This window comes from Sinobaca sp. H24 (genome assembly GCF_023845525.1).
On sequence record NZ_JALBWT010000003.1, the window covers coordinates 115,343 to 173,013 of the forward strand.

Below are 57,671 nucleotides of genomic sequence, written 5' to 3' on the forward strand. Positions count from 1 at the left end.
GCTCTTCTTCCTTTTTTTCATCCATAATATCAAATACCCGCTCCGCTCCGGCAAGCGCAGACAAAATCGTATTAAACTGGTTGGCCAGGTCGCTCAGCGGACGGGTGAACTGGCGTGCGTATTCCACAAATACAACGATCACACCTATCGTGATGACCCCCTGCACAGCAAGAAATCCGCCGGCCCCGGCTATAAGAGCAAAGCTGACATTATTGAGGGTGTTCATCAGCTTGGGAATAAATCCGGAAATTGTCTGTGCCCAGAACCCCGCCTGCTTCAATTCCATGCTTTTATGATGAAATTCCTCCAGCACTCTCGGCTCCTGGGAAAACGATTTGATCATGCGCTGGCCGGACATTGTTTCCTGGATATATCCATTCAAATCACCCAGCCGGCGCTGCTGTGCTTTAAATAATATCCGGGTGCGCTTTGTAATCCATTTCAGCCCGACCGCCATCAAAGGAACGATAGTAAGCGTAATAACAGTGAGAAGCGGACTGAGCCAGAGCATAACAGCCAATGTACCGATCAGCGTCAGCAGGCTCGTAAACACTTGAATAATGGAGCTGTTCAGCGTCGTGCTGATATTATCCATATCGTTGGTAACACGGCTCATTAAATCGCCGTGCTGCCTTTTATCAAAAAAAGGAATCGGCAGATCGTGCAGATGGTGAAACAAGTCCTGCCGCATATGAAACACAGCCAGCTGTGCCACGCTGATCATCATAAACTGCTGAATCAGCACAGTGACCGAATGAAGAATATACACACCGACCAGCAACAGCAGAAACACTCCAATAACCGAGGATTCCTGCGAAACAATAAACCGGTCGATTCCCATCCCTACGAGCAGGGGCCCGAGCAGGGCCAGGGCCGAGCTTAGGGCAATCATAATAATGATAACGACAAGTTTCCATTTCTTATATGTTAAGTAGGACCATAATCGTTTTAATGTCTGCCGCCAGTTCTGGACCTTGGGCCGGTCTGCTCTTGGAGCGTACTCCTCATACATGGCTCCAAGCTTTTCTCTCGAATAGGAAAAAGGGTCTTTGATCTGCTTAAACATAGGACACTGACCCCTTTCCAAACTGCGATTCTGTAATTTTCCGGTACAGCTCTGATTCTTTCAGCAGTTCTTCATGAGTTCCCTGAACGGATATAGTGCCGTCTTCGAGTAAAAATACTCTGTCGGCATTCATGGCGGTACTTATTTTCTAATAAGAAGGGTCGTACAGGCGTACTCCTGCAGTGCTTCAACAAGCTTTTTTTCCGTCCTCGCATCAAGAGCGCTCGTGCTGTCATCGAGCAGGAGAATAGCCGGTTCCCTTACAAAAGCCCGCGCAATCGACACACGCTGTTTCTGGCCGCCGGATAAATTGACGCCTTTTTGGCCGACTAGTGTTTGATACCCATCCGGCAGATCCATAATCGTCTCATGAATCTGGGCGCGCTTTGCTGCTTTTTCAATTTCTGCATCGGTGGCATCTTCTTTGCCCCATTCGATATTTTCCCTCATCGTTCCGGTAAACAAAAATGGTTCCTGCGGCACATAGCCTACGTGCTGGCGCAGATCTGCTGTTTCTATCTCTTGGATATCTTTACCGTCCAAGCGTATTGTACCGGTATCGGCTTCATACAGCTTGGGAATCAGCTGGAATAAAGACGTTTTCCCGGAGCCGGTAGCGCCGAGAATCGCAATTCGTTCGCCTGCTTTTATATCAAAATTCACGTTTTCCAGTACCGGCATGGATGTGTCCGGATAATGAAATGCCACATTTTCAAAAGTGAGTCTTCCGTTTACGGCTGCCGGAGCGGATGTCCGTTTTTTATCCGTAAAAGGCTTTGTTTCCGTATCAAGAACTTCCCCGACCCGGACTGAGGACGCTCTCGCTCTCGATACCATCATAATAATCCAGCCGAAAATGGAAAGCGCCCCTGTCATTCTCGTCGCATAGTTAACCAGCGCCACGATTTCTCCAGTAGTTGCTGATCCTGCCTGGACCTGTATATTTCCAAACCAGAGAACACCGATAATAGTAGCATTCATAATCAGCAGAATGACCGGCATCGTCATTTCAGCCATCCGCAGAGCTGAGACGGTTTGAAAACGAAGATCTTGAGCTGAATCAGTGAAGTGGCCTTTTTCAACATCCTGTCTTAAAAAAACACGAATCAGGCGGATACGGGACAGGTTGTCCTGCATTACCCGGTTCACCGTATCAAGCTTTGCCTGAACGGTACGGAACATTTTATCGGCCCGCTTCATCACCCAGAAAAGAAATCCGAGAATAATCGGAACGGTAATTAAAAAAATCAGGCCCAGCTGCCAGTTTACAACCAGTGCCATAACAACACTTCCCGCCACAAGAAGCGGCGCACGAATAAAAAAGCGCAGGCTCATAAAAATAGTCTGCTGTATCGACGTAACATCATTTGTCATTCTCGTTAAAAGCGTAGATGTCTGAAAAGCTGCAAAATGGGAGAAAGAAAAGGCCTGGACTTTATGATAGACGCGGCTTCGAATATCAAGACCCGCACTCTGGCTGATATGGGCGGCATAAAAAGAACTGATAATCCCACCGGCAAATGCTACCAGCGACAGTCCCACCAGAAGGCCGCCGAGCCGGAAAACCACTCCCAGATCCTCCTGCATCACGCCTTCATCGATAATTCTCGCTATAATAAACGGTTGAAACAGCTCGACTGACAGTTCGACGAGCATAACAAATAAAGCAATCGCAATTCCTATTTTATAAGGCCCTAAAAACGTCAGAATTCTGCGCACCTTTTCTTCCTCCCTTCTATTTTTATTCTCTTCGAGTGTCTAAGTATTTTACCATATCCGTTCCTGTGCCTCAAAAGCAGAGGTTTCAAAAAGCCTTGTTTTATCTTCCTGCCCAAAAAAAAGCAGAATCCGGACGGATTCTGCTTTTGCTCAGCTTGTTTACACCATGTCTTCTCGTACGATTTTTTCAACTTCACCCTTTGGACCGTAGCACTGCTCCGATTCATTCCAGGACATTTTTATTTCATTTACAACTTTTTTCGTGTCGATCGAATTGTCCGTATGCTTTTCAAAAAACTTAATGCGATCCTGGGATGGAATTTCCCCGTCCATAAACATCTGCTTAACCAGGCTGTTGTATACGCAGGTAGACAGCACTTCAATCATGCTTTCAATCGATTTCTGATCGTCATCTTCAAGGAAGTACACTTCCAGATCAGAATCCTGATCTATCGTGTAATCGCGCCCGGCGCGTACTTCTACAGGCACATAATTCACTCTCACCTGGCCGTCCAGTTCTTTTTTTGCTTTTGGCTTAACAAAAGGAAAGCTGCAATTAATAACACCTTCTGCATTTTTGTTTTTATCTAATCCAAACATCAAAACCCTCCTAATAGTACTTCCATCTTCTACTTCTGGTTATTGAGCACCAGCTTGCCGCGGACGTGGCCTTCCTGGCTGGACTGATGAGCCTGCTTTACTCCGGCAGCCGTCATCGGCAGTACTTCTGTTACGACAGGGACAATCATATCAAGCTGCAGCAGAGCCGAAATTTCCTGCAGCTGCTTTCCGCTTGCTTCAATGGAATGATAAACGGTGCGGATGTTTCTGCTTCTGGCGGCTTCTGTATCCGGATTTCCCGCAACGGAGACAAGAAGTCCCCCCTCTTTTAAAGCAGGAAGCGCCTTTTCTGCTGTCAAACCGCCTACAAGGTCAAATATTAAATCGACATCGCTTAGCAGGTCAGCGGGATTTTCTTTTTTATAATCAATCGGGTGGTCGGCTCCAATTGACTTTAAAAATCCCTGATTTTCTTCACTGGCCGTAGCGGCTACATACGCGCCTTTATGCTTGGCAATCTGTACCGCAAAGCTTCCTACGCCGCCGGCACCGCCGAGAATCAATACGTTATCCCCGTCCTGCACATCCGCTACATCGTTTAGTACCTGCCATGCTGTAAGGCCGGCAAGCGGAACAGAAGCCGCTTCAGAAAAAGAGAGCCGTTCCGGCATTTTTGCCAGTTTTTCTTCTTCTATACAGGTATAATCCGCGTACGTTCCGTTTTCATTGGTTTCTGTTTTAGCAAATACGGCGTCGCCTTTTTTAAAAGCTGATACCCCGCTTCCTGTCTCTACAATCACTCCCGCTGCATCCCATCCTAAAATGGCCGGAAAGCGCAGAGGAAGCCTGTCTTTTAAGTATCCCTCTCTTACTTTCCAGTCGAGCGGGTTTACAGAGGCTGCTTTTACTTCGATCAGCACCTGTCCCGCTTTAGGAACAGGTCTGTCCATTTCCACCTCTTTAAATTCATTTTCATTTCCATACTTTTCAATGACGATGGCTTTCATGTCGTGTGCCCTCCTTCTAGTCTTCTGCTATCACTACTTTTCCGATCATTCTGCCGGATTCTACTTTTCGGTGGGCTTCCCTGATTTGTTCTGCAGTTATAGGAGACAGTGTTTCTGTCAACGTAGACCGCAGCACTCCTTTATCGATCATTTCTGCTGCTTCATTTAAAATCCGGTGCTGTTCCCGTACATCATCTGTCATATAGGTGGAACGCGTGAACATGAATTCCCAGACGAAAGCAGCACTTTTATGCTGAAGCATCGTCAGGTCCATCTTCTCTTCTGTTTCTACAATGGAACAGATGATTCCCTGTGGACTTATGATTTCAGCCATGCCTTCCCAATGCCCGGCTGTATCATTCAGGCAGAAAATATACGGCACGTCCGGAAAACCGGAATGCTGCAGCTGCGGAAGCAGATCCTGCTTATGATTAATAATATGATCTGCTCCCAATTCCCGGCACCAGTCCGCCGATTCTTCCCGGGAAGCGGTAGCTATAACTTCCAGGCCGGCAGTTTTCGCCAGCTGAATAGCGGCAGAGCCCGCTCCGCCGGCGCCACCGATAATCAGAACCGGCTTCCGCTTGTCTTTTTCGCCGGAAATACCCATTCGCTCGAACAGTCCTTCCCAGGCTGTAAGCGTCGTAAGAGGCATAGCGGCACTTTCTGCAAAGCTGAGGCTTTTCGGCTTCTTTCCTGCAATCCGTTCATCAACCAAATGAAACTCACTGTTGGTCCCGGGCCTGGTGATATCTCCGGCATAATAAACTTCGTCTCCCGGCTTAAAAAGCTGACAGCGTTCCCCTACTTCTTCTACAATACCAGCTGCATCAAATCCAAGAACCCGGGCTTCCTCCGTTTTTTCTGTCCCGGACATTCTGACTTTTGTGTCTACCGGATTAACTGAGACTGCTTTTATCCGGACAAGAATATCGTGGTCTTCTGCTTTCGGTTTATCTTTTGTTATATTTTGTAAGCTTTCATTGTTATCAATAGATAAAGATTCAAAAAATCCAACTGCTTTCATAAGGTACATCCTTTCTTCCGATCGTACTTCATTTTTTCTCATTAAATTCATCTTAAATAATTTACCTTTTTTTCTATAGATTAAAACCTTAATGCCCATTCTTTACAGTATGAATTTTTATACTGCCTTTATTTGGACATAATTAAAAGCACGGCTGCGAGCCGTGCTTTTTTTATATTCTACTATTTAAGAATTAAACAGCAGCCGGTACTTTTCTTTTATCTGCAGCCCGTGCTTTTATATTTTTCATGGCTTCAAGTCCGGCCATATTAAGGTAATTCCAAGGCTTGTTAAAGTGGGGCTGGAAAAAGAAATCATTCATCGCAAGCTGTTCTACCGTCATCTGCTGTTGAATCGCCACGCTCAGCGTATTGATGGACTGGGTGAAATCCGCTTCGGAAATAACCTGTGCGCCCAGCAGACGGTGTGTTTTTGTGTCATATACAATTTTCAGCTTAATGACAGCATTATCCGGCATAAATGCTGGCCGGTAATCGTCCTCTACTACAGCAGTTCCGGTATCAAAACCGGCCTGTTTTGCTGCCATTTCCGTCAGTCCGGTAGATGCCATTTGATGCTCATAGATTTTCAAACCGGATGTACCCTGCGTACCAGGGTGGGCCAGAACAGGCCTTTCCAGGTTATGGGCGACCAGCGTTCCCATGCGTACCGCGTTTGTAGCCAGTGGAATATACGCGTTACCGCCTGTAGGATTATAAGGAACCGTGCAGCAGTCACCGGCAGCAAAAACGTCTTTTCTGCTTGTCTGCATATAGTTGTCCACGATAATTGCACCATTGTCGAGCATATCCACTTCGCCGCGGAACAAATCTGTATTGGGGCGGAATCCGATGCACATAACGACCATATCTGTTTCATATTCTCCATTAGTCGTCACTACTCTCTGGACGGTTCCTTCTTCCCCTTTGAATTCACGGACTGTTTCTCCAAGCACCATATTCACGCCCCGGTCTTCCAGTGATTTCTGTACAGGAGCGGTAAATTCCGGATCCAGGTACTTGTTCAAAATTCTTGTTTCTCCGTCGATTAAGGTAACTTTTTTACCGGCTTCTTCAAAAGCTTCCACCAGCTCAATGCCGATATAGCCGGCTCCGACCACGGTAATGTTTTCGGCATCCCGTGCTTGTTTAATAATATGCTTAGCATGATTAAAGTTTTTGCAGAGCATAATATTATCAAGCTCCCGCCCTGGAATCGGCGGAGTAATCGGCCATGAACCGGTAGTAATTACCAGCTTATCGAAACCATATACCGTTTCTTGATTTGTCTGCAGATTTTTAGCCAGCAGCGTTTTGTTTTCCGTATCAGTTTCCAGCACTTCGTGTTCAAGGTGCATGTGCACTCCTAATTCTTCCATTCCTTTAGGAGATGCATAAAACAATCCATCCGGATCGTTTACCACTCCGCCGACGTATAAAGCGATGCCGCAGGATAAAAAAGATATATTATCATTTTTTTCGAATACATGGATGTCGGCTTCCGGGTACATTTCTGCCATATTGGTAATAGCTGCTGTGCCCGCGTGGGTGCAGCCAATAACTGCTATTTTCATAGTAGTTCCTCCTGTTGTGAATGTTTTCACATATATTGTGAAATGATTCACATTTATTTGTTAACCTTAGTATAGTATGCCTTTATATGTTCTGCAAGCATTTGTGAATGTTTTCACATAAAGTTCACAGATAGAAAAAACCGCAGCCTATACAGCGCTGCGGTTCTTTGTTTACTACACTTCTATAACGAGCTTGCCGATCATTTTTCCGGATTCTACTTTTTTGTGAGCCTCTTTCACTGTATCGGCTTCGAGCGGCGACAGCGTTTCCGTCAGCGTAGTCTGAAGCGCTCCTTTATCAAGAAGCTCGCTGACGTCTGTAAGCAGCCGGTGCTGGGCAATCATATCATCGGTCTGGTACAGCGCCCTTGTAAACATGTATTCCCAGGCAAAGGTAACGCTTTTGTGCTGAAGCTGGGAAAGGTCGAGCGCCTCTTTAGATCCAACAATAGAGCATATCTTTCCCTGCGGCGCAATGGAATCAACCATGTTCCCCCAATGATAGGCGGTGTCATTTAGACAGAAAATGTAGGGAACGCTCTCAAATCCAAGCGACTGCAGCTGGGAAAGGAGCGGCTCCCGGTGATTAATCACTTCATCGGCGCCCATCTTTGTGCACCATTCCTCTGTTTCCGGTCTGGAAGCAGTTGCAATCACATGCAGGCCTGCCCATTTGGCAAGCTGGATTGCAATCGAGCCCACTCCACCTGCTCCGCCGATAATTAAAATAGATTTATACTGATCTTTCTCCGAATCAATGCCCAGCCTGGTAAACATACCTTCCCAGGCAGTGATCGCTGTCAACGGCAAAGCAGCACTCTCTGCAAAGCTGAGCTGTCTTGGCTTCTTGCCGACGATACGTTCATCCACTATGTGTTTTTCCCCATAGGCTCCGGGACGCGACTTATCTCCCGCATAGTATACTTCGTCTCCCGGCTTAAAAATCTGGCAGTGTTCGCCGACGGCTTCTACTACACCTGCAGCGTCCCATCCGATGATCTGTGGATGATTTTCTGTTACTTCAGTTCCTTTGGACATCCGCGTCTTTGTATCTACAGGATTGACGGAAACGGCCTTCACTCGAACAACGAGGTCATGTGTACCCGGTACCGGATCCGGTACTTCTACGTTAAGGAAACTTTCTTTTTCTTCTATAGGAAGATATTGATAAAAACCTACTGCTTTCATAGCTGCCCCTCCATCCAGGTGATTTTGCTTCAAACGAATCTTATCTTATATTTCAGAGTACCTTACTTAAGAAGATTTCGAAACCGTTTTCCTTTAAAGCACCAAGACATGTTTATTTTTTTCCTTTATACTGAAAAAAGATATTATTGCAGGAAGGCGTTTTATTATGATAAAAAAATGGGTTTCTAAAATAAGAGGGGAGCGGATGATAAAAACAGCGCTCGCCGTTTTTTTCACTGTACTGATCTGCCGGTTTTTCGAACTCCCTCCGGCTTTTGCCGTAATCGCCGCTGTAGTGACGCTCGAACCAACGGCAGCCGACAGCGTGCAGAAGGGACTGCAGCGCTTTCCCGCAACTTTAATCGGCACTGCGCTTTCTTTAGGCTCTTTGTTTGTATTCGGCCAGTCTGCCATTGCGTTTACGCTGGCGGCCGTGCTGACCATTTACATATGCTATAAGCTTCGTTTGGAAGCAGGAATTCTGGTTGCTACCCTGACAGCCGTGTTGATGATCCCTGTGGCAGAAGCTCCTTATTTGATCGAATTTATTCAGCGTGCCGGCACCACGCTGATCGGGATCAGCGTCTCCACTATTGTTAACCTCACCATTCTACCTCCTCATTTCTCAAGAATGGTCGCGGAAAAAAATGATGTACTGTTTTCCCAGGCCGGCCGGCTCCTCCTTGAAAAGATGGCGGAAATTGTGGAGACCGGGGAATCCAAAAATTACACCCGAAAGCGGTTTTCCGATATGCAGAGACAGCTGAATGCTTCCATTGAACTGATTTCCCATCAGAAAAAAGAATGGAAATACCACCGTTACAGCGACCGGGACATGATGTTTTTCACTTATCAAAAAGAACAGCTTTATGCATTGGAACGGATTATTTACCATACGCACAGCTTATTTATGCTTAAAGACGATCATTTTAATCTTTTTCCGGAAAAGCAGGAGGTCGTAAACCAGGCTACCCACTCCATAGCCAACGTGCTGGAGCAGAAAAGCCGAAATATAACGGAGGCTCATTATCAAGTGATTGAACAGCTGGACTACACTTTTCGGCAGGTACAGCTTGATTGGCCGGAAACGAATGAATCCGCCTATCATCATCATTTTTCCGGTGAAGTAATTATTTTGTATGTTCTGCTGTCCATTCACGATGTGCTGGAAGAACTGGAAAAGATTCATGCTCAATATGAAAAAGATACATCCGGCTTTTGAGCAGTAATTACATTAAACAGTATATAGCACAGCGGTATATTCTTATTATTATTCACTTTAGTCACCTTTTATTATACTTAGGTGAATTGGGTATTGCCGCCGGGGAAAATCCTTACTTTTAATCATTGGATTATTATAGGGCTAGCGTTTATACTTAGAAAAGCTGGTTTATGTTGAGCGTGTGTCGATCAAACTTCCTATTTTTCTGTATAACCTTTTTAAAACGTTTTTACATGCTCAGGACAGGGTACTTAATATAGTAAAAACAATTTATACATAATAAGTGATCCGATCGCTCTATATTTTCGTATACATTATTTATACACCAGAAAAGTGCTCATACAGCACGTTATCTCATAAAAGGAGTCGTGACTATGCTTTTCTCGCTAACAACTGCACAGCAGCACCTATCTATTACGTCTATATGGGGACCGGAACAGACGGAGGTCGACTCCCTGTGCTATAACTCTTCGAATGCAGAAAAAAACGCTGCCTTCTTTTGTATTATCGGCTCTCAGGCGGATGGACACGCATATGCCAGGGAAGCAATCAACAACGGAGCATCAATGATTGTCGGTTCGAACGGACCATTTCTCCAGGAACTTGCCGCCGCTTTTCCTTCAATTACGTTTCTTGAGGTTGCCGATTCAAAAATCGCAATGGCAGAATTTTCAATATTTTTCCATAATTTCGTTCATAAATCTTTAAAGACCGTTGCCGTTACGGGAACAAACGGAAAAACGACCGTAACGGCATATACACGCACGCTGCTTAATCGTCTGGCAGTTCCTACAGGCATTATGGGAACAGCAGGAATGTGGGATCACAAAAGCAAACTTATGTTTAAGCAGACAACACCTACGACACCGGAAGCACCGGATCTGCATGCTATTTTTGATAGAATATACCAAAACGGAGCAAAAGCAGTTTCACTTGAAGCCACCTCTATTGCCATTGAACAGCAGCGCCTTCACGGCATTATGTTTGACGTCGGTATTCACACGAACCTTTCACCCGAGCATTTAGATTTCCATGAAACAATGAACCATTATAAACAGTCCAAGCTTAAATTGTTTCTGCAGTCCAAACGCGCTGTAGTAAATCTTGATGATGAAGGAATGTCCGATGATATTCTCTCCATTTTTAAAGGACCACTATTAACGTATAGTATTGAAACAAAAGCTGATGTATATGCAGAACAAATCGTTCCCGATGAACACGGTACATCGTTAACGATCGTCATCCAGAACAACCGGTATGACATTCATGTTCCGATCTTTGGTACGTATAACGTATCCAATCTTCTTTCTTCTGTATGTGCCTGTATTCATTTAGGGATGGAAGAAGAGCAGATTGTTGCCCAACTTCCATTTATTGAAGGACCGGAAGGACGTTTCCAGATAATTGATCATTACCCGAACTACAAAATAATTCTGGATTATGCCCATACGCCCGATGCGCTCGAACTGGTCATTGAAGCTGCTAAAAAGCTTAAGCACCGCAGACTTATTTTAATGCTGACAGGCATTGGGCTAAGAGACCCCGGCAAAAGGCCTAAAATGGCTAAGGCAGCAGAAGGCAAAGCAGACGCATTTGTTGTCAGCGTCGACCACCCTGGTTTTGTAGACCGGGAAAAAGTAGCAGAAGATGTAGCATCCGGCTTCAGCGATCCAAACGCCTCGAATGTATATAAAGAACCTCTCAGACAGGATGCCATCCACCGTTCCCTGTCTCTTTCAGAGGAGGGGGATCTGGTACTTATTACCGGATTGGGCTTCGGCGGCTATCAGCACGTACAAGGAGAACAGGTTCCTTACGATGAACTGCAGGTTATTCAGGATTTCTTTGATAAAGAAAAGACTCCAAATATTATCCCGGGATGATATCGGAAGATAAAAAGTAATACACATGAAAAGGACTGCCCAGTTTAAATGGCAGTCCTTTTTAATGCATTATTACATTACATATTTCAACACTATTGGAATTTTGTTGAAAATTAGTTATAATGAAACTAGAACTTTAGTCGCCAGATTAAAGTAATTAAATACTACTATATTCTGAATATTCTTTTTTCTATTATTCTAAGATTTTTATAAATATATAAAGATTATCTTAAGGAGGGGTTAGATGCCTTTATCCGGGACATCTTTCCATTTTCAGTCCATAACAGAACAATTGGCTTTTTTTCACTATACAACCAGACTTCCCATCTGCGTATTTAATCATAGAGGGGAAATTCATTCTGCACGTCCAGATATCGACCCATGGTATGTGTTCGACCGAGCGTATCTACAGAAATTATTAACTGGGGATACTTCTTTAGAAGACCCTTCCTGCGTGAAATTAGTTTCTGACTCCAACGATTACCATTTTATCGTCAGTAAACATTTTTCTCTTGAAGAAGAATGGATAGCAGCTGGTCCTTTCCTTTTAGAAAGTCCACCTCCTTTCTCTTTTGAAAAAAGCGCACCTTCAAAACTTCGGAAAGATGAATTAATACCGACCACAACTCCTGTTCCTCCTTCCTGTACGCTAAGACAGATTAATTATTTAAAAGATATGCTTCGTTTGATAAAAACACATGCCTACCCTTTATCTAACGAAAGCAGTACGGAATTTGAAGAAGATATTCTGCCGGAAGACCAAATATTTCAGCAGTCCGAAGAGTATACTCCTTTCCCTTATCAGCTCGAACAACAATTTCTTCACCTTTTGAGAAACGGAGACGATCAGGTATTAGAACTTATGCCGTCATTTGATCGTTATGATTCCCTGACGCTGGCAAGCACCCACTCCCGTTCCATTAAAAATAACCTTATTGTTTTCGTTAATACGATCATCCGCACCGCTATTGAAGCAGGCCTCGATCCTCTGCAGACCATAAAGCTGGGCGAATCGTTGATTAAGAAAGTGGAAGCCCAGCAAAATATCGAAATTCCTGAAATCCGCCGGTCATTGGAGCAGCAATTGTTAAAAACCGTTCTTTCAAGAATAAAACGCCATGTTACCGCCGACTACAATCGAATGACTCAACTGATTGTAGAATATATAGAAAAGCATCTGCATGAAAATATATCTTTAAAGGATATTGCGGACTACTGCAGCCGTCACCCCAACTATATCTCCACTCTTTTTAAAAAAGACACCGGTTACTCCATTCAGAAATTTCTACTGAATAAACGAATCAGTAAAGCCAAACATTTTCTCAGGCATTCTACCCATTCCATTTTAGATATTTCGTATTACTGCGGTTTTCAGAGCCAAAGTTATTTTACGCATCAATTTAAAAAAGTAACAAAACAAACCCCTAACGAATTTCGAAAAGGCGGTTAATTTTACGCCTTTTTATTCACTTACAGTCAAAGTTAACAATTCACAATCTATACCTTTTATCTAAATTTCAGACGGACTGCTCTTATACAGGATAAGCGTAGATGATAAACCTTTCCGGAGAATCACCTAAGTAGTTAAAGGGATAACAGGTAGAAAGTGTTAACACCTCTTCACCCATGGGGCGGATGACACTTCTATCTTCACGATCGACAATTTCTGAATGCCTCATTTCATATTCATATGTTCCATAAGGCAGTTCGACAATAAATCGATCACCGTTTTCCAATTCTCCGAAATCAGTAAATGTCGTGTCCCGGTGGCCGGAAAATAGTATCTGCTCCCCCTGGCCGGGAAGTACGGTTTCTGTCATATGGCCCACTCCTTTGCGGAGACTGTTCGCATCCACCCCTTCTACTACGGGGAGTTCGGCCCCAATCGATGGAATATGAAGCAGAGCTATACCGTCACCGGTCTGTGGGTTAAAAGCATCCGCCTGTTCTGAAGAATCAGATGAATTTTCCGGTGTCTGCGCCATATCTTGATCACTACCGGATCTTTCACCTGAAGAGGAATTTTCTCTTCCGACAGGGGCCGCTTGTTCTAAGTTCTGTCCCTGATCCTGGGTTTCTTCTACTGAGGTCGCTGTGCTTGTTTCAGATCCCTCTTCTTCGGCAGGTACAGAGGAGGAAGAACTGCTGCCCGAACTGTCGAAGAAGGAAAACCAGCTGGAATCGCCTTGTTCTTCTTCATCTTTTCCAAGCAGTTCTTCAATTTCCCCGACTGTAGCTGCTTCCTCCTGCTGGACGGACATATAATCGTATATGCTGAACCCGACCATTGCGAGCCCGGCAGCGATTAATAAAGATGTTATTTTCTTAATCATTTAAGGTCATCTCCTTCTGCTTTCCTGCAGGACTCTCCTCTCCTAAATATTCCATATAATAATGACAATAGCCGGATAAATAATGTTCAATATCATCAATTCTCGTGCGAAATGAGTGATGCCTGATAAAAAACGCACCTTCAATTTTGCTGGGATATTTCATGTGCATAGCCGTCTCGGGGAAAAAGTAGCCATTCAGCTGATACAAAGCTCTTTTTTCAATAGTTTCGTAAACGCGCTCGGTCGGAAAACCTTCCAGCAGGTAGTCTTTTCCCTGTTGTTTCATTACTCCTATCATATGATGGGCGGCCATCAACAGCTCGAGAAACGTCGGATAGGTTGTTTCACGATGGTAAATAAACTCCAGCTTTCGTTCTACGTTTTTTAAACCAAACTGAAAATATTTATCTTCCGGAAGATACTTCGTCAGCTCATTCGTACAATAGCTAAGCCAATGATCATGATGTTTCCAGTACTCATGTTCTATAAAATATTCAAACGTGCGGACTACTGTGCGAAGCCAGCTTTCCTCACGATCCAACTCATACAGACGCATCAGTGCAAAGGCTGCTTCTCCGTCGTAATAAATGATTCGAAATGCTTCTTTTACTTGAAGATCTTGCGCATAAAGAATGTGAACAAACCGGCCGTCCGTCTCCTGCATGGATTGAATTCCCCGGCCAAGGGCTTTCATGACGTGCATATAAGATGTATCTTCGAAAACGCTCGTATATTTACACAGGGCCAGCAGAGCAACCCCATTAGCACCCAGTTTGATTTCGTTATCATTTTTTTCATCTACTACGTAGGCGGCTGTACCATAGGTGCGATGGGATTTTAAAACGATACCCTGATCAATTAAAAATTCAACAGCCCGATCAATTGAATTTTTTAAATCAGCGCTTTTTGTTAACGTATACGCTTCGATCATAGAGTAAATGGTGCTCGCATGGCGAAGCATATTGTACCATTTGATTTCCTTATAAAAATGGGTGAAATATCCATATGTGAAGGCCCCATTTTCTTTTACTTCTCCTGCCAAAAATCGGGAAGAGCTTTCTATTACCCGAAAAACCGTATCGGCATCCGCTTCCGGCAGCTTTCTACGGCCGTGGTTCAGCCCCCCGCATTCCAATTCTTCCACGCTGCCATTTTCACAGAAAAAACCAATCGTATTAAATAAAATAACCTGTTTAATATGCGATTCCAGAATGGGGTATTGGAACCCTCTATGGGCTTTCGCATAGGTATTAATGTTTTTCAATGACAGTACATCCTGTGTTTTTTTAGTTGATTTTAATATAAAGGCGTTGCTCAACACTTCCTGTTCCATAAAAGCGAGATTAAACTGCTCATCAAAGGAGATTCCTTTACGCAGATAATTTTTTTTCGTTTTTGTGGAAAGCGTGAAAAACTCCTCTAAAGTCATCGGCTCCGGTGAAATGACGGCTTCCAGTCTTACTATTAAACGTTCTGAAGATTTGAGATTTTTGCTGCACAACTGCTGAACCATTTTAATACCGGCCTCCAGCGTATTAGCAGAAGCAGAATAAACTGACGCACGCGTACTGCCATCGCTGACAGAAAGAAACACGATAAATTTCTGTTTCCTTCCAAAAAAACCACGGTTTTTTTCAGCTATATCTTTTTCTTTGGAAAGCAGGCTCTGTTTAAGCAGCGAAAACCCCTTAAGTTGTTCTTCAATTTTCCAAGGCATGCCTGTTCCTCCTTTTAATTGAACGAAACGATGTTCTATGTATGTACTTCCCCCAAAAAATGGGGGAAGGAATTATTTACTGCCATTTATTTCTTCTATTTAATGCAACTTTTGCTAAAATACCGGCCAATGCAATACCAAGTCCTGCTAATCCAATGGTAAAGATATTTGTAGCAGTGTCAGGCAGCCTTTCGCCATCTGCTCCGGCCTGGCCACTATCATCTTCTGCAGATGTCTCTCCACCGGATCCACTATCATCGACGTTAGTTCCTGCGCCGGTACCATCTCCGTCCGCGTCAGCGTCTCCATCCGCATCAGCATCTCCATCCGCATCAGCATCTCCGTCCGCATCAGCATCTCCATCGGCGTCTGCGTCTCCATCGGCGTCGGCGTCTCCATCGGCGTCTGCATCTCCATCGGCGTCCGCATCTCCATCGGCGTCGGCATCTCCATCGGCGTCGGCATCTCCATCGGCGTCGGCATCTCCGTCCGCATCAGCGTCTCCATCCGCGTCGGCATCTCCGTCCGCATCAGCATCTCCATCGGCGTCTGCGTCTCCATCGGCGTCTGCGTCTCCATCGGCGTCAGCATCTCCATCGGCGTCGGCATCTCCGTCCGCATCAGCGTCTCCATCCGCGTCTGCGTCTCCGTCCGCATCAGCATCTCCATCGGCGTCTGCGTCTCCATCGGCGTCTGCGTCTCCATCGGCGTCTGCGTCTCCATCGGCGTCAGCATCTCCATCGGCGTCGGCATCTCCATCGGCGTCTGCGTCCGCGTCAGCATCTCCGTCCGCGTCGGCGTCTCCATCTCCATCATCTAATACTGGTATTTCAACTTCGACAGAGGCAGCAGTTTCAGCAAAAATACCTGCTGATAATAAGTTCTCATTTACTTGTTCTCCACTAATAGTATAAAGACCATCTAAAGGACGCTCGTTATAGAAAATCGTGAAGTCTACCATACCTTCATCATTCACTGCTATATCGAGAAGAGAGCTGTTTACCGGGAAGAATATGTCATTTCCTTCCAAAAAGGCTCCTTCATCTACTGAAAATAGTGAGACGCCACTATCATTGGATCTTCCATCTAGAGAAACTGTCTGAATATCACCATTCACGTCGATATATTCAATCCGATCAATATTTTCTAAAAGTTCCTCTTCAAAAGTTAACTTATAAAAGGATTCTTCTAATAAATTCACTTCAGCTAAATATTCGACATTATACATCGAATTCAGGCTTTCATTATCTGTGTCATACTCTCCAGTGATAGCTGCATCGGCATCAATCGCAAGATCTATTCCTCCATCACCGTCTCCATCGGCATCTCCGTCTGCATCAGCGTCTGCATCAGCGTCTGCATCTCCGTCCGCATCAGCATCTCCATCGGCGTCAGCATCTCCGTCCGCATCAGCATCTCCATCGGCGTCGGCATCTCCGTCCGCGTCCGCGTCTCCATCGGCGTCGGCATCTCCGTCCGCATCGGCATCTCCATCGGCGTCGGCATCTCCGTCCGCATCAGCATCTCCATCGGCGTCGGCATCTCCGTCCGCATCAGCATCTCCATCGGCGTCAGCATCTCCGTCCGCGTCGGCGTCTCCGTCCGCATCAGCATCTCCATCGGCGTCCGCATCTCCATCGGCGTCCGCATCTCCATCGGCGTCCGCATCTCCGTCTCCATCATCTAAAATAGAGAAAGTAAAGGTTTCTACAGTGTCTGCTAATGCTTCAATGGAAATTAAATTTTCATTTAATTGTCTTCCTGTACCTTCATAAGTTCCCGCAGCCGGCGTCTCTGAGTAGCTGATTGTGACATCAAAATCAACACCGTTAAGCACACCAATATCAGCTAATCCGCTTGCTGGAATCAGTATTCTATTGTTCTCTTCATCCAAAAATGCTTCATCTTCTGAAGGATCTAAGCTGACATTTATTGCTCCACTACCTGCTTCGATTATTTCAATATTTTCAATGATAGAAGAATCAGTGAATTCAGGAGGAAGTTCAATAGCATAAAATGTTTCATTCAATGCTCCAACCGTAGCTAGATAATCTACTCCGTAATTGATATTAAGCTGATTAGAGCCTTCCACATACTCTCCGGACGCATCAGCGTTTCCTACAGCAATAACATCTAGTCCTCCATCTGCATCTCCGTCCGCATCGGCGTCTGCGTCTCCATCAGCGTCTGCGTCTCCATCAGCGTCCGCGTCTCCATCAGCGTCCGCGTCTCCATCAGCGTCCGCATCTCCATCAGCGTCCGCGTCTCCATCAGCGTCCGCATCTCCATCAGCGTCCGCGTCTCCATCAGCATCCGCGTCTCCATCAGCGTCCGCGTCTCCATCAGCGTCCGCGTCTCCATCTGCGTCCGCGTCCGCGTCCGCATCTCCGTCTCCTTCTTCTACATCTTCTACTACAACTTCGGTTGTACCAGCATTTGTCGTTCCTACTGTTACATCAACTAAATCTCCATCAGTTGAAGCAGCTGATATAGGGTATGTCCCCGGTGCCAGCGGCTCATCAAATGTAAGACCTAAATCCACTTGCAGATCCGGGCTTAATTCTAGTTCTACTAGAAGATCAGCAATATCAACTATTCCCAGGTCTACTGCCAGAGCGTTGATCAAACTGGCATTCAATATTTGAGAAAAATCAACTCTGATCTGGTTGCCATCTACAACCGCCTCCGGACTGCCCGCATTTACACTAAGAAGACCTCCCGATACGGTAGGTGTCCCCACTGTGGCATTGTCCAGAACACCTTCAGGAAATTCAAAAATCACGACTCCGTCTTCAAGTACGCTGACATCCGCAAGTGAGCTGGCAGAATAGCTGAGATCCAGGGTTTGACTTTCCGGCGTGTACGTAGAACTTAAAGAATTATTCTCAAAAATACTGACATCAATCGCTTCTGCACTCTGTGTACCTGATAAAATATTACTCATTGAGCTGATCGTATTTGAACCTGTCTTTGCTCCATAGTCGCTCACTGCTCCGCCCGCAAATGGCATAATAGTAATCGATGCAGCGGTCATAATTGCTATTGTTTTGTGTTTATGTCTTTTTTGGCTTCGATCCATTTTTTTCCGATAATCGATATGTTTATTCTGCTTTTTCTTCATTTGGTTCCCCCCTGTTTTTTAATAAAGAATGATTCTTGACCAGGCTTTTAGTAAATGTACTTGCTGAATTCAAATAAGAACACTCCCTCTCTTATGACGAAAGATTACTATTGCATTGTAAAATATTAATAAGTCTGAAAATTTAAACATATTAATATTTTTTGCAATAACTAAATATGCATATGTTTTATACAAAAAAATCCGTTTTTCCTTAATTAAGGAAAAACGGATTTTTTCTGTAAGCTTATTCAATTGGAAAACGAAGCACAAAGATAGTTTCACCAGGCCTGCTGCTTTTTAGCGAAAGGTCTCCATTTAAGCTCTGAGCGATCATCAGACTGAATGCAAGGCCAAGCCCCAGCCCGTGTGTTTCATATTTCTTATTTTCTCCACGGAAAAACCGTTCGAAAATATATTCTTTTTCTTCTTCCCCGATTCCTTTTCCGCTGTCTGTAACTTCAATGTATGCCTGTTCTTCTTCCTGTTTCATATTCACGCAAATAGTGCCTTCCATCCCTGTTCCAAACGACTGCTGGGCATTATTAAGCAGATTAATCATAATCTGCTGGAGCCGGGCGGAATCGATTTGAACGTATACTTTTTCATCCGGAATATCTAGTTGAAGAGTCGTCCGGCTTTCTTTATTGGTGACTTCCCACTGGTGAATGACTTCCTGCAGCAGAGCCCCCATCTCTCTTTTCTCCATTACTACGTTAACGCCATTGGCGCTGAACGTATTAAATGCCAGAAGATCGGCTACCATTGTTTTCATCCGTTCGGTTTCTTTTAAGGAAATATCGATAAACTCTACAGCTTCCTCGTCGGTCACTACATCATCTTTTACCGCCTGCAGCAGGCCGCTGATGGAAGTTATCGGTGTTTTCAGCTCATGCGTTACTCCTGCAAGCAGTTCGGTCCGTAACCTTTCCAGCCGCTGAAGCCGGGCGGACATTTTTTAAAAGAGTTCACCAGCTCATAAATTTCTTTTTCCCGGACATTCTCGGGAAGGGTAAAATTATAATTCTGATCTTTGATAAGTTTAGCTGCACCGGATACACGCTTTACCGGGTAGGTAAGTCTTCGGGACAACACATAAATCGTCAGCCAGCCTAAAAGAGACAGGGCTATCACCATAATTGCCACCAGACTGTATTCCTGGTTTAACTGGGCTACTTCATCCACCGGCTGAATAATAACTACCCAGCCAATGTTTGCACCCTCCTGGATAATCGGCGCTTTCACTAAGAAAGAATTTCCCACCATATCTATATTTAAACGCTGAATCGAATCCTGTTTTTCCAGCACACTGGCCGGAAAAGCAAGTTCCGGTTCAAATCCCCGGATCGCGTTGCTTGTAATAGAATCCCCATTGTTATCGACAATATAAATAAGCGGATTCGTTTCAATATTAAGAACGCTCTGCCTGTCCTGAAAAAAGTCGGGAACTTCTTCCCTCGGCAAGGTTCCGCTGCCGCTTTCTGTAGCCACACGATCTGCCATCTCCTGAGCTACCAGCTGCGTTACGTTCAGCCTGTGATCTACTGTCGTCTGGCGGATCCAGAACAAAGACAGCACAGCGATAATAAGCAGCCCTATGAGCAGCGTCAGTAAATAAAGAGTAGTCCAGTAGCGGAGAATAGAGATTTTCCGGTTTTTATTCATAAAACAGAACTGATACCCCAATCCCCGCAGCGTTTTTTATTTCTCCTTCTTTGGAAGGCCAGTGTTTTAAAGACTGACGGATTCTTTGATGGAAAGATCAACTGCCCGGTCGCTTCCTTCATAATCCATGCCCCACACGTGATAAATGATCTGTTCCCGCTCCATCGTCTGGTTGGGGTGGCCGGCCAGAAAGAGAAATAATGATAAATCCCGCGGGGAAAATGTAATATCCACCCCATTTAACGTCACGCGGTGTGCTTTTGTATAAATAGTCAGACTCCCAAAGTGCTGGACGTCTTCTTCAGATAAAGTAGTACCCGAACGCGACAGTACCGCTTTCACACGGGCCACTACTTCTTTTCCGTCAAACGGTTTTGGTATGTAGTCGTCCTCCCTCATCAAGGCCTTTCAAGCGGTAATCCATGTCTCCCAATGCGGTCAGCATAATGACGGGACAGGCGCTTTTTTCCCGTATATGTTTCAGAATCTCCCAGCCGTCAATTCCCGGAAGCATCACATCGATTAAAGCCAGATCCGGCCGGTTACGATCAAAAGCTTTTATGCCTTCCTCTCCATGATAAACCTGTTCGGTGTCGAATCCTGCTTTTATTGCTTTAAGTACTTGGCTGATCGACGCTTCGTCTTCAATAATAAGTATTTTTTCCATTTGGTTCCCCTCACTTTTCCAGGTATAACAGCTTTTTATATATTGCCTGCAGTTAAAAAATAATAAAAGAAAGAGCCTCCGATGGCGTTCGGAGACTCTCTCTTATATATTATTTAAAAGGGGTATGCTTATAATATATAGACCCAATGTGTCCGGTGTATGTCGAATAAAAAAAGTTTTATATTTTTTTAGCTGCCCAGAAAAGGATGCCATACACAATGGAAAGAATTATCACGAAAGCAGGATGCACTTTGCCCTTTTCCATCAGCAGATAACTGCCGACGAGCAGAATAATCGTCTGCACGGCCCCGGCTCCTTCCAGTGCGCTTTCCAGAAACTGAAAGGTCAGGATGCCAAGCAGAACAGCGATAATCGGCCGTACATATGTCGTCAGCCTTTTTACTTTCGGTGACTGCCGGTACGCATACAGCAGTCCCATTAAAAGCAGCATTAGAATAAGAGAAGGTGCAATAGTGGCAAACAGGGCGACTGCTGCTCCGAACACCCTCCTGTTTCGTATCCAATATAGGCCGCCATTTTTGTAGCAATAGGACCGGGAAGCGCATTTCCTATTGCGAGCACCTCACTGAACTCACCTACGCTCATCCACTCATACCGCTCCACCACTTCATGCTGAATCAGCGGAATCGAAGCCGGGCCTCCGCCGTATCCGAGAATTCCCGGCAGGAAAAAAGCTATAAAGATATTCCAGTAAACGATCACGCCGACCCCTCCTTCTTTTTATCGTTGCGCAGAAGCGCTGCAGCAATTAAAAGAACGATAACGATCGCAGGATGGACATTCAGCACACTGATAATCAGCAGGCCGAATATGATGAAAAACAACACCCTCACCCAGCCCAGATCTTTTGTAGATTTTTGGATAAAGCTCCAGGTCAGGACACCCATCATAACCGTGACCACAGGAAGCACGCCGTTTGTAATGCCGTTTACCCAGGCGGCATCCTGAAAATTGGCAAGCACGGCAAACAGAGCAATCATTAACACTGCTGTCGGTCCTACTATTGCAATAACACCGTTAACAGCTCCAAGTACTCCACCTTTTTTATAGCCGATGTATCCGCAAGCTTCGTCACAATCGGGCCGGGAAGCGTATTTCCAAGCGCAAGTACATCCCCGAATTCTTCATCTGTCATCCATTTATAGTGATCAACCACTTCTTTATGAACTAAAGGAATGGAAGCCGGTCCACCACCGTATCCAAGCATCCCTACCCGAAAAAAAGCTAAAAAGATCCGCCACTGCATATAACCGTCCCTTACTTTTGTTTTCATTATTCTAACACACAATAACTAACCGTTGTATTTTATCCAATAATAATGTCTTTTTTTATAATTTATGCTGATTATTTACTTTATGGTAGAATGAATAAAAATCTTAATCAAAGAGAAGGAGAATTTGGATGCTGGACAAAGTAGACCAGGGAATTATTGATTGTTTAGTAGAGGATGGACGTATGTCCTATGTGGATATTGGAAAGCGTTTAAATATTTCCCGCGTATCGGTTAGAGACCGGGTGCAGCAGCTAAAAGAAAAAGGCATTATCGAACGGTTCAGCGTCGTTGTCAACTCGGAAAAAACCGGGAAGACGGTTTTCTGCTTTTTTTGAAGTCGACTGCGAACCCGCGTCGCTGGTAAAGGTTGCGGAAACCTTAGTAGAGAATCCAAGTGTGGCCAGCTGTTATCAAATGACCGGGCCGAGCACTCTGCACATGCACGTACTTGTGGATGATTTTAAAAGCCTGGAACTGTTTATAAATGAAGAGCTGTACGCGCTCGAAGGTATTACGAGAGTGGAAAGCCATATTCTGCTGAGGCGTTTTAAAAGCAGATCCGGCTTGAAACTGTAAAGCTGCCCGCATTTGAGATGTGGCATCTTTGTGAATTGTCGTTTAAACCTCCTCATTTAAGTGAAAACATAAACATAGGAATACTTACAAAGGGGAGAAGAACATGTGGAGAAAAAATATGCTGTTTCTTTTTGCAGCAGCTTTTATTTTAATTCTTGCTGCCTGCGGAAGCAGTGGAGCAGAAGATGAAGATGATGAAATTGCTTCAGAAGGAGGCCAGTATACCGCTGCAGTTGATATGATAAACAGCGAAGAAGAAGAAGCCGGCACGGCTGAGATTATTCAGGCTGAGGATGGGAACGTCACGATCCAATTGGACCTTTCCGGTCTTCCTGCTGACAGTACACATGGCATTCACCTTCACCAGACAGGCGAATGTACCGCGCCGGACTTTGAATCAGCTGGAGATCATTATAACCCGACCGACGCTGAACACGGCACAGATTCAGAAGGTGGACCACATGTAGGAGACCTTCCAAATATTGAAACAGATGAAAATGGTGAAGTGACTACAGAACTTGATGCCTCTGATGAAATTGTTGTAGACCGTCTGGAAGATAATTCATTATTTGACGATGATAATACGGCTATCGTTGTGCATGAGAATGCCGATGATTATGAAACACAGCCTTCCGGAGATTCCGGAGACCGTATTGCCTGCGGTGTAGTTGAATAATAAAGCTTAAGCAGACTGCCTTTTAAAAGGCAGTCTTTTTTTAATATCCGGCTAGATCATCAAAAGTCGCCATGTTTTTAATCATTGCAGCCGAAGCTTCTAAAATGGAATGGGCAAGCAAAGCTCCCGTTCCTTCTCCGAGCCTCATTCCCAGTTCCAGAATGGGATCAAGCCCCAGCTTTTCGATTGCAAAAGCATGACCTTTTTCCGCAGAACGATGTCCTAAAAAAAGATACGACTTTATTTCCGGATGCATGGTAACAGCGGCCAGAGCTGCTGTCGTATTAATAAATCCATCGACAATAACAGGTATTCTTTTCTCTGCCGCCTCCAGCATAGCTCCCGTCATCCCGCTATCTCGTATCCTCCTACTTCAGCCAGTACGTTCCATATCAGAGGGATCAGGCTTTCTCTCTGCCAGGGATTCACGAATCACTGTCTCCTTCTTTTTTATGCCTTTTTCATCCAACCCCGTTCCCGCACCGGTCACTTCAGCAGGATCCACCTGATACAACGCAGCCAGCACGGCACTGCTTGAAGTAGTGTTGCCTATCCCCATTTCGCCGGTAATAAGGCACTCAGTTTATTTGTTTCAATAAAGGCGGCTGCTTCCTCTCTTCCAATCTGCACCGCAGCCTGCACCTGCTGTAGGGTCATCGCTGCTTCTTTTCCTGAAATTTTTTGTTTCCTTTCCTGCTTTTCGGCTGATCCCAATAAAATGCGTATCCAGATCATCGACCATACCAATATCAATCAGCTGAAACGCAGCGTTTTTCTCTCGTGCAAAGACATTAACGCTGCCCTTCATGCTGAAAGTTTTTAGCCATCTGCCCGGTGATACTCTGCGGAAAAGCAGAGACCCCTTCTTCGGTAATCCGTGATCAGCAGCAAATACGAGTACTCCTGATTTTTTACAGAAGGAGCCCGCTTTCCGTTATACCGGCAAGCTGAACGGCTATATCCTCCAATTGCCCCAGGCTCCCAGGCGGCTTCGTCAAAGTTTGTATGTAGTTTTCTTGCATCTTCGGCCGCCTCTTCATTAACGGCGGAATCGTAAATGTCTGCATATCGGGCATGCTCCTTATCTTATAAGTGTAGATTTGCTATAACCATTGTAGCAATCCTTTTCTTATCTGGCGGGATTCTTTTTTCACCATGCAAAATTCATTATAAATACTTATATTCACTTAATTAAACTTGTGATAATATTAGTATATCACTTACTTTCACTTATCCAGGAGGCAGCCATGTATCAAGAAGAAAGACTGATTGCGATAATAGATTACCTTGAAAAGCACGAGCGCGTGTCCGCAGCGGTTATATGCGAGTTATTCGATGTATCAAAAGACACTGCCCGCCGTGACCTTGTCCGCCTGGAAGAAGAAAAACGAATTATCCGGACAAGAGGCGGGCCATTCTGCCGAGCTGCGAGCAGGCACGATCAGGTAGGCGATTATCAACAGCGTCTACAGACGGTGTCTACAGAAAAAAAGAAAATCGGGCGCACCGCGGCTTCTCTAGTATATGATGAAGATAAGCTTATACTCGACGCTTCCACTACGGTTCAGGCATGCGCGGAATATATAAGCGATCAATCCTGTACGGTTATTACAAATTCCACCCATCAGGCGGCCATTCTTTCGTCAAAACCGAATGTCCGTATTCATATTCTAGGCGGAGAGCTGCACAAGGAGCAGCAGTTTCTTCATGGCGAATCTGTCACAGATAAGTTAAGTGAGTATTTCACCGATACGGCATTTCTTGGAGTAGTCGGTATTTCTGAACACGGCCTGACTATTGCACATGAAGAGGACGGCATGGTAAAGCGCAGGATGATCAAACAGGCGAAACGCCGCATTGCGCTGGCTGACCATTCAAAAATAGGGGTTACGTCTTTTTATAAGTTTGCCGACCTCTCTGAAATGGATGTATTGATTACCGACAGGCCCCCCTCCCCGTCTTTTCAAAAGCTTCTAAGCCAAAACAGGGTGGAACTGCTTGTCAGTCAAGAAAGGACAAATAACCAATGAAAAAATTAGTTGCTGTTGATTTAGATGGAACCCTTTTAAACAGCTCCAGTCAAATCAGTAAGGAAAACCTGGATGCCATCCGCAAAGCCCAGCAGAATAATATAGAAGTAGTCATAGCTACAGGCCGGGCTCATTTTGATGTGAAATACTTGTTTGAAGGCACCGGCATTAACACGTGGATTATTGCAGCCAATGGCGCTACCCTCCACACTCCTGATTACGATGAACATACAAAAATTCCACTGGATAAACAGGAAGCTCTCTCTGCGCTGGAATGGCTGGAAAAAAAACCGCTTCTACTATGAAGTATTCAGTAATAATGCTATTTATACAGCACAGAACAGCCGGGACATATTAACAATTGAAATGGATCGTATTGCAAGCGCTAATCCTGGAATAAACAAAGAAACACTTTTAAAATCGACGCGCAAACAGTACAGTCAGTTTGGATTTTCCTTCATTAACAATCATAAGGAACTCGCGGACGACTCCATTGACCTGTTTAATATTCTTGCCTTTTCTTTCGATCAGGAGAAGCTCGAGCTCGGCTGGAAGGAGTTTGAAGACCGCAGCGACCTTACTTTAGTGAGTTCTTCCAAACATAATTTCGAACTCGAACACCATACTGCCTCCAAAGGAAAAATGCTGAAACGCCTTGCTTTGGAACTGGGAGTACCTATGGAGCAGACCACTGCGATCGGTGACAGCTTAAATGATGTATCGATGCTTACTGCCGCCGGACGGGGGTTTGCGATGGCCAACGCCCTTGAAGAAGTAAAGCATATCAGCACAGAGGTGACGAGGAGCAACGATGAGCACGGCGTGGCCCACGTCCTGCATCAATTGATCGATTAATAGATAACCCCGGCGCAGTTGAGGCACCGGGGCTTTTTATGCAGTTTTTGGCTCTCCCCGGCTCCCGCTTCCTGCTTTTTTTACAGTAACTACAATCGCTCCGGCCCAAAAAGCCAAGATCGCAAGGTGAATTACTACGCTCCATTCTTCCGGCACGTGAATGGTGGATAAAAGCGTCCTGGCATTGGTCAAAATGATAAATCCACCTACCAGCACACCCAGTAGATGCGCGGGTACAATCCGCACCAGATAGGCAGCTATTGGGGCAGCTATTACGCCTCCAATTACAAAAGCACCAATTAATGCCCAGTTCAGCTGGGACCATCCCAGAAAGATGAGAAAACCGACAGATGCTGAAACGGCAATGAAAAACTCGCTTGTGTCGACTGTGCCAATTATTTTTCTTGGAGTCAGTCCCCTCTGAGATAAAAGAACTGGTGTATTAATAGGTCCCCATCCCCCGCCCCAACAGCATCGAAGAATCCGGCAACCGCGCCCAGCGGCAGCAGAAATATTGTTTTATTCCGGCCCGGCTTTATGGTGACCGCTTTATTTTATCTTAAAAAGAAACCGGTACATAATATAAACGCCTAGCGATAATAAAAAAATAGAAATAAATGGCTTAATAATGTCTCCCGGAATGCTGCTGAGAAGCGCAGCTCCGGCGAAAGCACCTCCAACGCCCGCAGAATAAGCTTGAACAGCATTTCTTTATCCACATTTTTAAAATACAAGTGCGATGCCCGGATGCGGCAGTCGTTGCTATTTCTGATAGGTGAACGGTTGCTGAAACAATGGCAGGGGCCATGCCGAACGTAAGCAGAAGCGTAGTGGACGTTGCGCCATATGACATACCGAGTGCCCCATCTATAAGCTGGGCTAGAAAACCTACAATGGAAAAATGATTAATTTACGCACCGCCATTCACTCCTCTATTGTTTTCTGTTTTAATCTTGACTATCCTTATATGTTTTATATGATATTAATCTGGTTTATAAATATAGCTATAGGTCTTTGTTCGCGTTATTTAATAAAAATGAACAGAAAGATATAAAGTTTTATGTAATACGCATGTTCTCACCATTTCAAAAACAAAAAAGCCGCTTCCCCTCTCGGAGAAACGGCTTTTGCTTTTCGTTTATTAGTTAATATCGTTCTTATACTGCATGTAGACCACATGCGTTTCCAAGTGTTCTTCGAGGCCGTGCTTTCCGTCAGCTCCACCGAGTCCGGACTGTTTACGGCCCGCGTGGAAGCCTTGAATTGCTTCGAAGTTTTCACGGTTTACAAATGTTTCACCGAACTTCAATTCATTGGCTGCTCTCATAATTTCATGAATATTTTCGCTGAAGATAGAAGATGACAGGCCGAATACGGTATCATTGGCCATCTTAATAGCATCATCGAAATTCTTGTACGTCATAATCGGAAGAACCGGTCCGAAAATTTCTTCCTGAATAATTTCCATATCCTGCTTTACTGCGGTTAAAACAGTAGGCTGATAGAAAAAGCCTTTATCCGACTCTTTACGGCTGCCACCGGTTTCTACTTTTGCTCCGGCTTTTACTGCGTTGTCCACCATTGCACTTACCGAATCAATCTGATCCTGGTTAACGAGAGGACCTACATCGATATTCTCTTCTTTCATAGAATTACCGACCTTAGCATTTTTCATTTTTTCGGTAATTTTACGGGTGAACTCTTCTGCTACGTCTTCATGCACATATACGCGCTCTGCGTTTGTACACGCCTGGCCATTATTAATCGTCCGGGACGCATACACATTTTCTACAGCCAGATCCACATCAGCATGCTTGGATACGATAGCAGGTGCCTTGCCGCCAGCTCAAGATTTACTTTTGTAATACCTTTTGCAGCTGCTTCCATTACAGCAGAGCCGGCATTAAAGCTTCCCGTCATGGAAATCATGCCCATTTTCGGATGGGAAGCCAACGTATTTCCTACCGTAGAACCTTTACCATGAACAATATTGAATACGCCTTTTGGCAGATCCAGCTCGTGAATAAGTTTGGCAAATTCGCCGGCTGTGTTGGCGTAGCCTGTCCCGGCTTAATAACAATTGTGCAGCCTGTTAATAAAGCAGGTGCTACTTTTCGTGCCAATATGAATACAGGGAAATTCCATGGAATAATGCCGCCGACTACGCCAATCGGTTTTTTAAACACCATAATATTTTCATTCGGGCGGTCGCTTTCCAGAATCTCACCCTCGTACTTACGAGCCCAGCCCGCCATGTAACGGAAGTAATCGATAGCTACAGTTAATTCAGCTTCGGATGTATCCATTGTTTTCCCCGTTTTCTTCTGTCAGGGTTTTAATAAAGTGGTCTTTTTTTTCTTCAAGCTTATCCGCAATTTTCATTAAATAAACGGCTCTATCTGCAACAGGAGTAGCTGCCCAGCTGTCAAACGCTGCATCTGCGGCTGCTACTGCTTTTTCCGTTTCCTCTTTTGTGCTGATGGGATAGTAGAAATAACTTCTTCTGTTGCTGGATTTATTACGTCTATTGTGTCGTCATGGTCTGATGGAACCCATTCTCCGTTAATATAATGCTGATACGTTACGTCCATAATAATAAATACCTCCCAGTATTGTTTTTGTTCGTCAGCTGCTTACTTCTTATATAAGGGTACCCTACTATATATACCACGTGTTCTTAAATTAAAACGTTTCTGAGCGAAACCGTCCGGCCTGCTTATAGAAAAAGCAGAAGCAGACAACGGAGAAGAATGGCTATACCAATAAGAAAAGCGTAACTGTTACTGTAGGCCGCTCCTTCTCCCTGCCATACAAAAAACAAGGGACTTCCAGCCAGTCTATCCCAGCTGAGAAGTTTTCCGGAAACTGCAACCCAAAGGCCCCGCCGATAAACTGGGTTAACTGCAGCAGTCCAAAACCGGAGGAGAATTCAGCAGGAGCCAGCTTTCCTGATAAATAATTGGGGACCCCCATTGTGATACAGGAAAACCCCAGACTGGAAACCAAAAAAAATAATCCCATCAGCCACGGTTCGTGTCCTCCAAATCCTGCGTACAAAATAGAGGCTGCTGTCACGCATACGGTCCGGCCCCAATAATAAAGAGAATTCCTGTTTTTTCTGCCATTCTGCCAATTAATATCATCAGAACAGCTGATCCGGCCGCACCTGGAAATATAATCCAGCCTATAGCTGCCGTGTTTAAATTGTAAACATCAGCAAGAAGCAGTGGAGTAATAAATAAAATGGCAAAATGGATAAAAAGACAGCAAAACCGATAGCAAGGCTGAGCACGTAAATCGGCTGCTTAAGAAGAGACGGAGCAATAAAAGGTTCTTTGACCCTGTTAATATGGATTAAAAAAAGAGCAAAGCTACAGCCCCTGCAAGAAAAAACAGACTGCCTGTTGATACAAAAAGCAGCGCGCTTACTGCTGCTGTACTTAACAATAAGAACCCGGGATATCAAATAATGACCCACCCGGCACTTCAAAAGGTACATTTTTTCTATAAACCGGATCATCAGCGCTCCCAGCACACTCACCATAAACAAAAAGCTCCAGCCTAAGTATTCCGTTAACAGTCCGCCCACGAGCGGCCCAAGCCCAAAACCCAATGTAGATGCCGAAGCATAAATGGACATGGCTTTCGCTTTTTCTTCTACTGGGAAATAACGTGTAATCATCTGCATACCAAGAGCTGACACGGATGAAGTCCCTGCCGCCTGAATAACTCTCGCGAGAATCAGCAGAGGATACGTTTCTGCGAATACGCCCAGAATGAGCCTGCTCCAAGAAGCAGAAGGCCGATAGTCAGCAGAAAAGGTATAGCTGCATTTGTGCCGAGTCTGCCGTAAATTACCACCCCGATTGCAAAAAAGACGGAATAACTGGTGACAATCCATGAGGCCGCGGCCGTATTAATTTGAAAGTCTTCTGTGATAACCGGAACGGCTATGTTAAACATAGAAGTATTCATCACCATTATTAACACATTTAAAAGAGGGCAAATAGAACTAATTTCTTTTTATAAACTATTGAATTATGCTTCATTTCTTCCATAAACGGGACCTCTTTTCATTCTAATGAACCACATCATACGATTTAAAGCCTTGATACATAAAGCCGTTAAAGAGTTAACCACAAAACAGTGTATCAAAATAATATGTTCAATATGCATCTAAATAGTTTATTAGAATAAAAAAACGGGGTTTCTATCACAAGAAGACGTTCTTGATAGTGGGTAATATTTACTTTCTCAGTGAATATCCAGCTGTTTTTCCCGTTTTTTCAGCTATTTCAGTAAAGACAATCGAGACTATTAGCGCATTTTTCCATATTAGCACCGTGATAAGATTATATTTATTAGAGCAGACATACTGTAAGGTGTACATAACTAAGGGGGTAATAAGCAAGTGTTAAATCAACAATCATTGTATGAAGAACTTCTTCGCTCTTCGGAGAATCCGACTAGAAGCTATATTGAACTATCGAATGCTATTTTGGATCAGAGCCATATTGATTCGGAACAGCGTCTGGTTATCATTAAGCGTATTTTAGCGGCTTATGAAGCGCTTCAGCCGGATAACAGCGTTTTTCCAGAGTTAAAGTCTTCATAATTTAACATTTGTTTATTCGTATCTATTTATTAAAAAGCCATTTCCCGGCATTAGGAAATGGCTTTTTTTCTATTTATTTAAGTGCTTTGACCAATTCTTCTCCCATCAGTTCGGAAGAAAATGGATCACGGCTTGTTACAATCTGCTCGTCCGCCCAGACTGCATGGGCTTTCTTTTCCAGGCTGCCTTTATCGTAGTCTGCTGTTTTTGACAGCTCCTGTTCCAGACTGAACGGCAGAATATCAAGCAGACCTTCCGGTTCGATTTCGTCAGGATATCCTGTTACTTTTTTCCCCTCAATCAGGCTCGTACCGTCAGCTTTTTTTGCCCAAATCAACGGCGCGGGACCATGGCACTCTGCGGCAATAATTCCTTTGTTGGTGTGAATACCCGTAATCACATTGTGCAGCGCCTTGTCTTCTGCTAAATCATACATTGCTCCGTGGCCGCCTACAATTAGAAGCACATCGTACGCTGATGCGTCCACATCGGTCAGTTTCATCGTATTGTCCGCACGACCGGATTCATACAATTTTTTATACTTTCCTTCCGGATCATAATCTTTTAGTAAAACTTACTCGTCCAGTACCGGTTTGCCGCCTAATGGGGAGGCTATTTCTACGGTGTGTCCTGCTTTTTCCAAAAGCTCAAGCGGTGCAAACAGTTCTTCCGCCCACCAGCCCGTTTCGTAATTATTTGCTTCGTCTTTATGACCACTTGATAATACTGCGAGTACTCTTGCCATTCTAAAACCTCCATTATAAATCATTCGTTACATACTAAATGTAATTACCCTGTTTACCGGATCAGGAAACATCCTGCTTCGCAATAGACCGGCCTTTGCTTCAAGACCAATACCGGGTATTCATTTTTAATAGGAAGGTGGTGCACTTATATTTAAAGACATCTGCTGCCCTCCATGAAGGAGCCCTGCGTTCTTTAATATTAACTATTTTCATCATTTCCTCCCGATGAAAAAAGAAGACACCCCGCAGGGTGTCTTTTTTAAATCTGGATTATTGGAAATCCGTTGGTATCGTGGACAAGTCAATGCCCCACATAAGAGGAAGCAGGTACATGACGGCCAGCGTAATAATGATGACGGCGACGACGTTAAGCCAGAAGCCATTTTCACCATTTCAAGAATCGTTAACTTCCCGTACCAAATATGATTGCGTTTGGCGGAGTTCCCACCGGAAGCATGAAAGCACAGTTTGCTGCAAGCGCACATGGAACCATTAAAGCGTACGGGTGTACATCCAGCGCTACGGAAAGTGCCGCAACAACTGGAAGAATCATAGTTGCTGTCGCTGTGTTTGAAGTAATTTCTGTTAGGAAAAGAACCAGCAGCGCAGAAACAAAGATAATCAATAACAGGTTGGCGCCTTCGAGTACTGTCAGCCCCTCTCCGATCCACTCGGAAAGTCCGGTGCCGCTGAAGCCTGCAGCAAGTGCAAGACCACCGCCGAATAGAAGTAAAATACCCCATGGAATTTCTTTGGAGTCCTTCCATTCCAGAATTCTGCTTTCATTTTTCTTTGAAGCAGGAATAATAAACAATAGACAGTGGCTGTCATCGCTACCATCCCGTCCGTAAGTTCAGGAACAAGATCGGCCCACAAAAAGGAACGTGTTACCCACATAAAGGCAGCGAATGTGAAAACCGCCAGTACGGCTTTTCTTCATATGCTGTCTGCCCAAGCTTTTTCATTTCAGAATGAATAAGATCACGGCCGCCCGGCAGCTGTTTTAACTGAATCTTATAAACAAACTTCGTCAAAAATACCCATGTTCCAAATAACATAATAACAGCGAGAGGCGCCGCAAATGCCATAAAACCGGCAAAGGAAATCTGTACGCCGTATAGTTCATTGACTGTACCTGCCAGAATGCTGTTTGGCGGCGTACCAATCAACGTACCCAGTCACCAATTGTACCGGCATAGCCGATACCGAATATAATAGCTTTTTCAAACTTTTTTAAGTCACTTTCGTGTCCTTCTTCATTTTTCAATGCCTGTGTTACCTGATACACGATGGCAAGACCAATCGGTATCATCATCATAACGGAAGCCGTATTGGATACCCACATCGATAAAAATCCTGTGGCAAGCATAAAACCGAGGATAATTCGATTCGTGCTGACACCAATTAAATTGATAATAAACAGGGCGATTCGTTTATGGAGATTCCATTTCTCCATGGCTGTAGCAATAAAGAACCCGCCGAGAAAAAGAAAGATAATATCATTACCATAAGCGGAAACGACTGTTTCATTGTCCATTGCCCCGATAATAGGAAGCAGGACGATAGGAAGCAAAGAAGTCGCAGGAATAGGAATGGCTTCTGTAATCCACCAGGTTGCCACCCACAGCGTTACCGCCAGAACGGCACGACCTTCATATGCCAGATCAGCAGGATTAAAGAAAAACATAGCCATTAAAAATAATAAAGGACCAAGAATAAGGCCGACAAGCTGAGCTCTCGTATAGGCTGGTTTAGGTTCATTACCATCCGGCCCTCCTGTAGCAGCCGAAGCAGTAGCATCTCCTTTTTGTCTGTAGAAGCTGCTATTTCCCCTGCTTTATCGACCTGGGAAAACTTTAGGAGCCGTTTTGTCTGATAGTGTGACTTCCAAAGACTTTTCCACATGGATTGTGCTGATTCAATCATGATACCCACCCTCTCTTTGCAAAATGTAACCGTTTTCTTTTAATTTACCGGATAGAAGTTCCTTTGTATACCTTATGTAACTAAACGAACCCTTTTGTAACTAAAGTAAGTAATAAAAGCGAGTCCTTTTGGTCACCTGCGCCGGATTTTGGAGAGGACTCGCAGAAAAGCCTGCTTTTCAAGCAGTCCTTGAAAAATCTCCAGCAGGTAAAGGACGCAGCTGGATAAGAAAGGCGCAAGAAGGCGTTCTGTCTGTCGGATTCTGGACGGGCTGCAAGGAATGCCTGCATTCCGCTGTCTGACCGGAAGCACTCCTAGAGGACAGCCTTCTGGAGCTGGACAGGAAAAGCGGGTCCTTTTGGTTACCTGCGCCGGATTTTGGAGATTCTTTTCCTCTTATTCAGAGCATTGAGCAAACATTCTTACTTTTCATTCGGGTCGTTAAAAAAGGCAGCTCTTTCCGGATTTGCCTTATACTGTCGCAGCGGACGCCCTGTTCCTTCGTAGCTTGCATCGATAAGCAGCACCTCCTGGCTTTCCAAATACTGTAGATATTTACGTAAAGATACTCTGGAAATTCCGGTATCCTCGGCAAGCTCTCCGGTGGAAAACCAATTTCCATTTTTATGCTCTATTTGTTTTATAATTCGCTGAAAAGTAATTTTTGTCAAGCCTTTTGGAAGCGGCTGGGATTTATGGTTTTTATTTGTACGATTAATAATAAAATGATCCAGCGCTTCCTGTTCTAATGACGGAGCTTCCCTCATCCACGCTGTTTTTTCCTTATAACGGACCAGCGCTTCCTTAAAGCGGTCAAAATCAAAGGGTTTGATTAAATAATCGGCTGCCCCATATCGAAGGGCCCTCTCAATAGAGGTCCTGTCATTGGCGGAACTGACGACGATAACATCAACAGGCACTTCTTTTTTCCGCAGGCTGACCAGCATATCGATGCCATTTTCTCCTGCCATATAAACATCCAGAAGCAGCAGATCGATAGAGTGTGATTCAAGAGCTCTCCAGCCCTCTTCCACGCCGGAAGCTTCCGCCGCTACTTGAAAACCTGGAATTTTTTCTGTATATATTCTATTGAACTTCGCCACCATTGGGTCATCTTCAATAATCAGGACCTGAATCATCTGGGGCCTCCCTAAATGGTATTTTCACGTGAAAAACAGAGCCCTGCTGTGGTTCAGAAGAAACATCAAGTGTCCCTTCAACCGCATCCAATGCATTTTTTAACAAATACAACCCGTATCCTCTGTCGGTGCCCTTTGTAGAAAAGCCTCTGACAAACAAATCATCCAGCTCTTCTTTCTCAATACCGGAGCCGTTGTCTTCTATAGAAAAGTGAAGCACACCACTCTGATAGTCAATCGCTATAATGATCTCTGCTTCGTCAACATCTTTTACTGCTTCATATGCATTATCAGTCAGATTCCCGATAACCGTTATAACCGTATCAAGATAGGCTGGCTCTTCTAGCAGCGGCCACGGCTCGTCCCCTTCCATCGACACAAGCACGCCGTTTTCCTGAAAGTAGTTGAGCTTGTTCATTAAATAACCCGCAATGACAGGATCACTGATATATCTTGTGACCCAGCCCACCTCCGTCTGGTACGTGTGCGAAATTTGATCAATATAGCCTTTCAGTTCATCATACGATTCTGTAAATACCATAGCCGACATAACATGAAGCTTGTTCATAAATTCATGAGTCTGTGCACGGAGTGTTTCAGCATAGGCCTTTGCACCGCTCAGCTGCTTAATAACAGCCGTAAGCTCCGTTTTATCCCGGAACGTTGCGAGCGCTCCAACAAGCCTGCCTTCTGCATATACAGGAACCCGGTTAACGACGATATCCATGCCATTTAAACTCTGTTCTTCATCGAATTCTGACCTTCCATGAACTAGCACTTCCGTCAATTTGGAATCAGGAAGAAATTCTTTCACATCACGGCCGAGTGGATCTCCATAGATTCCCGCCTTTTTAAACATGGCAGCGGCAGCACGATTGGCCAATATGATAGAGCCGTCCTGGTTGATCGCTATGATACCTTCCCGGACTGAAGCAAGCATCGATTCACGTTCTTCCACCAGCTGGGAAATTTCGGCAGGCTCCATGCCGTGCATGGTTTTTTTAATTCTCCTGGCCAGCCATACAGCTCCGGCAACACCGATTAAAAGACCCGCTCCGCTCCCGATATAAATATCACGCTGGCTTGAAAGTACTTCACTGTTGATATTGTCCATAAGTATCCCTACACTTACGACTCCCACCTGGGTACTTCCATTCCATACAGGAACAAACGCACGCATCGATTCACCGAGGGTTCCCTCCGCAATGGACGTATAGGTTTCTCCATCGAAGGAATCATCCTCGTCATTTCCTACAAACCGCTCTCCAATCCGGTTTTCGTTCGGGTGGGTCAATCGTATATGATCCATGTTCATTACTACTATGTACTCCACCCCCGCCGCCTCCTGCACGTCCAGCGTATACTGCTGAAGTTCGGGACTTTCTTCTACGCCGTCGGCCAGCGTCTCCACGGTAAGAGGCGACCGTGACACGGAAACGGCCAAATTGGAAGCCTGGTCTGCCTGGTCTTCTCTTGTAGTCGCAGCAGCTTCAACTGCTACTAAAATACTCGTTACGCTTAAAGATAGTATTAATACCGCCAGCACAAGAAAAGTAATCCATGTTGTTAATGGCAGCGGCCTTCTTCCATTTGATTTACGCAGCATCTCCCATCGCACCTCTGCTAATGTAATGTTTCTATTGTACCACGCCGATTTTTTTCTTAAAAATAAATGTTATCACTATCTTTCTGACGGCACAAAAAAACGCCGGGTCTGTAAAGACCCAGCGTGGAAATAGAAATTATGCTGCCTGTGTCTGGTTCTGACGGCGGACTTTCTTCACATTAAAGCGAAGGAGAATCGCACAGCCAAGAGCGACTATGAGCATGATATTTACAATATAAAAGGAAATGGCGTAACTGTTTGTTGCTTCTACTACAGAAGACACAATGGTTGGTCCGGCAATACCGGCCATAGCCCATGCAGTCAACAGGTAGCCGTGAATGGCTCCAAGCTGCTTTGTGCCGAATAAGTCTCCAATATATGCCGGCAGACAGGCAAACCCGCCTCCGTAACAAGAGATAATAATACATAGAAGTATACCAAAGAGAACAACATTCGTAACGAGCGGCAGAACGAAAAATGCGATTACCTGAATAGAAAAGAATATAGTAAACACATTCGTCCGTCCTAAATAGTCAGAAGCCGATGCCCAGACAATTCGTCCCAGTCCATTAAAAAGTCCCATGATACCTACGATCGTCGCAGCAGTCGCTGCCGTTGATCCGGTAATTTCCTGCGTCATGCTTGAAGCTACGGCTAGCAGCATGATACCAGCTGATATATTGATAAACATAATCAGCCATAACAGGTAAAAACGAAGAGTCTTAATGGCCTCGTTGGCTTTAAGCTGAGATAAATCTCCCGCAGGCTCTTCCTTTTTCTTTTCTTCTTCTGTATCATTTGTGCCTTCTTCTTTCTCCTGCTTCTCTTTTTCAATCATTGCTGCCGGTTTCCAGCCTTCCGGCGGTCTCTTCAGATAGCTTGCGCCTGCTACCATCATAATAATATAGGCAGTACCGAGAATATAAAATGCACCCGGTATGCTGACTGCTCCCATTAAAAACTCGGCTACAGGACTCGTAATAAGCGCCCCGGCACCGAAACCCATTACGGCCATACCAGTTGCCAGGCCTCGTCTATCCGGAAACCATTTTACCAGCGTTGAAACGGGAGTTATGTAACCAATGCCTAGTCCAATTCCACCAATTACACCGTAAAAAGCAATAAACATAGGAAGACTTTCAAGCTGAATACTCCAGCCTGCTCCCAGTGTTCCAATTCCAAATAAAGTTGCTGCCACAAAACCTGATATTCTTGGGCCATATTTTTCTACGAAAAATCCTAAAAATGCAGCGGACATTCCCAGAAAGAAAATGGCTACAGTAAATGCCAGACTGACATCTGAAACTGCCCAGCCTAATGTGTCGTTCAGTGGATTCTGATAGACGCTGTAGGCGTACACCGATCCAATAGACAGGTGGATAGCTACTGCTGATAAAGCAATCAGCCATCGATTCTTGTTGGTTTCCATCTTTCATCCCCCTTAATTAATTAACTATGTTATTCTTCCCTAATTTCTTTTTTCTGAAACGTTTTTGTCACATTTGACGTAACTATTTAATAAAAGAGGCGTTTATTTTGTAAAATCATTAAAAATAAACGTACGAGGCCTGTCCAGTATCCTCTTTAAGTAAAACATAGTAAACTTACAGGCAGTAAACCAAATGAGGTGGTGAGTCTAATTGGATTTATCTAACACGATGAAATGGCTGACAGGTGCTTTTGAGCTTCTGCTGGGTATTCCCCTGCTTGGAGCGTCTATTGTTCTTGGATTCGGCTACGGCCCTTTAGGCATTATGCTGATTCTGCATATTATTACTCTCTTAATATGCAGAAGAGAGATGACGGGCACAACGGGTAGTATATTTGGTATTGTCACTTCCATTATTGCGGTTATTCCTTTTGTAGGAATGGTTATGCACCTTATTACCGGCTGTATTCTTTTAATTGATGCAGCACGTTCAAGGTAAGACAGAGGCTTCAATATGTAAAAGGCCGTCCCGGGAAACCCGGGACGGCCTTTTTGTTACACAGCAGATGGTGCTTTTTATTTTCCGGCAGGGAGTGGTGCTTTTTCTGAAATAAGCCCGCGGTCTTTTAAGTCGGACCAGAAAGAAGCCGGAATCTCCTCTTTTGTCGCTTTAATATCTTCCGCCATACGATCCGGACGGCTTGAACCAGGGATAACCGCTTTGGTTACCGGGTGGGCTAAAGAAAACTGCAGCGCAGCGGATTTCAGTTCTATTTTATGATGGTCTGCTATTTCCTGCATCTGTTCGACTTTCTTTTTAATGTCAGGAGTGATCTGCTGATAATTATAATGGGATCCACCTACAAGCGCCCCTGAATTATAAGGCGCCCCAACTACAATACCCACATCTTTTTCTTCCGCAGAAGGCATCATGCGTTCCAGTGCATCATTGTGATTAAGCAGCGTATACTGAGTAGCCTGCAGACATAGATCAGGCAGCGTATCTTCAAGCTCTAAAGCCATCTCAATAGGTTCTGTTGTATTTACGCCCAGTCCCCATGAAGAAATTACGCCTTCTTTGCGAAGCTGGGTCAACACTTTAAAAGCACCTGTTTTAGCTGTTTCAAAGTGTTCCTTCCAATCCTCACCGAGAAAATCCGGAGAGAGGTCATGTACATAAACGAAGTCCAGCCTGTCGGTCTTCAAGCGTTCCAGGCTCTGTTCAATAGAACGCAGCGTTGCATCTTCACTAAAATCTGTAATGATTTTATTTGGGTTTCCAAGCTCGAAAAGTCCGCTTTTCTCTTCTGTCTCATCAGAGATAACACGGCCTACTTTCGTGCTCAATACATATTCATCGCGCTTATGCGCAGTTAATGCGTCACCTAAACGGCTCTCGGAAAGTCCAGCACCATAAAAGGGCGCTGTATCATAATAGCGGATACCCTGACTCCAGGCAGATTCTATTGTGGAAGTCGCTTCTTCCTCCGAAATTTTACGGTACATGTTTCCTAACGGGGCCGTACCCAGCCCGATTTTTCCTTTTATATCGTGTTTCATTTTTTGTTTCCTCCTTCATTTTGTAAATCAATCTTTGATACTTATTACCTTTACTTATTAAAAATAAACATTGGACGGCACCTGCTCCGGTCAGCCGCCTTTTATATTTCAAGTACTTCGGTAAATGATTAAACACAGATTAATCGAAAAACTGGAAAAGGATCTCTACAGACAGAAACCCCTCATTACATCTGAGGGGTTTTTCCATGCTGTTTAAAAAGAAACGGCATCTTGTATACTACTTATTTTTTAAGCTTTTTCCGAATGAAAAAAAGCGGGGAGATAGTCTTTGTGGGCTTCGAGCATATCATCCAGAAGATGTTTGGCGATGGTGTCGGATGGAACGAGCGGATTAATTGCCATGGCGGTCAAAGCGTTGTAATAATCTCCTGACACAGCAGCCTCCACTGCTGTTCTCTCAAATGATTTAATCTGCTGGACCAGCCCCCTCACTGCAACAGGAAGCTCTCCTACCGTTATTGGCTTTGGCCCTTCTTTTGTAATGATGCAGTTTACTTCTACGGCAGAATCATATGGAAGACCGGCTATCGCTCCGCAGTTTTTTGTGTTGACCGGCTGCACGTCCTGTTTGTTATTGTAAATGGAGTTAATCAAGCTGCAGGCAGCCTCGCTGTAGTAAGCCCCGCCCCGCTTTTCGAGCTGTTCCGGCTTTGTCTGCAGTTCCACATTTTTATAGAGATCAAACAGCTCCGTTTCCACTCCTTTTACTACATCTGCCCGGGTTCCCGTCGTTTCGAAAGCTTCCAGCTCTTCTGCAAGCATTTCATCGGTTTTATAGTAATAACGGTGATACGGACAGGGCAGCACGCCGAGGCCTTTAATAAAATCCGGCTCCCAGCCCAGCGCTGCAATATTTTTCATCGACGTCTGTTTTCCGGGATCTGACGCTGCTGCGAGGGCTTTTTCTTTAATGCTGATGCCGTCCAGAAATACATCGAGCCCGTAAACCATATGATTTAAACCGGCAAACTGTATTTCCAGCCGATCCGCTTCCACTTCAAGCACTTCTGCCAGATCCATTTTCATTCCGATAGGCACATTACATAAACCAACCACTTTTTTAACGTTGGAATGACGGAGAACAGCTTCTGTAATCATTCCGGCAGGATTAGTGAAATTAACGAGCCATGCTTCCGGACAGAGCTCGTCTATGTCTTTTGTAATCTCCAATATCACCGGAATGGTACGCAGTGCTTTAAAAAGACCTCCGGGCCCGTTTGTTTCCTGACCGATCACTCCGTATTTTAATGGGATCGCTTCATCTTTCTGCCTGGCAGCGAGCAGACCGACCCTGAACTGGGTCGTCACAAAGTCAGCTCCGGCAAGTGCCTGTCTGCGGTCTAACGTTAAATAAATAGTCATATCGATTCCTGCTTTTATTACCATCCGCCGGGCCAGCTCCCCGACAATATTTAATTTCCCTTCTCCTTCCGGAATGTCCACAAGCCACAATTCCCGGACCGGCAGCTCATGATGCCGGTTGATAAACCCTTCCACTAATTCGGGGGTATAGCTTGATCCTCCGCCTATCACAGCTATTTTCAATCCTTTTTCCATCTGATTCACCCTCCCGCTTTTCTCTTATTATAGAGCTGTTTTTCTACTTTCAGTGTATGAAGAAAACACTTTGAACTATATACATTCTTTTTCCACTTTCCACAGGAAATCATTGAATCAGGACGGCTGTATAGGTCCAGATTACTGTTCCTTCCAAATATTGAAACTTTTATTTTGATATGCCGTATCTTTTCATTAAGAACGAAGTAGCTTATACTTGCATTTATTGTATATTTTCATATTTTATGTGAAAGATTGGAGAGTACCTACTACATATGAGCAGACCTATGATTATTTTTGGAAGCATCTTCATCGCTCTGCTGCTTGCCGGCGGTGGATATGCTCTTTATTTGTACGATCAGCTGAGTCAGACAGCTGATGATATTCACGAACCAATAGCACGGGAAAGCGAACTAAGAGAGCCATCTAATACGGAAGAAAACAGCAGCTCCGGGGATAATGCCGAAAGCACTTCTACAGAGGAGGATGAAGAGAATCCACAGCCATTGTCCTTTCTTATTATGGGCGTGGATGATGAAGAATCCACCAGCGGACGTTCCGATACGATGATCCTTTTGACCGTAAATCCGGGGAAAGAATCTATTAAAATGGTGAGCATTCCAAGGGATACATTAACGGAAATATCCGGCCGGGGCACAGAAGACAAGATCAATCATGCCTACGCGTTCGGCGGAGCAGAAATGGCAATGGACAGCGTGGAAGGACTTCTTGATGTGCCGGTTGATCATTTTGCCACGGTCAATATGCAGAGTTTTGAAGACATTGTAGATACATTAGGAGGCGTAACCGTTCAAAACAATCTTGCCTTTGAAGACAACGGTCATTCCTATCCGGAAGGCGAAATTTCGCTTGATGGAGAAGAAGCTCTCTCTTTTGTACGCATGCGCTATGAAGACCCTCAGGGAGACCTGGGAAGAACCGAGCGGCAGCGGCAGGTGCTTGATGCTGTTATCCAGGAAGGTGCAAGTATTTCATCCATCACCCGTATTCAGGAATACTTAACTATCGTAGAGGACAATGTCCGGACCAGCCTGACATTTGCCGACATGCGTGAGCTTCAATCCGACTACAGATCAGCCCGCCACGAAATTGACACCCTTCAGCTGGAAGGCGACGGCATTATGCGGGACGATATTTATTATCTGGAGCTCAACGAGCAGAGAAAAAACGAAGTATCCGATCAATTGAAAGACCATTTGGAAATCTAGCACTCTATCTCCCTGCCGACAGAACATTAAAAAATGGTTCTGAAAAATTATAGAAACCCGGCAGGGAAAAATCAGCGAATAGGAGAAGCGTATGAAAAAATTCTTAATTATTACTGCTGTCATATTTGGTGTTGTCATTATCGGCATCGCAGCCTACCTCTTTTACTTATTCCAATCCACGGCCAGCACAGCCGAAGAAATGCACGATCCTATTGGAAGAACCAGCGAGCTGCGGGAAGGCGAACCTGACCTGAGTAACGGTGACCCCTTCTCTATGCTGCTTCTAGGTATTGATTCAGAAGAAAGCACGAGCGGGCGTTCCGACACGATGATCGTCATGACGGTTAACCCAGAACTCGAATCTATAAAAATGGTCAGTATCCCCCGTGACAGCCGCGTTGATATTGAAGGCCGCGGTCAGGATAAAATTAATCATGCATATGCGTTCGGCGGAGCAGAACTTGCTATGGATACTGTAGAAAATTTTATTGATGTTCCAATTGATTACTACGCAACGGTAAACATGGAAAGCTTTATTGATACAGTAGATATGGTAAACGGCGTAACTGTCAATAATGGGCTTTCCTTTGAGTACGGCGGCTATACGTTTCCTGAAGGCGAAATTGAACTAAGCGGAGAAGAAGCGCTTGCTTTTGTAAGAATGCGTAAAGAAGACCCACAGGGCGATGCCGGTCGTAACGAACGCCAGCGCCAGGTTATTGATGCTGTGATTAATGAAGGAGCACAGCTTTCCAACATTACAAAAATCGATGACTTTCTCGAGATTCTTGGAGACAATGCCAAAACAAGCTTCACGTTTGAAGAAATGAGACAGGTGCAGTCCAACTACAGAGTCGCACGCCATAATCTGGAAGAAACGCAGATGCGCGGAGAAGATGCAACCATTGATGGCATTTATTACATGGAAATTCCAGACCAGACTATTCAGGGAATCTCTACAGAATTAAATGAACATCTTCAGGTCCAATAAGCTTTTACTGCCCTCTTTTCTCATTGAAAAGAGGGCTTTTTTATATTCCCCGGCAGTTTCCTGCTATACTAAAACCAACCTGCACCGAAAGGAAGATTCGATGGACCTAAGCCTCGACTACGCAAAAAAAATGGACGAAAACGACTCCCTTTATTCATTTCGAGAAGAGTTCTACCTTCAATCCGGGCTTCAATCCGGCGTCTCGTCTTATATATGGACGGAAATTCACTTGGGCTGATGTCCAGACGCTCAGAAACAAAAACGCTGGAGCTGATGGAAAGCTGGAAAACGCTCGGGATTAATGGATGGACTTCCGGCAGCCATGCCTGGTACTACCTATCCGAACATATAGGAAAGCAGATGGCCGGGATCACCGGAGCACTGCCCCATGAAGTTATTGCAACAGGGTCAACTACGGTTAACCTTCACCAGCTGCTGGCTTCTTTTTATAAGCCTCAGGGACAAAAAACAAAAATAATAGCAGACGCGCTTACGTTCCCCTCTGATATCTACGCCATTCAAAGCCAGATCGAACAGAAGGGGCTTAAGGCTGCCGATCAGCTTCTTCAAATAGAAAGCCGGGACGGGTTCACGCTGGAGGAAGATGATATTATCGCTGCAATGACTGAGGAGACTGCTGTCGCCATTCTTCCCGGTGTGCTCTATCGGAGCGGGCAGGTGCTTGATATGCAGCGCATTACTGAAGCCGCCCGTAAGAAAGACATTATTATTGGATGGGACCTCAGCCACTCGGCCGGTGCAGTACCTCATCAGCTCCATAACTGGGGAGCCGATTTTGCCTTTTGGTGTACGTATAAACATTTGAACGGAGGCCCTGGGAGCGTCGGTGCATTGTTTGTGCATGAAAAATACAGCGGCCGGATGCCTGGTCTCGCCGGGTGGTTCGGCTCGGCTAAAGAAAAACAGTTCGATATGGAGCACACGATGACGCCGGCTTCCGATGCAGGAGCCTTCCAGATCGGCACTCCGCACGTGCTCAGTCTGGCTCCGCTGCTTGGCTCTCTTGAAATCACTGAAGAAGCAGGTATACAGGCAATCCGGAAGAAATCTCTTCAGCTGACGGATTATATGACCAGCCTGATAGAAGAAAAGCTGGCAGAACATGGCTTTACTATTGTCAGCCCGGTGGAGCACCATCGGCGCGGAGCCCATCTTTTTATCGAACATCCGGCAGCCGCCGGAATCTGCAAGGCTTTAAAAAATGAAGGGGTCGTACCCGACTTCCGCATGCCCAACGGCATCCGCCTTGCTCCCGTCGCGCTGTATACTTCTTTTGAAGATGTATGGCACACCATTGTTATTCTGGAAAACATTATGAAAACCGAAGCATATAAACAGTACGACAACACCCGGGATATTGTCAGCTGAGGATTCTTTACACAATCTTTATATTTCCTTACCTTCTCTTCATACCAGCTTGATTTTTAAGTTGTATGATAGCTTTAGAAAGATAGACTAGAGCTGAAGGAGGAAAAGAATGAAATTATATTTTTCATCTTCGTTAATGTGGGGTAAACCATTTGCCGATATTCTTCAGGAAGCTTCCCGTATCGGTGCAGCGGGTGTGGAAGTCTGGGCGGAGCAGTTTTGGCTCCAGCAGGAATCCCCTGCTGCTATCTATTCGCTCAAGCAGAAACTTGGCCTTGAATTCACGCTGCATGCCTGCAGCTGGGATATAAATATACATTCCATCAATGAAGGTATCCGCCGGCAGTCCGTCCAGGAAATTTCTAAATCATTCGCACTCGCCAAACAGCTGGGCGCTCACAATGTTACTGTCCATCCCGGACGCCAGAGTACACCCGGCTTGATGAATCACAGCCTGAGTGTGTATATCGAGCTTGCGATGAAGGCAGCGGACTATGGATGCACGCTTTCGCTTGAACAAATGGAGGAAACGCCAAAGGAACTGTTCTCCGAACCGGAGCAGATCAACGCATTGAGCCATTTTCTGCCGGAAGAAGTCAAAGTGACCTTTGATACGGCGCACGTTCCTTTAACCATTAATCCATATGATTACCTGAAAAAATTAGAACGGGTTAACAAGATCCATCTCAGCGACACATCGCTTGATAAATATCACGTCGCACTCGGCGAAGGACGCCTCCACCTGCCGGATATGCTCAGCATTCTTTCCAAAACCAGCCTCCCCGTCGTCCTCGAAGGGCTCGATCAGTCCGAAAACAACGATCTGTTGTCCAGGCACCTTGACTATCTGCAGAAATCCGGCCTGCATTCCCTTCCCGAGCAGCGCCGTTCCTTTGTTTCCTCTTAATATACAAACAGAGCGCGAAGCCAATGCTCCGCGCCCTTTTTTCGTTTATTTTCCCTGTTTTTGTTTCCACAGGCGGAAATGATCGACTTCGTCAGTCAGACGATTTACGATAAATCCAATAACCGCTGCATCATCGAAGAACCCAATAACCGGAATGAAGTCCGGGATTAAATCAATCGGGGAAACAAAATATAGTATTCCTGCTATTACCATGATGATGGATTTTTTATCAAGCTCAGTATAATCTCCTTTGATCCAGGAACGGAACATCTGCAGCATCAGCTGAAGATCCTCCCATACGTCGGATAAATTACGCTCTTCTTTTTTATCCTCTGCCTTGCCTTTTGCTTTTTTCAAAAGGCCTTTTGATTTATTTTTATCTTCGTAATATTCTTCGGCCTGTCCTTCAAACTTCTTATATCCTTTTTGATAGTCCTCTTTATTGAGATCTTTTTCCTTTTTTCCTCTAAAACGATCAAACATGCCGCAGAACCCCCTGGTATTTGTTTTATTTTTATATATTTACCTGAACTTCATGAATCCTTACCTCAACGTAACCTCTTCTACATATTCCACATTTATGATGAATATAAACGAGGAGGTTATACATATGAAAAAAGTTCTTTTTGCATTTACTGCCGGTGCGTCCCTATTAACACTTGCTGCCTGCGGCGGCAGTGCAGAATCGGAAGCTGACAGCGGGGACACTAACAGCTCAGGGGAAGAATTATCATTTTATACATCCCAGCCCGACGAGGACGCCAATGCACTGATCGAAGCCTTTAATGAGGCCCATCCCGACATTGAGGTGAGCTTATATCGCTCCGGAACTGAAGAAGTCGTAAGCAAAGTACAGGCGGAAAATCAGGCTGGAGCCGTAGAAGCCGATGTTCTTCTTCTGGCAGACAGCGTCACATTTGAAAGCCTGAAAGAGCAGGATCTCCTTCAATCCTATGATTCGCCGGAAGCAGAAAATATATCTGAAGAGTTTATAGACCCGGATCAAATGTATTACGGAACTAAAGCGATGGCCACTATACTGGCCGTTAATACGAATGAAGTGGAGGAGCTGCCTTCTTCCTGGAAGGATCTTAGCGCTGAGGAAACAGCGGGTCAGACCGTGATGCCGAGCCCTCTTTATTCCGGCGCTGCCGCCTATAACGCTGGAGTGATGAGCCGGGAAGAAGGTCTTGAATGGGACTTTTTTGAAAACCTTTCTGATAACGATGTAACTATTGTGCAGGGAAATGGCGGTGCTCTTCAATCTGTGGCCTCCGGTGAAAAATCTTATGCAATGGTTGTTGATTTTATTGCTGCCAATGCTAAAGCCGAAGGATCTCCAGTGGAACTTGTTTATCCGGAAGAAGGAGTGCCGGTGATTACTGAACCAGTCGGCATCACAGAAGCATCAGATAATGTAGAAGCTTCTCAGGCATTTGTCGATTTTATTCTCTCTGAAGAAGGACAAACATTAGCTGCTGATATGGGCTATACACCACTTCGTGATGACGTAGAGGTGCCGGAAGGTCTGAAAACGATGGATGAGCTTCAGATAATGTCTCAAGATGTTAAGACGCTGCTGGATTCTCGAGAAGAAGATAAGACAACGTTTAGTGATATAACGGGAGCTCAATAATCAGCGTTAATTATTGAAGCAGATTTTATCTTCAGACAAGAAAGGTGCTGTCCTTATGTTCGATTCCACCGGCTTTAGAAAAGAGAGGGGAACGCCTTCCCTCTCTTTTCTCCTATCTGCTTTGGCAAAACGTAGAATTTTTGCCGGAATCTCTCTTTTATTATTGCTTATCTTTTTCGTACTGCCGCTCCTGCGATTAGTGGAATTAAGCTTTTCAGGAGAAGAGGGGTTCACTTTTTCTGTTTATCAGGAAGTATGGCGGGAAGCTTCCACCTGGACCACGCTTTGGAACACGGTAATCATTGTTGGGGTTTCTACTTTGCTTTCTGCAGGCGGCGGTCTGCTTGCAGCAATTATCGTGGCGTACAGCGATATCCGCGGCAAGTCAGTCATGCATCTTTTCATTCTGCTTCCCTTTGTTATTCCTTCTTATATTGTAACGCTGGCATGGACGCAGCTTTTCAGCAGCAATGGCTGGGTGGCTGCTTTATTGGAAAAACTCCCCGGCGATATAGCTGCGGTTAATTTGTATAGTAGGGGGGCATTATTTTCGTACTAAGTATTTCCCACTTCCCTTTGGTTTACCTGCTCACCGTCAGCGTTTTACGCCGTATTCCCCGGGAACTCGATGCAGCAGCACGGGTTTCAGGTGCAGGAAAATGGCAGACTTTCCGCACCGTATACTGGCCGCTCGCTCTGCCCGGCCTTGCCGGAGGTGGACTGCTTGCTTTTCTGGCCAGTCTGGACAATTTTGGTATCCCTGCTTTTCTCGGCATCCCGGCAAATATACCTGTGCTGAGTACAGCTATTTATCAGGAAATAGCAGGATTTGGACCGCAGGCTTTTTCGAGAGCCGCTGTCCTGGCCTCTCTTTTAGGAGCTGCAGCACTGATCGGCACGCTTTTTCAGTGGCTGTTAACCAAGAAGTCGCAGAATCATGAAACATCTTACGAAGATACAGCTCCCCGTTTCACTTTTGGGAAATACAGGAAATACGCAGAGATCATCATTTGGTCCTTTCTATTTATAATCAGCATTATCCCATTAACCGCTATGGCAGCTGCCTCCCTGTCGCCGGCTTTTGGTGCGCCTTTCCGTCTGGATACTATCACCTTTGAGCATTATCGTTTTCTGCTTGCAGGAAACAGTCAGGTAAGCGGAGCGATAACGAACAGTCTTACCCTGGCTTTGATCACTACTTTTGCTGCATTAGTTATCGGTACCACCATTGCCTATTTCCGGGTGTACCGCCCTTCCGTTTTTTCCAAAAGTGCTGAGCTTAGTATAGCTCTTCCTTATGCGCTTCCGGGAACGGTGCTTGCGCTTGCGCTGATCTTTACCTGGATGCAGCCGGTGCCGGGCTGGAATCCCGGAGTGTATGGAAGTATATGGATTTTAATTATTGCCTATATCACCCGCTTTACTATATTGCAGGGACGTGCCAGTACTACAGCTTTTATGCAGATCGGCCAATCTATGCAGGAAGCGGCCAGAAGCAGCGGAGCCGGGTTCTTTTCATTATGGAGAAAAATTATGATTCCGCTTATGCTGGCCGGTCTGGCAGGGGGCGCTTTCCTTGTTTTTCTTTCAGCTCTGGCAGAATTAACTGTTTCAGCACTGCTTTGGTCTTCGGGAAACGAAACGATCGGCGTTATGATTTTTCAATTTGAACAGGCAGGTTATACTACTCATTCCACAGCTTTTTCCTCCCTTATTGTCGGCGGCATGGCTGTTATAGGAATTGGATTGTTACTGCTTAAAAAAAGGTTGGAGAAAAGAGGGGTTACAGCATGAGTACACGTCTGCACAGTGTTACCAAATCTTTCGGAGACTTACATGCCTTACAAAATATAAACCTGGAAGTGAAAGAAGGAGAGTTTGTGGCTATTGTAGGGCCATCCGGCTGTGGAAAATCGACTCTTCTTCGACTTTTAGCAGGATTTGACCGGCCTACCCACGGAGAAATCACTATTGGAGAAACAATGGCAGCCAACGCCTCCGAAGCTCTCCCTCCAGAGAAACGTTCCATTGGAATGGTGTTTCAATCCTTTGCCCTGTGGCCTCATATGAAAGTTCATGAGCAGATTATGTTCCCGCTCCAGCATCGTTCCTCTAAAAAAATGAGCAAAAGCGATAAACAAAAACGCGTAGAAGACGTTCTTTCCTTAACGGGCATGACTGAATTCGCTGATCGAATGCCCCACCAGCTCTCCGGCGGCCAGAAGCAAAGAGTGGCTTTGGCCCGTGCCATTGTAGCTTCTCCTTCTCTTCTTTTGATGGATGAGCCTTTGAGCAGTCTGGACGCAGAGCTCCGCAGTGCCATGCGTCAGGAAATTCAACGCATTCATAAACACTCCGGTGCTACTATCGTTTATGTGACACATGATCAGGAGGAAGCTCTTGCTATGGCAGACCGGATCGTAGTTATGCAGAATGGACAGATTGAACAGGCCGGCACCCCAAGAGGTATTTATTATTATCCAGCCACTGCTTTTGCTGCCACTTTTGTCAGTAAAGCGAATATCATACCCGGCGTCTGGAACCATTCTACCTTTCACCCTTTTAATCAATCCCATACGTTCTGGGAAAAACCAAAAGTCGCTCCATTTTTTCAAAAAAAATCTATCTTCCCTGCCCGGCCGGATGAACTGATTCTTATAGGAGAAGTTCAAAAAGACGGCCTGCAGGGAATGATCAAAAATGTACAGTTTCAAGGCACCTATATTCAATACACTGTTTCCGTTGAAGAAACGGATCTTACCGTGCACGCAGACATTCTTCAAAACTTCGCTCCCGGTGATACGGTCACGCTTCAACTTAAAGAATCCTCTATAAAAGGGATCGGCCTGAAACAGGCATAATGAGTAACCCGAAAGTCTTCCTTCCAAAAGGGAGACTTTTTTTATCCTATTTTTCAGTCCCGCTCTTCTTCAACTATGTCATACGGTTCCGTGGATAAAAAAGGAAACGCCAGCTTCATAATAAGCGCTTAGCTTCATTCGCCCCGGCCGCAGTATGATAAGCCTACCATGGAATACACGGAAGGCGCGCCGCTCCAGAGAAGGTTTATCATGCAGGATACTGCTTTTGAACAAGTAATGGAAGACTACATGCCTCTTATCGGAGGAATGATCAATCGGCTTCATATTCACAAAAACAAAGAAGAATTTATTCAAATCGGACAAATTGCCCTTTGGAAGGCCTGGCAGGGATTTAACGAGAACAAAGGAACCTTTTCTACTTATGCTTTCAGCTATGTGCGCGGAGAAATGCTTACCCATCTGCGCCGGGAATCCACTTACGAACAGCAGCACACATGGCTGACGGACGAAGCGGCAGAGGGGATTGTTTCCGGATTTTCGGAAACCCCGGCCGCAGCGGAGGAATCCCTGGAGGACTATCTTCATTCTCTTTCTGCCAGGGAAAAAACGTGGGTCGTTGACGCGATTATTTACGGTAGAACCATTCAGCAGATATCCAAGCTGCACGGCGTTTCTTCTTCTACGGTAAAGTCATGGCGGAAAATGGCGCTGAAAAAATTAAAAAAAGACTGCCCCGCCTCCCCCCTTTCTCCGCTTCCGCTCTATATAGAGAGTGAAAGGAGGTGACGCACGATGAATCAGGCCATTAAGTCAAAGCTGACCATTGAGTTTTACGCAGGTCTTACAGAAGAAGGAAAAGAATCGTTTGTATCCAAATCATTTCAACAGATCCGTAACCGCGCAGACAGCGCTCCGCTGTATGAAGCTGCCCAGGCTCTCGCTTCTCTTCAATCGCTTCCCGTTTCCGCTATTGTCCGCACAAATGAATACAGTCTTCACCATCTCGCCTAAAAAACAATATAACTATACTAAAGGAGCTGTCCCCTATAATGAATAAACGACTTGAACTGCGCTTTGAAAACGAAGAAGGTAAACTAGTAACAATTACGTTGGACCAGCCGATTGAACCAGCTGACCCAATTGCGGTGGAAGCCGCAATGGATGCTGTTATTGCATCTGCTGCTTTCACCTCCTCCGGCGGTCTTTTCGTCGGCAAGCGGGATGCCCGTATTGTAGACCGCAGCGTTGACGTTATTTTTGAAGCATAATTTGAATAGTAAAGCCGGTCCATAACCGGCTTACAATTTTCTTATTCAAACTCAAAGGAGATACAGTTGTGAATGCAGACCTCTGGATTCAAGTAATGAGTGATCACGGTATTTCAGCCGCTATTGCTTTTTACCTCCTCCACCGGATGGAAAAAAAGCTGGATATGCTGATTTATACTGTTCATCAGGCCCCTCCCCGTCCCGCATCCTCTTCTGAAACCCATCCCTCCCCCTCATCCCCATTCGTGAAAGGAGATTTTTCTTAATGACTGAGCTACAGCAATCCCGTTTGGTAATCGAATTTTATACAGGTACGGACAGCACCGGGAAAGATACGTTTAGAAAAAAAACGTTCGCAAACATTTCCAGCCTGTCTGAAGATGAAGCTCTTGCCAAAGCTGCCGCAGCCCTTATCACTCTTCAGCAGCACCTATGCTGACGATGATCCGCTCCAATGAATACGATCTTGATCAAACTAATATGTAATCAAAAACAGCCACCGACTCTAAAACCGGGGGCTGTTTTTTCACGTAAGAAAAACCGGCTTACAGAAAGCCGGCTCTCTTTTAGTTTTCCACAGCTGACGCGGTAACTACCAGTCTTTCGCGATGGGTACCGGCATCATTATCAAACTCTCCCGTACATGTAATCAGCTGCAGTTTTCTTTCATTTGATGCACCGAAAATCTGTTGAATCGGCGCATCGTCATACGGATAAGACGCAGCGGATTCCATTTCAAACGTCACCTTTTCTCCATCGTCACCGGTCACTTCTATCAGGTCGCCTGGCTTGAGTTTATCAAGGTGGTAAAATACAGCAGGTCCGGACCGGTCATTTACATGTCCCGCTATTACTGCATTTCCCTGCTGACCCGGTTTAAATCCCGGCGAGAACCAACCGGTATCTTCTCCGTTATCCGGGACTTCCATGCCTCCACTCTCTGTGTATCCCATCTCATCCACTTCGGCGTCCAGGTCAATCGCATTTATTCTGATAGCTGCGGGGGAAACGGACTGCTGCGAAGAAACAGAAATCGTCTCTGCCTGACCTGTAGTTTCTGCTGCTTCGGCCCCGTCTATTGATGCCTGCGGCGCATATTCTGTTTCCGCTTCCAGGAATTCTTCTGAACTTCCGGTCAAGAAAAGAATCAGGAAGGCAAGGACAATACTATGAAGAAGCGCCCGCGCGGCGGCGTACATAGTATCCAGCTCCAAGACCAGCTGCCATCAGCCCGGCCAGTACATACATCATCGTATTATCTGTTCCGCCTGAGCCGGTTTGAGGCATTTCAGACGGCATGCTGTCACTAGAAGGAGTTGCCAGTACAATAGCGTCAAGAGCAGGATCGCCTTCTGCAAAACCGACAGCCAGTACGGAATAGCTCATGCCTTCCTCAAGCTCTGTTCCGGCAAGGTCAAGTACTACATCTTCTGTGCCGGTAGGTCGTACTTCCAGATCATAAGAACCTGCCTCTACTTCAAGATAATCCGTTACGCCGGTAAATGGCGCGTCTTCAAACAAAATATCGCCATCTGTAACGGCCACGTCAACATTTGGTGCATCAGGGGAGAAGTGGGCCACTCTTACATCCGCCATACCTTCTGCTGTGTCCTGCTTATCTTCAAGCACAGTCAGCTCAAGCTCTTCGAGCGTGTTGGTAGCCGCAGCTGTATAAGCTTCACCATCTTCTACATCAAGAGTCCCTGCCAGAACAGGATCTCCTTCACCGTTTTCACCTGCCGCAAAAATCTCTACTTCCCGTTCGCCTTCAGGTACTTCCAAATAATCAGTTGCATCCTTAAATGCCGCCCCTTCAACTACTGCTTCACCATCAACATATACATCGACTTCCGGAGCATCAGGGGATGCGTGAACAATTCTTACCATTCCGGTGTCTTCTGATGAGCCATCATCCGTATCATGACTGTCGGCAAGCGCCGTGCCTCCTCCAACCAACCCAAATGCCAGTACACCAGTCAACATCGATCCAGCAAACTTTTTCATACCTTTCCCTTCTTTCTATTGAGATTCGTGTCTCAGGGACGGGGAATGTACAACCAACTATTAAACAATAGTTGTACATACTATATCCATTTATTATACGCTTGAAACATAAATTTTTCAATTTTCTAATAACTATTTATTTAAAATACAAAAAAAGCCTGTTCCGACTAGGAACAGGCTGATTTAATATTATTTAGAAGCTGACATAATTTCTTGGGTCTACGGCATTTGATTTAGCACCATTCCATGCGCCTTCGTGAATTTCAAAGTGCAGGTGTGTACCCGTTGATTGGCCGGTATTGCCCATAACGCCGACAGACTCGCCCTGGCCGACACTCTCTCCGGCAGAAACGTTAATGGAAGCGAGGTGAGCATAAAGAGTTTCATACGTCTGACCATTTACAGTGTGTTCTACAATGACCGTATTGCCGTAACCGCTCATCGTTGTTGCCTGCTTCACTGTACCGGAAGCAGCAGATTTAACCGCTATATTAGACTGGCCGCCGGACGCAACGTCGATACCATTATGCATGCCGCCGCCGCGTGGGCCGTATTCAGAGCTTACCGGTCCGTTTGCCGGATTAGTAAATCCAGCAGACTGGGAAGCTTCTGATGTCGACGCGCCTGCTACTTTTTCTGAAGAAGCACTTGATCCAGTGTTTCCAGCTGCTTCCAGATTCATGGCGTCAAATGTGTTATTGCCGGCAATACCGTCTACGCTTAATCCTTCAGAAGACTGAAGAGATTTTACAGCAGATTCTGTATTAGGACCGAAAACGCCGTCTACGGAACCTGCGTCATGTCCTTTTTCATTTAACAATTCCTGAAGTTCAGATACATCGGAATGATTCATTCCGTCACGTAGTGTCTGATCGCCTACTGCAGCATCTGCTCCTGCAACGGGTCCTGCTAAAAGGGCTGTGCCCACGATTGAAGTTAAGATAAATTTTTTCATAAATGTACGAAGCGTTAGAATATCAATTGGCCGTTGGTAAAACATAGTCCCGAATCCCCATAACTCGATAAATCTATGTATTTCATATTGCGGCTTTCTTGAATTAACGCTCGTTCACCTCCTGAGTTTATTTTTTGTTTCTCTGAATGGCAATAGTGTCTGTTTGACTAGTTGAAGTATAGACAGCTGAATCTCTTAATACAATAGATTTTCCACGCTTGTTAGCAGAGTGTAATCGAAATTGAAATCCCGTCATTATCTCGTTAAATATGTAATACTTTGTAATTATAGCTTCCAATTCACTGGAAGAGCATAGCTGAAAGCGCCTGTAGTGAACATTCCGGATTTTATTTCCTTGTAATATATGCTGTTTTTTCTGTTTCCTTTATTTACTAAACAGCGCAGGCAGCGGCTTTTTCTGTGCTGTAAATATTACAAACACTTTTTCAAAAAAAAGAAACCAGCTGAACTGGTTTCCGGATCGTGAATAGCTATTTGGGGAAATACCTTTATTTGGATTCGGGTTCAGGTTTTGGCAGATACTTCATAAAGTAAGCACCGAGCAAAAGAAGAACCGTAAATGCCACCCAGCTTACAATAGACGGCCATTCCAGCCAAAGTACGGCCAGATTCATAATGGGCACAAGCAGAAAGCATATGGGTGTAAGAGCACTTTTGAAATCGTTAAGGCCCTTTCTTCTGCGCATCATATAAATACAGTAGCCGACAATAACAATAATCACTAAATAAGTAATGGTCATCGCACAGGAAACAGGTTGATCACTTCCTTTCCATACTGCCTCCAGTATACATGGAGAGACCTTCCTTGTTAAACCTAGGCTTTCTGGCGGGCCAGAAGATAGAGAAAGTAAGGGGCGCCAATAACTGCTACTACAACTCCTGCCGGAATTTCCGACGGTTCAATGATAGAGCGGCCGATCGTATCAGCCGTTAAAAGCAGCAGTCCTCCAAGAAGTGCTGATGCCGGAAGCACCATTACATGCTGGCTTCCAACCAGCCTGCGTGCCAGATGCGGCGCGATCAGACCGACAAATCCAATACCTCCGCTGACCGAGACGCCTGCCGCAGCAAGCGCCACGGCGGACCCGGTCAGAATAAGACGTTCTTTTTCCACCGTAACTCCGAGACCGGTCGCCATTTTATCTCCAAAAGCAAGCGTATCAAGGTCTCTTGCCCGGAACATAATAATAACAAACAGAATAACGAGCCAGGGCAGAAGCGATAGTACTTCATTCCACGTTGAGCCGCTGATGCGACCGGCGAGCCATATAGCTACAAAGCTGTACTGTTCAGGTGCGAGACGGAGCATAAGTATGGTCATTAAAGCGCTTATGCCCGCTGCAATGGCAATTCCGTTAAGGATCATGCGATACGGCAGAAGCCCGACATTTTTCTCATAAGATAAAATATAAATCAGAAAGGCGGTTATCGATCCGCCGATCAGAGCAAGAAACGGAAGCGTAAAAGCAGAAGCTGCTTCAAAAGACGAGGCATAGGAAATATACAACACAACAAACAATCCGGCTCCTGTCGTAATTCCTAAAATACCGGGATCCGCCAGGCTGTTCCGCGAAACTCCCTGTAAAATGCATCCGGAAACTGCCAGACAGGCACCAACCAGCAGAGCGAGCACGATCCGGGGAAGCCGGAATTCAAACAAAATCAAACTGCTTTGAGAATCCCCCAATCCGATAAACGTTTGAATTACTTCTATTGGAGATAGACTCGTAAAGCCTGTATTCATGCTGTAAAAGAATACGGCTAATATGAGAAGGATAATAACCGCGAAGAAAAACAGCTGTTTTTTCCGCAGTCGTTCCTGAACAATCGATTTCATAAGCTTTCTCTCCTTTCTTTACGGGCGATATAAAGAAAGAACGGAACGCCGATCAAGGCAAACAAGGCGCCGATGGGCGTTTCATATGGAGGATTGATCATTCGTGCGCCGATGTCCGCCATTGTCATAAATATTCCCCCTACAATAATTGAGCCGGGGATAATCAGCTGGTAATCCGCCCCGACAAAGTAGCGGACAATATGAGGAATGACGAGGCCCACAAAAGCGACAGGTCCCACAATCGAAACCGCAAGTCCCCCTAAAATAAGAACAGCGATTACGCAGCCCAGCTTAATCCAGCGGACTCTTGCCCCAAGTCCAGCTGCAATGTCCTCCCCCAGACTCAAAAGCGTAATGGAACGCGACAGCAATACTGCCATACCAAGGCCTGCAGCAAGCCATGGCAGGGCGGGAAGCAGCTGCTCCCACCTCACGCCGGCCACTCCTCCTGCATACCAGAAAGCCAGATCCTGGCTTAAATCATAATAAATCGCGATGCCTTCACTTAAAGCAGTAAACAGAGCACTGATAGCCGCCCCCGCCAGAACGAGCCTGACCGGAGACAGGCCCCCTTTCGTCATCGCGCCAATACCAAAAATCATGCTGAGACTCATCGCAGCACCTGCAAAGGAAAATAAAATAAGATTGCTGTAGGACATTCCCGGAAAAAAAGCAAAGCATACAGCAACCATAAAAATAGACCCTGCATTAATACCAAAGATCCCTGTCTCCGCCAGGGGATTGCGTGTCATGCCCTGAAGAACAGCACCTGCTACAGCAAAGGCGGCACCGACCACGACGTCAGCGGTTGAACGGGGCAGGCGCAGTTCCTGAATAATCACATGCTGATTATTGGAAGAGTCATAGGAAAACAGCGATGCCCATACCGTTTGCAGGTTAATGTCTGCTGCCCCTACAGAAATGGAGAGCATAAACATTAAAAACAAAAGCGGCGTTCCAATAATAAAAAGGAAGGCCGCGGAAAGCGGTTTGCGCTTTACCTTTTCTGTCTGGTTTTCTTTCATATGTAACCCTCATTGTTTTTTATTATTTTAAGTGAGAATGATTTTCAATCATAAAAAGCTTAGCAATAACTACAGCAAATGTCTAGGTGTTTACTAATAATAAATAAGTTGCAAAATCAATAAAAAAAATATACGATAATGATAATCTTTATCAATTAAACAAAAAAAAGGAGATTTATCATGCAAAAATGGATACATAGAAGCATGTTTACTGCTTCGGCAGCAGCACTGACGCTTCTGGCTGCCTGCGGCGGCGGTACAGATAGCTCTGAAGAAACAGACTCCTCTGAAGAAGAAAATACACAGGAAGAAAGCTCCGGTGATACCGTAACCTATGAAGGACCCAACGGCTCCTTTGATATTCCAGCAGATCCGCAGAATATAGTCGTGCTCGCCCCTTCTTACGTCGGATATTTTCTGGCTTTGGATGAAAAGCCAATAGGAGCCACGACTCAGGCGTTGGAAAACCCCTATTTTGACGAAGAAATGACAGAAGGAATTGAGGATTTAGGAGACGGCACTTCAGTAGAACAGGTACTGGCCCTCGAACCTGATCTTATTGTTACATTAAGCTCTGATGAAAACCTCGAACAGCTTCAGGATGTGGCTCCTACGGTAACGATTGATTATGGCCAGCTTCCTTTTAAAGAACAGCTGCAGGAGTTTGGCACCATGACAGGCGAAGAAGAAGCTGCCGAAGCATGGATTACAGAGTGGGATGAATCGATCGAAGCAAACCGCGCCTCTGTAGAGGAAAGCGTAGGCGACCGGACAATTTCTCTTATCCAGCCATTTGAAAAAGGCGTTTACG

At 45.1% G+C, this 57,671-nt stretch carries 51 protein-coding genes and 12 pseudogenes (2 of these 63 running past the window's edge); 23 read left to right on the top strand and 40 right to left on the bottom strand.

Going from position 1 to position 57,671, the window contains the following annotated elements:
• The 7 genes and pseudogenes from MMY81_RS06290 to MMY81_RS06320 form a co-directional block, all read right to left on the bottom strand.
• On the bottom strand, positions 1 to 1,066 hold the 5' portion of the coding sequence (locus tag MMY81_RS06290; protein WP_252312100.1) for an ABC transporter ATP-binding protein. 770 nt of this gene lie to the left of the window's left edge; 1,066 of the gene's 1,836 nt are visible here — the first part of the coding sequence; the start codon lies at positions 1,064 to 1,066; its stop codon lies off the left edge, out of view.
• Positions 1,059 to 2,785, bottom strand: a pseudogene (locus tag MMY81_RS06295) (ABC transporter ATP-binding protein). The gene MMY81_RS06290 and the pseudogene MMY81_RS06295 overlap by 8 nt, the downstream one beginning before the upstream one ends.
• A gap of 159 nt (positions 2,786 to 2,944) precedes the next feature.
• Positions 2,945 to 3,385 (bottom strand): hypothetical protein, encoded by a 441-nt coding sequence (locus MMY81_RS06300; RefSeq protein WP_252312101.1) that lies wholly within the window; start codon positions 3,383 to 3,385, stop codon positions 2,945 to 2,947.
• 29 nt (positions 3,386 to 3,414) lie between these two features.
• Positions 3,415 to 4,353 (bottom strand): NADP-dependent oxidoreductase, encoded by a 939-nt coding sequence (locus MMY81_RS06305; protein WP_252312102.1) that lies wholly within the window; start codon positions 4,351 to 4,353, stop codon positions 3,415 to 3,417.
• Between the two features lie 16 nt (positions 4,354 to 4,369).
• Positions 4,370 to 5,380 (bottom strand): zinc-binding alcohol dehydrogenase family protein, encoded by a 1,011-nt coding sequence (locus MMY81_RS06310; RefSeq protein WP_252312103.1) that lies wholly within the window; start codon positions 5,378 to 5,380, stop codon positions 4,370 to 4,372.
• 193 nt (positions 5,381 to 5,573) lie between these two features.
• The gene (locus MMY81_RS06315) at positions 5,574 to 6,953 is read right to left on the bottom strand and encodes an FAD-dependent oxidoreductase (RefSeq protein ID WP_252312104.1); all 1,380 of its coding nucleotides are present in this window, start codon (positions 6,951 to 6,953) and stop codon (positions 5,574 to 5,576) included.
• A 174-nt stretch (positions 6,954 to 7,127) separates the two neighbouring features.
• Complete coding sequence (locus MMY81_RS06320) at positions 7,128 to 8,141, bottom strand: zinc-binding alcohol dehydrogenase family protein (RefSeq protein WP_252312105.1); 1,014 nt, start codon at positions 8,139 to 8,141, stop codon at positions 7,128 to 7,130.
• 166 nt (positions 8,142 to 8,307) lie between these two features.
• Here MMY81_RS06320 and MMY81_RS06325 point away from each other — a divergent pair, with 166 nt between their 5' ends.
• The 3 genes from MMY81_RS06325 (at position 8,308) to MMY81_RS06335 (ending at position 12,696) form a co-directional block, all read left to right on the top strand.
• A complete protein-coding gene (locus MMY81_RS06325) occupies positions 8,308 to 9,363 on the top strand; it encodes an aromatic acid exporter family protein (RefSeq protein ID WP_252312106.1) in 1,056 nt (351 codons plus the stop codon).
• Between the two features lie 374 nt (positions 9,364 to 9,737).
• Positions 9,738 to 11,246: a UDP-N-acetylmuramoyl-L-alanyl-D-glutamate--2,6-diaminopimelate ligase gene (locus MMY81_RS06330; protein WP_252312107.1), complete on the top strand. Its 1,509-nt coding sequence runs from the start codon at positions 9,738 to 9,740 to the stop codon at positions 11,244 to 11,246.
• 244 nt (positions 11,247 to 11,490) lie between these two features.
• On the top strand, positions 11,491 to 12,696 hold the full coding sequence (locus MMY81_RS06335) for a helix-turn-helix domain-containing protein (protein ID WP_252312108.1): 1,206 nt from the start codon (positions 11,491 to 11,493) through the stop codon (positions 12,694 to 12,696).
• 82 nt (positions 12,697 to 12,778) lie between these two features.
• Here the strand turns inward: MMY81_RS06335 and MMY81_RS06340 are convergent, their stop codons facing one another.
• The 8 genes and pseudogenes from MMY81_RS06340 to MMY81_RS06375 form a co-directional block, all read right to left on the bottom strand.
• Complete coding sequence (locus tag MMY81_RS06340; RefSeq protein WP_252312109.1) at positions 12,779 to 13,579, bottom strand: class D sortase; 801 nt, start codon at positions 13,577 to 13,579, stop codon at positions 12,779 to 12,781.
• Positions 13,572 to 15,296, bottom strand: coding sequence for a hypothetical protein (locus tag MMY81_RS06345; RefSeq protein WP_252312110.1), 1,725 nt, complete (start codon positions 15,294 to 15,296; stop codon positions 13,572 to 13,574). Before MMY81_RS06345 ends, MMY81_RS06340 begins: the two co-directional genes overlap by 8 nt.
• Positions 15,297 to 15,372: 76 nt before the next feature.
• A complete protein-coding gene (locus MMY81_RS06350) occupies positions 15,373 to 18,417 on the bottom strand; it encodes a hypothetical protein (protein ID WP_252312111.1) in 3,045 nt (1,014 codons plus the stop codon).
• A gap of 244 nt (positions 18,418 to 18,661) precedes the next feature.
• A complete protein-coding gene (locus tag MMY81_RS06355; protein WP_252312112.1) occupies positions 18,662 to 19,369 on the bottom strand; it encodes a sensor histidine kinase in 708 nt (235 codons plus the stop codon).
• Positions 19,312 to 20,079, bottom strand: a complete 768-nt coding sequence (locus MMY81_RS06360) for a HAMP domain-containing protein (RefSeq protein ID WP_252312257.1) — start codon at positions 20,077 to 20,079, stop codon at positions 19,312 to 19,314. Before MMY81_RS06360 ends, MMY81_RS06355 begins: the two co-directional genes overlap by 58 nt.
• Positions 20,071 to 20,746 (bottom strand): annotated as a pseudogene (locus MMY81_RS06365) (response regulator transcription factor); the annotation flags it as partial. The pseudogene MMY81_RS06365 and the gene MMY81_RS06360, both read right to left, overlap by 9 nt.
• Before the next feature lie 178 nt (positions 20,747 to 20,924).
• Positions 20,925 to 21,466 (bottom strand): annotated as a pseudogene (locus tag MMY81_RS06370) (chromate transporter).
• Positions 21,466 to 22,013: pseudogene (locus MMY81_RS06375) on the bottom strand (chromate transporter). The pseudogenes MMY81_RS06370 and MMY81_RS06375 overlap by 1 nt, the downstream one beginning before the upstream one ends.
• A gap of 155 nt (positions 22,014 to 22,168) precedes the next feature.
• Here MMY81_RS06375 and MMY81_RS06380 point away from each other — a divergent pair.
• Positions 22,169 to 22,616 (top strand): annotated as a pseudogene (locus tag MMY81_RS06380) (Lrp/AsnC family transcriptional regulator).
• A 103-nt stretch (positions 22,617 to 22,719) separates the two neighbouring features.
• The gene (locus tag MMY81_RS06385; RefSeq protein ID WP_252312113.1) at positions 22,720 to 23,292 is read left to right on the top strand and encodes a superoxide dismutase family protein; all 573 of its coding nucleotides are present in this window, start codon (positions 22,720 to 22,722) and stop codon (positions 23,290 to 23,292) included.
• A gap of 40 nt (positions 23,293 to 23,332) precedes the next feature.
• On the opposite strand, the pseudogene MMY81_RS06390 reads toward MMY81_RS06385, so the two are convergent.
• Together MMY81_RS06390 and MMY81_RS35015 are read right to left on the bottom strand one after the other, a co-directional pair.
• Positions 23,333 to 24,145 (bottom strand): annotated as a pseudogene (locus MMY81_RS06390) (nicotinate-nucleotide--dimethylbenzimidazole phosphoribosyltransferase); the annotation flags it as partial.
• Positions 24,146 to 24,203: 58 nt separating this feature from the next.
• Entirely contained in the window at positions 24,204 to 24,368 is a 165-nt protein-coding gene (locus MMY81_RS35015; protein ID WP_374561470.1) for a nicotinate-nucleotide--dimethylbenzimidazole phosphoribosyltransferase, read from the bottom strand.
• Between the two features lie 171 nt (positions 24,369 to 24,539).
• Between MMY81_RS35015 and MMY81_RS06395 the strand changes: the two genes are divergently transcribed.
• Both MMY81_RS06395 and MMY81_RS06400 read left to right on the top strand, forming a co-directional pair.
• Positions 24,540 to 25,322 (top strand): DeoR/GlpR family DNA-binding transcription regulator, encoded by a 783-nt coding sequence (locus tag MMY81_RS06395; RefSeq protein ID WP_252312114.1) that lies wholly within the window; start codon positions 24,540 to 24,542, stop codon positions 25,320 to 25,322.
• Positions 25,319 to 26,177, top strand: a pseudogene (locus MMY81_RS06400) (Cof-type HAD-IIB family hydrolase). Before MMY81_RS06395 ends, MMY81_RS06400 begins: the two are co-directional and overlap by 4 nt.
• A 36-nt stretch (positions 26,178 to 26,213) precedes the next feature.
• Here MMY81_RS06400 and MMY81_RS35020 read toward each other — a convergent pair.
• The 6 genes and pseudogenes from MMY81_RS35020 to MMY81_RS06420 form a co-directional block, all read right to left on the bottom strand.
• A pseudogene (locus MMY81_RS35020) lies at positions 26,214 to 27,030 on the bottom strand (sulfite exporter TauE/SafE family protein).
• A gap of 288 nt (positions 27,031 to 27,318) precedes the next feature.
• Positions 27,319 to 28,483 (bottom strand): annotated as a pseudogene (gene aldA, locus MMY81_RS35025) (aldehyde dehydrogenase).
• Positions 28,464 to 28,658, bottom strand: coding sequence for an aldehyde dehydrogenase family protein (locus MMY81_RS33850; RefSeq protein ID WP_308215255.1), 195 nt, complete (start codon positions 28,656 to 28,658; stop codon positions 28,464 to 28,466). The pseudogene aldA and the gene MMY81_RS33850 overlap by 20 nt, the downstream one beginning before the upstream one ends.
• Positions 28,625 to 28,768 (bottom strand): hypothetical protein, encoded by a 144-nt coding sequence (locus MMY81_RS33855; protein WP_308215240.1) that lies wholly within the window; start codon positions 28,766 to 28,768, stop codon positions 28,625 to 28,627. Before MMY81_RS33855 ends, MMY81_RS33850 begins: the two co-directional genes overlap by 34 nt.
• A 163-nt stretch (positions 28,769 to 28,931) precedes the next feature.
• The gene (locus tag MMY81_RS06415) at positions 28,932 to 29,252 is read right to left on the bottom strand and encodes a DUF5312 domain-containing protein (protein ID WP_252312115.1); all 321 of its coding nucleotides are present in this window, start codon (positions 29,250 to 29,252) and stop codon (positions 28,932 to 28,934) included.
• 124 nt (positions 29,253 to 29,376) lie between these two features.
• Positions 29,377 to 30,158: pseudogene (locus tag MMY81_RS06420) on the bottom strand (MFS transporter).
• Positions 30,159 to 30,588: 430 nt separating this feature from the next.
• Here MMY81_RS06420 and MMY81_RS06430 point away from each other — a divergent pair.
• Positions 30,589 to 30,792 carry a hypothetical protein gene (locus MMY81_RS06430; protein ID WP_147419327.1) on the top strand — a complete coding sequence of 68 codons (204 nt, stop codon included), beginning with the start codon at positions 30,589 to 30,591 and terminating at the stop codon, positions 30,790 to 30,792.
• A 73-nt stretch (positions 30,793 to 30,865) separates the two neighbouring features.
• Here the strand turns inward: MMY81_RS06430 and MMY81_RS06435 are convergent, their stop codons facing one another.
• The 8 genes from MMY81_RS06435 to MMY81_RS06460 all read right to left on the bottom strand — a co-directional run bounded on the left by MMY81_RS06435 (position 30,866) and on the right by MMY81_RS06460 (position 37,638).
• Entirely contained in the window at positions 30,866 to 31,324 is a 459-nt protein-coding gene (locus tag MMY81_RS06435; RefSeq protein WP_252312116.1) for a type 1 glutamine amidotransferase domain-containing protein, read from the bottom strand.
• A 42-nt stretch (positions 31,325 to 31,366) separates the two neighbouring features.
• Positions 31,367 to 31,537 carry a type 1 glutamine amidotransferase family protein gene (locus MMY81_RS06440; RefSeq protein ID WP_252312117.1) on the bottom strand — a complete coding sequence of 57 codons (171 nt, stop codon included), beginning with the start codon at positions 31,535 to 31,537 and terminating at the stop codon, positions 31,367 to 31,369.
• A 404-nt stretch (positions 31,538 to 31,941) separates the two neighbouring features.
• Positions 31,942 to 32,352: an SLC13 family permease gene (locus tag MMY81_RS33860; RefSeq protein ID WP_308215242.1), complete on the bottom strand. Its 411-nt coding sequence runs from the start codon at positions 32,350 to 32,352 to the stop codon at positions 31,942 to 31,944.
• Between the two features lie 73 nt (positions 32,353 to 32,425).
• On the bottom strand, positions 32,426 to 32,707 hold the full coding sequence (locus tag MMY81_RS33865; protein WP_308215243.1) for an anion permease: 282 nt from the start codon (positions 32,705 to 32,707) through the stop codon (positions 32,426 to 32,428).
• Positions 32,704 to 33,231 carry an SLC13 family permease gene (locus MMY81_RS33870; RefSeq protein WP_308215244.1) on the bottom strand — a complete coding sequence of 176 codons (528 nt, stop codon included), beginning with the start codon at positions 33,229 to 33,231 and terminating at the stop codon, positions 32,704 to 32,706. Before MMY81_RS33870 ends, MMY81_RS33865 begins: the two co-directional genes overlap by 4 nt.
• Before the next feature lie 655 nt (positions 33,232 to 33,886).
• Entirely contained in the window at positions 33,887 to 34,603 is a 717-nt protein-coding gene (locus MMY81_RS06450) for a response regulator (RefSeq protein WP_252312118.1), read from the bottom strand.
• Positions 34,581 to 36,209, bottom strand: a complete 1,629-nt coding sequence (gene dcuS / locus MMY81_RS06455) for a DcuS/MalK family sensor histidine kinase (protein WP_252312119.1) — start codon at positions 36,207 to 36,209, stop codon at positions 34,581 to 34,583. Before dcuS ends, MMY81_RS06450 begins: the two co-directional genes overlap by 23 nt.
• Positions 36,210 to 36,345: 136 nt before the next feature.
• Entirely contained in the window at positions 36,346 to 37,638 is a 1,293-nt protein-coding gene (locus MMY81_RS06460) for an L-lactate MFS transporter (protein ID WP_252312120.1), read from the bottom strand.
• A 211-nt stretch (positions 37,639 to 37,849) separates the two neighbouring features.
• Here MMY81_RS06460 and MMY81_RS06465 point away from each other — a divergent pair, with 211 nt between their 5' ends.
• Complete coding sequence (locus MMY81_RS06465) at positions 37,850 to 38,137, top strand: hypothetical protein (RefSeq protein ID WP_252312121.1); 288 nt, start codon at positions 37,850 to 37,852, stop codon at positions 38,135 to 38,137.
• Between the two features lie 77 nt (positions 38,138 to 38,214).
• On the opposite strand, the gene MMY81_RS06470 is transcribed toward MMY81_RS06465, so the two are convergent.
• Positions 38,215 to 39,198 carry an aldo/keto reductase gene (locus MMY81_RS06470; protein WP_252312122.1) on the bottom strand — a complete coding sequence of 328 codons (984 nt, stop codon included), beginning with the start codon at positions 39,196 to 39,198 and terminating at the stop codon, positions 38,215 to 38,217.
• 249 nt (positions 39,199 to 39,447) lie between these two features.
• On the bottom strand, positions 39,448 to 40,776 hold the full coding sequence (locus MMY81_RS06475) for a 6-phospho-beta-glucosidase (RefSeq protein ID WP_252312123.1): 1,329 nt from the start codon (positions 40,774 to 40,776) through the stop codon (positions 39,448 to 39,450).
• Between the two features lie 275 nt (positions 40,777 to 41,051).
• Here MMY81_RS06475 and MMY81_RS06480 point away from each other — a divergent pair, with 275 nt between their 5' ends.
• The 4 genes and pseudogenes from MMY81_RS06480 to MMY81_RS06495 all read left to right on the top strand — a co-directional run bounded on the left by MMY81_RS06480 (position 41,052) and on the right by MMY81_RS06495 (position 45,292).
• Positions 41,052 to 42,005: an LCP family glycopolymer transferase gene (locus MMY81_RS06480; protein ID WP_252312124.1), complete on the top strand. Its 954-nt coding sequence runs from the start codon at positions 41,052 to 41,054 to the stop codon at positions 42,003 to 42,005.
• A 91-nt stretch (positions 42,006 to 42,096) separates the two neighbouring features.
• Positions 42,097 to 42,996 (top strand): LCP family glycopolymer transferase, encoded by a 900-nt coding sequence (locus MMY81_RS06485; RefSeq protein WP_252312125.1) that lies wholly within the window; start codon positions 42,097 to 42,099, stop codon positions 42,994 to 42,996.
• Between the two features lie 100 nt (positions 42,997 to 43,096).
• A pseudogene (gene kynU, locus MMY81_RS06490) lies at positions 43,097 to 44,385 on the top strand (kynureninase).
• A 109-nt stretch (positions 44,386 to 44,494) separates the two neighbouring features.
• A complete protein-coding gene (locus MMY81_RS06495) occupies positions 44,495 to 45,292 on the top strand; it encodes a sugar phosphate isomerase/epimerase family protein (protein ID WP_252312126.1) in 798 nt (265 codons plus the stop codon).
• Positions 45,293 to 45,409: 117 nt separating this feature from the next.
• Here the strand turns inward: MMY81_RS06495 and MMY81_RS06500 are convergent.
• A pseudogene (locus MMY81_RS06500) lies at positions 45,410 to 45,517 on the bottom strand (YkvA family protein); the annotation flags it as partial.
• A gap of 385 nt (positions 45,518 to 45,902) precedes the next feature.
• On the opposite strand from MMY81_RS06500, the gene MMY81_RS06505 reads away from it, so the two are divergent.
• The 9 genes from MMY81_RS06505 (at position 45,903) to MMY81_RS06545 (ending at position 51,457) form a co-directional block, all read left to right on the top strand.
• The gene (locus MMY81_RS06505) at positions 45,903 to 46,928 is read left to right on the top strand and encodes an ABC transporter substrate-binding protein (protein ID WP_252312127.1); all 1,026 of its coding nucleotides are present in this window, start codon (positions 45,903 to 45,905) and stop codon (positions 46,926 to 46,928) included.
• Positions 46,929 to 46,983: 55 nt separating this feature from the next.
• Complete coding sequence (locus tag MMY81_RS06510) at positions 46,984 to 47,487, top strand: hypothetical protein (RefSeq protein WP_252312128.1); 504 nt, start codon at positions 46,984 to 46,986, stop codon at positions 47,485 to 47,487.
• Positions 47,488 to 47,504: 17 nt separating this feature from the next.
• A complete protein-coding gene (locus MMY81_RS06515) occupies positions 47,505 to 48,722 on the top strand; it encodes an ABC transporter permease (RefSeq protein WP_252312129.1) in 1,218 nt (405 codons plus the stop codon).
• A complete protein-coding gene (locus tag MMY81_RS06520; RefSeq protein WP_252312130.1) occupies positions 48,719 to 49,789 on the top strand; it encodes an ABC transporter ATP-binding protein in 1,071 nt (356 codons plus the stop codon). The genes MMY81_RS06515 and MMY81_RS06520 overlap by 4 nt, the downstream gene beginning before the upstream one ends.
• A 210-nt stretch (positions 49,790 to 49,999) precedes the next feature.
• Positions 50,000 to 50,536: a sigma-70 family RNA polymerase sigma factor gene (locus MMY81_RS06525; protein WP_252312131.1), complete on the top strand. Its 537-nt coding sequence runs from the start codon at positions 50,000 to 50,002 to the stop codon at positions 50,534 to 50,536.
• Positions 50,537 to 50,542: 6 nt separating this feature from the next.
• The gene (locus MMY81_RS06530) at positions 50,543 to 50,761 is read left to right on the top strand and encodes a DUF1659 domain-containing protein (protein ID WP_120191838.1); all 219 of its coding nucleotides are present in this window, start codon (positions 50,543 to 50,545) and stop codon (positions 50,759 to 50,761) included.
• Positions 50,762 to 50,799: 38 nt separating this feature from the next.
• Entirely contained in the window at positions 50,800 to 51,018 is a 219-nt protein-coding gene (locus MMY81_RS06535) for a DUF2922 domain-containing protein (protein ID WP_120191837.1), read from the top strand.
• 68 nt (positions 51,019 to 51,086) lie between these two features.
• The gene (locus MMY81_RS33070; protein ID WP_252312132.1) at positions 51,087 to 51,284 is read left to right on the top strand and encodes a YvrJ family protein; all 198 of its coding nucleotides are present in this window, start codon (positions 51,087 to 51,089) and stop codon (positions 51,282 to 51,284) included.
• The gene (locus tag MMY81_RS06545) at positions 51,284 to 51,457 is read left to right on the top strand and encodes a DUF1659 domain-containing protein (protein ID WP_252312133.1); all 174 of its coding nucleotides are present in this window, start codon (positions 51,284 to 51,286) and stop codon (positions 51,455 to 51,457) included. The genes MMY81_RS33070 and MMY81_RS06545 overlap by 1 nt, the downstream gene beginning before the upstream one ends.
• A gap of 127 nt (positions 51,458 to 51,584) precedes the next feature.
• Here the strand turns inward: MMY81_RS06545 and MMY81_RS06550 are convergent, their stop codons facing one another.
• The 6 genes from MMY81_RS06550 to MMY81_RS06575 all read right to left on the bottom strand — a co-directional run bounded on the left by MMY81_RS06550 (position 51,585) and on the right by MMY81_RS06575 (position 56,860).
• On the bottom strand, positions 51,585 to 52,217 hold the full coding sequence (locus MMY81_RS06550) for a class F sortase (protein ID WP_252312134.1): 633 nt from the start codon (positions 52,215 to 52,217) through the stop codon (positions 51,585 to 51,587).
• Entirely contained in the window at positions 52,186 to 53,022 is an 837-nt protein-coding gene (locus tag MMY81_RS06555) for a DUF4397 domain-containing protein (RefSeq protein ID WP_252312135.1), read from the bottom strand. The genes MMY81_RS06550 and MMY81_RS06555 overlap by 32 nt, the downstream gene beginning before the upstream one ends.
• A gap of 193 nt (positions 53,023 to 53,215) precedes the next feature.
• Positions 53,216 to 54,022, bottom strand: a complete 807-nt coding sequence (locus MMY81_RS06560) for a peptidoglycan DD-metalloendopeptidase family protein (RefSeq protein WP_252312136.1) — start codon at positions 54,020 to 54,022, stop codon at positions 53,216 to 53,218.
• Positions 54,023 to 54,486: 464 nt separating this feature from the next.
• The gene (locus MMY81_RS06565; protein WP_252312137.1) at positions 54,487 to 54,738 is read right to left on the bottom strand and encodes a hypothetical protein; all 252 of its coding nucleotides are present in this window, start codon (positions 54,736 to 54,738) and stop codon (positions 54,487 to 54,489) included.
• 74 nt (positions 54,739 to 54,812) lie between these two features.
• Positions 54,813 to 55,835: a FecCD family ABC transporter permease gene (locus MMY81_RS06570; protein WP_252312138.1), complete on the bottom strand. Its 1,023-nt coding sequence runs from the start codon at positions 55,833 to 55,835 to the stop codon at positions 54,813 to 54,815.
• Positions 55,832 to 56,860: a FecCD family ABC transporter permease gene (locus tag MMY81_RS06575; RefSeq protein ID WP_252312139.1), complete on the bottom strand. Its 1,029-nt coding sequence runs from the start codon at positions 56,858 to 56,860 to the stop codon at positions 55,832 to 55,834. Before MMY81_RS06575 ends, MMY81_RS06570 begins: the two co-directional genes overlap by 4 nt.
• A 180-nt stretch (positions 56,861 to 57,040) precedes the next feature.
• On the opposite strand from MMY81_RS06575, the gene MMY81_RS06580 reads away from it, so the two are divergent.
• Positions 57,041 to 57,671, top strand: the 5' portion of a protein-coding gene (locus MMY81_RS06580) for an ABC transporter substrate-binding protein (protein ID WP_252312140.1). It continues 353 nt past the right edge of the window; the window shows 631 of its 984 coding nt (coding positions 1–631); its start codon is at positions 57,041 to 57,043; its stop codon lies off the right edge, out of view.

What these genes read in the sequence shown, in the direction of transcription:
- MMY81_RS06485 (WP_252312125.1), top strand. Translation starts at nt 42,097, where the DNA reads ATGAAAAAATTCTTAATTATTACTGCTGTCATATTTGGTGTTGTCATT.
- MMY81_RS06350 (WP_252312111.1), bottom strand. Translation starts at nt 18,417, where the DNA reads ATGAAGAAAAAGCAGAATAAACATATCGATTATCGGAAAAAAATGGAT.
- MMY81_RS06320 (WP_252312105.1), bottom strand. Translation starts at nt 8,141, where the DNA reads ATGAAAGCAGTAGGTTTTTATCAATATCTTCCTATAGAAGAAAAAGAA.
- MMY81_RS06555 (WP_252312135.1), bottom strand. Translation starts at nt 53,022, where the DNA reads ATGAAAAAGTTTGCTGGATCGATGTTGACTGGTGTACTGGCATTTGGG.
- MMY81_RS06535 (WP_120191837.1), top strand. Translation starts at nt 50,800, where the DNA reads ATGAATAAACGACTTGAACTGCGCTTTGAAAACGAAGAAGGTAAACTA.
- MMY81_RS06560 (WP_252312136.1), bottom strand. Translation starts at nt 54,022, where the DNA reads ATGTTTTACCAACGGCCAATTGATATTCTAACGCTTCGTACATTTATG.
- MMY81_RS33870 (WP_308215244.1), bottom strand. Translation starts at nt 33,231, where the DNA reads ATGGCTATGTTTTTCTTTAATCCTGCTGATCTGGCATATGAAGGTCGT.
- dcuS (WP_252312119.1), bottom strand. Translation starts at nt 36,209, where the DNA reads ATGCTGCGTAAATCAAATGGAAGAAGGCCGCTGCCATTAACAACATGG.
- MMY81_RS06570 (WP_252312138.1), bottom strand. Translation starts at nt 55,835, where the DNA reads ATGAAATCGATTGTTCAGGAACGACTGCGGAAAAAACAGCTGTTTTTC.
- MMY81_RS06440 (WP_252312117.1), bottom strand. Translation starts at nt 31,537, where the DNA reads ATGGCAAGAGTACTCGCAGTATTATCAAGTGGTCATAAAGACGAAGCA.
- MMY81_RS06330 (WP_252312107.1), top strand. Translation starts at nt 9,738, where the DNA reads ATGCTTTTCTCGCTAACAACTGCACAGCAGCACCTATCTATTACGTCT.
- MMY81_RS06525 (WP_252312131.1), top strand. Translation starts at nt 50,000, where the DNA reads ATGCAGGATACTGCTTTTGAACAAGTAATGGAAGACTACATGCCTCTT.
- MMY81_RS06300 (WP_252312101.1), bottom strand. Translation starts at nt 3,385, where the DNA reads ATGTTTGGATTAGATAAAAACAAAAATGCAGAAGGTGTTATTAATTGC.
- MMY81_RS06395 (WP_252312114.1), top strand. Translation starts at nt 24,540, where the DNA reads ATGTATCAAGAAGAAAGACTGATTGCGATAATAGATTACCTTGAAAAG.
- MMY81_RS06310 (WP_252312103.1), bottom strand. Translation starts at nt 5,380, where the DNA reads ATGAAAGCAGTTGGATTTTTTGAATCTTTATCTATTGATAACAATGAA.
- MMY81_RS33855 (WP_308215240.1), bottom strand. Translation starts at nt 28,768, where the DNA reads ATGGACGTAACGTATCAGCATTATATTAACGGAGAATGGGTTCCATCA.
- MMY81_RS06360 (WP_252312257.1), bottom strand. Translation starts at nt 20,079, where the DNA reads ATGAATAAAAACCGGAAAATCTCTATTCTCCGCTACTGGACTACTCTT.
- MMY81_RS06315 (WP_252312104.1), bottom strand. Translation starts at nt 6,953, where the DNA reads ATGAAAATAGCAGTTATTGGCTGCACCCACGCGGGCACAGCAGCTATT.
- MMY81_RS06325 (WP_252312106.1), top strand. Translation starts at nt 8,308, where the DNA reads ATGATAAAAAAATGGGTTTCTAAAATAAGAGGGGAGCGGATGATAAAA.
- MMY81_RS35015 (WP_374561470.1), bottom strand. Translation starts at nt 24,368, where the DNA reads ATGCCCGATATGCAGACATTTACGATTCCGCCGTTAATGAAGAGGCGG.
- MMY81_RS06480 (WP_252312124.1), top strand. Translation starts at nt 41,052, where the DNA reads ATGAGCAGACCTATGATTATTTTTGGAAGCATCTTCATCGCTCTGCTG.
- MMY81_RS06355 (WP_252312112.1), bottom strand. Translation starts at nt 19,369, where the DNA reads ATGTCCGCCCGGCTTCAGCGGCTGGAAAGGTTACGGACCGAACTGCTT.
- MMY81_RS06520 (WP_252312130.1), top strand. Translation starts at nt 48,719, where the DNA reads ATGAGTACACGTCTGCACAGTGTTACCAAATCTTTCGGAGACTTACAT.
- MMY81_RS06530 (WP_120191838.1), top strand. Translation starts at nt 50,543, where the DNA reads ATGAATCAGGCCATTAAGTCAAAGCTGACCATTGAGTTTTACGCAGGT.
- MMY81_RS06470 (WP_252312122.1), bottom strand. Translation starts at nt 39,198, where the DNA reads ATGAAACACGATATAAAAGGAAAAATCGGGCTGGGTACGGCCCCGTTA.
- MMY81_RS06575 (WP_252312139.1), bottom strand. Translation starts at nt 56,860, where the DNA reads ATGAAAGAAAACCAGACAGAAAAGGTAAAGCGCAAACCGCTTTCCGCG.
- MMY81_RS06345 (WP_252312110.1), bottom strand. Translation starts at nt 15,296, where the DNA reads ATGCCTTGGAAAATTGAAGAACAACTTAAGGGGTTTTCGCTGCTTAAA.
- MMY81_RS06340 (WP_252312109.1), bottom strand. Translation starts at nt 13,579, where the DNA reads ATGATTAAGAAAATAACATCTTTATTAATCGCTGCCGGGCTCGCAATG.
- MMY81_RS06475 (WP_252312123.1), bottom strand. Translation starts at nt 40,776, where the DNA reads ATGGAAAAAGGATTGAAAATAGCTGTGATAGGCGGAGGATCAAGCTAT.
- MMY81_RS06385 (WP_252312113.1), top strand. Translation starts at nt 22,720, where the DNA reads ATGTGGAGAAAAAATATGCTGTTTCTTTTTGCAGCAGCTTTTATTTTA.
- MMY81_RS06450 (WP_252312118.1), bottom strand. Translation starts at nt 34,603, where the DNA reads ATGATTCAGGTCCTGATTATTGAAGATGACCCAATGGTGGCGAAGTTC.
- MMY81_RS06305 (WP_252312102.1), bottom strand. Translation starts at nt 4,353, where the DNA reads ATGAAAGCCATCGTCATTGAAAAGTATGGAAATGAAAATGAATTTAAA.
- MMY81_RS06550 (WP_252312134.1), bottom strand. Translation starts at nt 52,217, where the DNA reads ATGTACGCCGCCGCGCGGGCGCTTCTTCATAGTATTGTCCTTGCCTTC.
- MMY81_RS06460 (WP_252312120.1), bottom strand. Translation starts at nt 37,638, where the DNA reads ATGGAAACCAACAAGAATCGATGGCTGATTGCTTTATCAGCAGTAGCT.
- MMY81_RS06495 (WP_252312126.1), top strand. Translation starts at nt 44,495, where the DNA reads ATGAAATTATATTTTTCATCTTCGTTAATGTGGGGTAAACCATTTGCC.
- MMY81_RS06565 (WP_252312137.1), bottom strand. Translation starts at nt 54,738, where the DNA reads ATGACCATTACTTATTTAGTGATTATTGTTATTGTCGGCTACTGTATT.
- MMY81_RS06335 (WP_252312108.1), top strand. Translation starts at nt 11,491, where the DNA reads ATGCCTTTATCCGGGACATCTTTCCATTTTCAGTCCATAACAGAACAA.
- MMY81_RS06505 (WP_252312127.1), top strand. Translation starts at nt 45,903, where the DNA reads ATGAAAAAAGTTCTTTTTGCATTTACTGCCGGTGCGTCCCTATTAACA.
- MMY81_RS06510 (WP_252312128.1), top strand. Translation starts at nt 46,984, where the DNA reads ATGTTCGATTCCACCGGCTTTAGAAAAGAGAGGGGAACGCCTTCCCTC.
- MMY81_RS06545 (WP_252312133.1), top strand. Translation starts at nt 51,284, where the DNA reads ATGACTGAGCTACAGCAATCCCGTTTGGTAATCGAATTTTATACAGGT.